At 71.2% G+C, this 55,658-nt stretch carries 52 protein-coding genes and 1 tRNA gene (1 of these 53 running past the window's edge); 26 read left to right on the forward strand and 27 right to left on the reverse strand.

The features are described from left to right. On the forward strand, positions 1-3,258 hold a 3,258-nt coding region (gene rpoB, locus ACIBG4_RS25840; RefSeq protein WP_397204004.1), incomplete at its 5' end, for a DNA-directed RNA polymerase subunit beta. A gap of 86 nt (positions 3,259-3,344) precedes the next feature. Here rpoB and ACIBG4_RS25845 read toward each other — a convergent pair. From ACIBG4_RS25845 to ACIBG4_RS25865, 5 genes are all read right to left on the reverse strand, one after another. Next, positions 3,345-5,558, reverse strand: a complete 2,214-nt coding sequence (locus ACIBG4_RS25845; RefSeq protein WP_397204005.1) for an FtsX-like permease family protein — start codon at positions 5,556-5,558, stop codon at positions 3,345-3,347. Beyond that, positions 5,555-6,238 (reverse strand): ABC transporter ATP-binding protein, encoded by a 684-nt coding sequence (locus ACIBG4_RS25850; RefSeq protein WP_397204006.1) that lies wholly within the window; start codon positions 6,236-6,238, stop codon positions 5,555-5,557. The genes ACIBG4_RS25845 and ACIBG4_RS25850 overlap by 4 nt, the downstream gene beginning before the upstream one ends. Then, complete coding sequence (locus ACIBG4_RS25855) at positions 6,238-6,762, reverse strand: PadR family transcriptional regulator (protein ID WP_310707678.1); 525 nt, start codon at positions 6,760-6,762, stop codon at positions 6,238-6,240. The genes ACIBG4_RS25850 and ACIBG4_RS25855 overlap by 1 nt, the downstream gene beginning before the upstream one ends. Positions 6,763-6,909: 147 nt before the next feature. Continuing rightward, positions 6,910-7,821, reverse strand: coding sequence for a M23 family metallopeptidase (locus ACIBG4_RS25860; RefSeq protein WP_397204007.1), 912 nt, complete (start codon positions 7,819-7,821; stop codon positions 6,910-6,912). Between the two features lie 221 nt (positions 7,822-8,042). Beyond that, the gene (locus ACIBG4_RS25865; RefSeq protein ID WP_397204008.1) at positions 8,043-11,342 is read right to left on the reverse strand and encodes a protein kinase; all 3,300 of its coding nucleotides are present in this window, start codon (positions 11,340-11,342) and stop codon (positions 8,043-8,045) included. A 220-nt stretch (positions 11,343-11,562) separates the two neighbouring features. Here ACIBG4_RS25865 and ACIBG4_RS25870 point away from each other — a divergent pair, with 220 nt between their 5' ends. The 5 genes from ACIBG4_RS25870 to ACIBG4_RS25890 all read left to right on the forward strand — a co-directional run bounded on the left by ACIBG4_RS25870 (position 11,563) and on the right by ACIBG4_RS25890 (position 15,446). Next, positions 11,563-12,219: an HNH endonuclease family protein gene (locus tag ACIBG4_RS25870; protein WP_397204009.1), complete on the forward strand. Its 657-nt coding sequence runs from the start codon at positions 11,563-11,565 to the stop codon at positions 12,217-12,219. Positions 12,220-12,360: 141 nt separating this feature from the next. After that, a tRNA-Met gene (locus ACIBG4_RS25875) sits at positions 12,361-12,434 on the forward strand. Between the two features lie 63 nt (positions 12,435-12,497). Then, a complete protein-coding gene (locus tag ACIBG4_RS25880; RefSeq protein ID WP_397204011.1) occupies positions 12,498-13,361 on the forward strand; it encodes a hypothetical protein in 864 nt (287 codons plus the stop codon). Positions 13,362-13,569: 208 nt separating this feature from the next. Next, the gene (locus ACIBG4_RS25885) at positions 13,570-15,123 is read left to right on the forward strand and encodes a hypothetical protein (RefSeq protein ID WP_397204012.1); all 1,554 of its coding nucleotides are present in this window, start codon (positions 13,570-13,572) and stop codon (positions 15,121-15,123) included. A gap of 83 nt (positions 15,124-15,206) precedes the next feature. Next, positions 15,207-15,446 (forward strand): hypothetical protein, encoded by a 240-nt coding sequence (locus tag ACIBG4_RS25890; protein ID WP_397204013.1) that lies wholly within the window; start codon positions 15,207-15,209, stop codon positions 15,444-15,446. Positions 15,447-15,525: 79 nt separating this feature from the next. Here the strand turns inward: ACIBG4_RS25890 and ACIBG4_RS25895 are convergent, their stop codons facing one another. The 5 genes from ACIBG4_RS25895 to ACIBG4_RS25915 form a co-directional block, all read right to left on the reverse strand. Then, the gene (locus ACIBG4_RS25895; protein ID WP_397204014.1) at positions 15,526-15,837 is read right to left on the reverse strand and encodes a hypothetical protein; all 312 of its coding nucleotides are present in this window, start codon (positions 15,835-15,837) and stop codon (positions 15,526-15,528) included. 171 nt (positions 15,838-16,008) lie between these two features. Then, positions 16,009-16,659: a DUF1772 domain-containing protein gene (locus ACIBG4_RS25900; protein WP_397204015.1), complete on the reverse strand. Its 651-nt coding sequence runs from the start codon at positions 16,657-16,659 to the stop codon at positions 16,009-16,011. A gap of 345 nt (positions 16,660-17,004) precedes the next feature. Further along, positions 17,005-17,610 carry an HAD-IA family hydrolase gene (locus ACIBG4_RS25905; RefSeq protein ID WP_397204016.1) on the reverse strand — a complete coding sequence of 202 codons (606 nt, stop codon included), beginning with the start codon at positions 17,608-17,610 and terminating at the stop codon, positions 17,005-17,007. Then, positions 17,607-19,025, reverse strand: a complete 1,419-nt coding sequence (locus tag ACIBG4_RS25910; RefSeq protein WP_397204017.1) for a pyridoxal phosphate-dependent decarboxylase family protein — start codon at positions 19,023-19,025, stop codon at positions 17,607-17,609. Before ACIBG4_RS25910 ends, ACIBG4_RS25905 begins: the two co-directional genes overlap by 4 nt. Beyond that, a complete protein-coding gene (locus ACIBG4_RS25915) occupies positions 19,018-19,647 on the reverse strand; it encodes a helix-turn-helix domain-containing protein (protein ID WP_397204018.1) in 630 nt (209 codons plus the stop codon). The genes ACIBG4_RS25910 and ACIBG4_RS25915 overlap by 8 nt, the downstream gene beginning before the upstream one ends. Before the next feature lie 283 nt (positions 19,648-19,930). Here ACIBG4_RS25915 and ACIBG4_RS25920 point away from each other — a divergent pair, with 283 nt between their 5' ends. Beyond that, positions 19,931-20,497, forward strand: coding sequence for a TetR/AcrR family transcriptional regulator (locus ACIBG4_RS25920; RefSeq protein WP_397204019.1), 567 nt, complete (start codon positions 19,931-19,933; stop codon positions 20,495-20,497). A gap of 9 nt (positions 20,498-20,506) precedes the next feature. Here ACIBG4_RS25920 and ACIBG4_RS25925 read toward each other — a convergent pair whose 3' ends face one another. Then, on the reverse strand, positions 20,507-23,377 hold the full coding sequence (locus tag ACIBG4_RS25925; RefSeq protein ID WP_397204020.1) for an AAA family ATPase: 2,871 nt from the start codon (positions 23,375-23,377) through the stop codon (positions 20,507-20,509). 310 nt (positions 23,378-23,687) lie between these two features. Between ACIBG4_RS25925 and ACIBG4_RS25930 the strand changes: the two genes are divergently transcribed. After that, the gene (locus tag ACIBG4_RS25930; RefSeq protein ID WP_397204021.1) at positions 23,688-27,302 is read left to right on the forward strand and encodes a S8 family serine peptidase; all 3,615 of its coding nucleotides are present in this window, start codon (positions 23,688-23,690) and stop codon (positions 27,300-27,302) included. Positions 27,303-27,365: 63 nt separating this feature from the next. On the opposite strand, the gene ACIBG4_RS25935 is transcribed toward ACIBG4_RS25930, so the two are convergent. After that, positions 27,366-28,100 carry a TetR/AcrR family transcriptional regulator gene (locus ACIBG4_RS25935; protein WP_397204022.1) on the reverse strand — a complete coding sequence of 245 codons (735 nt, stop codon included), beginning with the start codon at positions 28,098-28,100 and terminating at the stop codon, positions 27,366-27,368. A gap of 121 nt (positions 28,101-28,221) precedes the next feature. Between ACIBG4_RS25935 and ACIBG4_RS25940 the strand changes: the two genes are divergently transcribed. After that, positions 28,222-28,899 carry a DUF4291 domain-containing protein gene (locus tag ACIBG4_RS25940; protein WP_397204023.1) on the forward strand — a complete coding sequence of 226 codons (678 nt, stop codon included), beginning with the start codon at positions 28,222-28,224 and terminating at the stop codon, positions 28,897-28,899. A 34-nt stretch (positions 28,900-28,933) separates the two neighbouring features. Continuing rightward, the gene (locus tag ACIBG4_RS25945) at positions 28,934-29,779 is read left to right on the forward strand and encodes a DUF72 domain-containing protein (RefSeq protein WP_397204024.1); all 846 of its coding nucleotides are present in this window, start codon (positions 28,934-28,936) and stop codon (positions 29,777-29,779) included. 39 nt (positions 29,780-29,818) lie between these two features. Here the strand turns inward: ACIBG4_RS25945 and ACIBG4_RS25950 are convergent, their stop codons facing one another. Together ACIBG4_RS25950 and sigJ are read right to left on the reverse strand one after the other, a co-directional pair. Then, positions 29,819-30,754, reverse strand: a complete 936-nt coding sequence (locus ACIBG4_RS25950) for a hypothetical protein (RefSeq protein WP_397204025.1) — start codon at positions 30,752-30,754, stop codon at positions 29,819-29,821. A gap of 116 nt (positions 30,755-30,870) precedes the next feature. Next, positions 30,871-31,758 (reverse strand): RNA polymerase sigma factor SigJ, encoded by an 888-nt coding sequence (sigJ, locus tag ACIBG4_RS25955; protein ID WP_397204026.1) that lies wholly within the window; start codon positions 31,756-31,758, stop codon positions 30,871-30,873. Between the two features lie 143 nt (positions 31,759-31,901). On the opposite strand from sigJ, the gene ACIBG4_RS25960 reads away from it, so the two are divergent. Together ACIBG4_RS25960 and ACIBG4_RS25965 are read left to right on the forward strand one after the other, a co-directional pair. Further along, positions 31,902-33,056 carry a serine hydrolase domain-containing protein gene (locus ACIBG4_RS25960; protein ID WP_397204027.1) on the forward strand — a complete coding sequence of 385 codons (1,155 nt, stop codon included), beginning with the start codon at positions 31,902-31,904 and terminating at the stop codon, positions 33,054-33,056. An 83-nt stretch (positions 33,057-33,139) separates the two neighbouring features. Then, positions 33,140-33,637 carry a carboxymuconolactone decarboxylase family protein gene (locus tag ACIBG4_RS25965; protein ID WP_397204028.1) on the forward strand — a complete coding sequence of 166 codons (498 nt, stop codon included), beginning with the start codon at positions 33,140-33,142 and terminating at the stop codon, positions 33,635-33,637. Positions 33,638-33,789: 152 nt separating this feature from the next. Here ACIBG4_RS25965 and ACIBG4_RS25970 read toward each other — a convergent pair whose 3' ends face one another. Continuing rightward, entirely contained in the window at positions 33,790-34,668 is an 879-nt protein-coding gene (locus tag ACIBG4_RS25970; RefSeq protein ID WP_397204029.1) for a sigma-70 family RNA polymerase sigma factor, read from the reverse strand. A 137-nt stretch (positions 34,669-34,805) separates the two neighbouring features. Between ACIBG4_RS25970 and ACIBG4_RS25975 the strand changes: the two genes are divergently transcribed. Together ACIBG4_RS25975 and ACIBG4_RS25980 are read left to right on the forward strand one after the other, a co-directional pair. Further along, on the forward strand, positions 34,806-35,264 hold the full coding sequence (locus ACIBG4_RS25975) for a carboxymuconolactone decarboxylase family protein (RefSeq protein ID WP_397204030.1): 459 nt from the start codon (positions 34,806-34,808) through the stop codon (positions 35,262-35,264). A 26-nt stretch (positions 35,265-35,290) separates the two neighbouring features. Further along, entirely contained in the window at positions 35,291-35,755 is a 465-nt protein-coding gene (locus ACIBG4_RS25980) for a DoxX family protein (RefSeq protein ID WP_310707656.1), read from the forward strand. 63 nt (positions 35,756-35,818) lie between these two features. On the opposite strand, the gene ACIBG4_RS25985 is transcribed toward ACIBG4_RS25980, so the two are convergent. The 4 genes from ACIBG4_RS25985 to ACIBG4_RS26000 form a co-directional block, all read right to left on the reverse strand. Further along, entirely contained in the window at positions 35,819-36,208 is a 390-nt protein-coding gene (locus ACIBG4_RS25985; RefSeq protein ID WP_397204031.1) for an antibiotic biosynthesis monooxygenase family protein, read from the reverse strand. 41 nt (positions 36,209-36,249) lie between these two features. Continuing rightward, positions 36,250-36,921, reverse strand: coding sequence for an NAD(P)-dependent oxidoreductase (locus ACIBG4_RS25990; protein ID WP_397204032.1), 672 nt, complete (start codon positions 36,919-36,921; stop codon positions 36,250-36,252). A 348-nt stretch (positions 36,922-37,269) separates the two neighbouring features. Beyond that, the gene (locus ACIBG4_RS25995; RefSeq protein ID WP_397204033.1) at positions 37,270-38,661 is read right to left on the reverse strand and encodes an AlkA N-terminal domain-containing protein; all 1,392 of its coding nucleotides are present in this window, start codon (positions 38,659-38,661) and stop codon (positions 37,270-37,272) included. A 108-nt stretch (positions 38,662-38,769) separates the two neighbouring features. Continuing rightward, positions 38,770-39,246, reverse strand: a complete 477-nt coding sequence (locus tag ACIBG4_RS26000) for a hypothetical protein (protein WP_397204034.1) — start codon at positions 39,244-39,246, stop codon at positions 38,770-38,772. A gap of 218 nt (positions 39,247-39,464) precedes the next feature. Between ACIBG4_RS26000 and ACIBG4_RS26005 the strand changes: the two genes are divergently transcribed. The 6 genes from ACIBG4_RS26005 to ACIBG4_RS26030 all read left to right on the forward strand — a co-directional run bounded on the left by ACIBG4_RS26005 (position 39,465) and on the right by ACIBG4_RS26030 (position 43,626). Further along, the gene (locus ACIBG4_RS26005; protein ID WP_310707651.1) at positions 39,465-39,761 is read left to right on the forward strand and encodes a hypothetical protein; all 297 of its coding nucleotides are present in this window, start codon (positions 39,465-39,467) and stop codon (positions 39,759-39,761) included. Positions 39,762-39,918: 157 nt separating this feature from the next. Then, a complete protein-coding gene (locus ACIBG4_RS26010) occupies positions 39,919-41,076 on the forward strand; it encodes a sensor histidine kinase (protein WP_397204035.1) in 1,158 nt (385 codons plus the stop codon). 2 nt (positions 41,077-41,078) lie between these two features. Next, positions 41,079-41,708, forward strand: coding sequence for a response regulator (locus ACIBG4_RS26015; protein WP_397204247.1), 630 nt, complete (start codon positions 41,079-41,081; stop codon positions 41,706-41,708). Between the two features lie 27 nt (positions 41,709-41,735). Continuing rightward, the gene (locus ACIBG4_RS26020) at positions 41,736-42,542 is read left to right on the forward strand and encodes an MBL fold metallo-hydrolase (protein WP_397204036.1); all 807 of its coding nucleotides are present in this window, start codon (positions 41,736-41,738) and stop codon (positions 42,540-42,542) included. Positions 42,543-42,620: 78 nt separating this feature from the next. Beyond that, positions 42,621-43,247, forward strand: coding sequence for a PadR family transcriptional regulator (locus ACIBG4_RS26025; protein WP_397204037.1), 627 nt, complete (start codon positions 42,621-42,623; stop codon positions 43,245-43,247). Beyond that, positions 43,225-43,626, forward strand: coding sequence for a hypothetical protein (locus ACIBG4_RS26030; RefSeq protein WP_397204038.1), 402 nt, complete (start codon positions 43,225-43,227; stop codon positions 43,624-43,626). Before ACIBG4_RS26025 ends, ACIBG4_RS26030 begins: the two co-directional genes overlap by 23 nt. 32 nt (positions 43,627-43,658) lie before the next feature. On the opposite strand, the gene ACIBG4_RS26035 is transcribed toward ACIBG4_RS26030, so the two are convergent. Then, entirely contained in the window at positions 43,659-45,074 is a 1,416-nt protein-coding gene (locus ACIBG4_RS26035; RefSeq protein WP_397204039.1) for a sensor histidine kinase, read from the reverse strand. Then, on the reverse strand, positions 45,071-45,742 hold the full coding sequence (locus tag ACIBG4_RS26040) for a response regulator transcription factor (RefSeq protein WP_355434811.1): 672 nt from the start codon (positions 45,740-45,742) through the stop codon (positions 45,071-45,073). The genes ACIBG4_RS26035 and ACIBG4_RS26040 overlap by 4 nt, the downstream gene beginning before the upstream one ends. Positions 45,743-45,878: 136 nt before the next feature. Here ACIBG4_RS26040 and ACIBG4_RS26045 point away from each other — a divergent pair, with 136 nt between their 5' ends. Continuing rightward, on the forward strand, positions 45,879-46,448 hold the full coding sequence (locus ACIBG4_RS26045; RefSeq protein ID WP_397204040.1) for a hypothetical protein: 570 nt from the start codon (positions 45,879-45,881) through the stop codon (positions 46,446-46,448). A gap of 8 nt (positions 46,449-46,456) precedes the next feature. On the opposite strand, the gene ACIBG4_RS26050 is transcribed toward ACIBG4_RS26045, so the two are convergent. Both ACIBG4_RS26050 and ACIBG4_RS26055 read right to left on the reverse strand, forming a co-directional pair. Next, positions 46,457-47,545, reverse strand: coding sequence for a hypothetical protein (locus ACIBG4_RS26050; protein ID WP_397204041.1), 1,089 nt, complete (start codon positions 47,543-47,545; stop codon positions 46,457-46,459). 106 nt (positions 47,546-47,651) lie between these two features. Next, positions 47,652-48,167, reverse strand: coding sequence for a hypothetical protein (locus tag ACIBG4_RS26055; RefSeq protein ID WP_397204042.1), 516 nt, complete (start codon positions 48,165-48,167; stop codon positions 47,652-47,654). 184 nt (positions 48,168-48,351) lie between these two features. Here ACIBG4_RS26055 and ACIBG4_RS26060 point away from each other — a divergent pair, with 184 nt between their 5' ends. Together ACIBG4_RS26060 and ACIBG4_RS26065 are read left to right on the forward strand one after the other, a co-directional pair. Continuing rightward, the gene (locus tag ACIBG4_RS26060) at positions 48,352-48,888 is read left to right on the forward strand and encodes a peptidylprolyl isomerase (protein ID WP_310707640.1); all 537 of its coding nucleotides are present in this window, start codon (positions 48,352-48,354) and stop codon (positions 48,886-48,888) included. Positions 48,889-48,975: 87 nt separating this feature from the next. Further along, entirely contained in the window at positions 48,976-49,836 is an 861-nt protein-coding gene (locus ACIBG4_RS26065) for a rhomboid family intramembrane serine protease (protein ID WP_397204043.1), read from the forward strand. Between the two features lie 50 nt (positions 49,837-49,886). Here the strand turns inward: ACIBG4_RS26065 and ACIBG4_RS26070 are convergent, their stop codons facing one another. Continuing rightward, entirely contained in the window at positions 49,887-50,135 is a 249-nt protein-coding gene (locus tag ACIBG4_RS26070; protein WP_310707638.1) for a cell division protein CrgA, read from the reverse strand. A gap of 172 nt (positions 50,136-50,307) precedes the next feature. On the opposite strand from ACIBG4_RS26070, the gene ACIBG4_RS26075 reads away from it, so the two are divergent. Genes ACIBG4_RS26075 through ACIBG4_RS26085 form a run of 3 tightly spaced genes read left to right on the forward strand, consistent with a single transcriptional unit; the run spans position 50,308 to position 51,684 of the window. Next, on the forward strand, positions 50,308-50,952 hold the full coding sequence (locus ACIBG4_RS26075; RefSeq protein ID WP_310707637.1) for a class E sortase: 645 nt from the start codon (positions 50,308-50,310) through the stop codon (positions 50,950-50,952). 4 nt (positions 50,953-50,956) lie between these two features. Beyond that, a complete protein-coding gene (locus tag ACIBG4_RS26080; protein WP_310707636.1) occupies positions 50,957-51,115 on the forward strand; it encodes a hypothetical protein in 159 nt (52 codons plus the stop codon). Then, the gene (locus ACIBG4_RS26085; RefSeq protein ID WP_310707635.1) at positions 51,112-51,684 is read left to right on the forward strand and encodes a gamma-glutamyl-gamma-aminobutyrate hydrolase family protein; all 573 of its coding nucleotides are present in this window, start codon (positions 51,112-51,114) and stop codon (positions 51,682-51,684) included. The genes ACIBG4_RS26080 and ACIBG4_RS26085 overlap by 4 nt, the downstream gene beginning before the upstream one ends. A 267-nt stretch (positions 51,685-51,951) precedes the next feature. Here the strand turns inward: ACIBG4_RS26085 and pknB are convergent, their stop codons facing one another. The 3 genes from pknB to ACIBG4_RS26100 all read right to left on the reverse strand — a co-directional run. After that, a complete protein-coding gene (gene pknB, locus ACIBG4_RS26090) occupies positions 51,952-53,811 on the reverse strand; it encodes a Stk1 family PASTA domain-containing Ser/Thr kinase (RefSeq protein ID WP_397204044.1) in 1,860 nt (619 codons plus the stop codon). A gap of 83 nt (positions 53,812-53,894) precedes the next feature. Next, positions 53,895-55,325: a serine/threonine-protein kinase gene (locus tag ACIBG4_RS26095; protein WP_397204045.1), complete on the reverse strand. Its 1,431-nt coding sequence runs from the start codon at positions 55,323-55,325 to the stop codon at positions 53,895-53,897. Positions 55,326-55,346: 21 nt separating this feature from the next. Continuing rightward, positions 55,347-55,658: the 3' end of a peptidoglycan D,D-transpeptidase FtsI family protein gene (locus tag ACIBG4_RS26100; RefSeq protein WP_397204046.1), read on the reverse strand. Its footprint extends 1,152 nt past the window's final position; only the last 312 of its 1,464 coding nucleotides appear in the window; its start codon lies off the right edge, out of view; the stop codon is at positions 55,347-55,349.

Raw genomic sequence — 55,658 nt, forward strand, 5'->3', positions numbered from 1 at the left:
GAGATCTTCGAAGAGATCAGTCCCATCGAGGACTTCTCGGGGACCATGTCCTTGTCGTTCCGCGACCACCGGTTCGAACCGCCCAAGTACTCAGTGGATGAGTGCAAAGACAAGGACATGACCTTCTCCGCGCCGATGTTCGTGACGGCGGAGTTCATCAACAACACCACCGGTGAGATCAAGAGCCAGACGGTGTTCATGGGCGATTTCCCGCTCATGACCCCGAAGGGGACGTTCGTCGTCAACGGCACCGAGCGTGTCGTGGTCTCCCAGCTCGTGCGCTCTCCGGGCGTGTACTTCGAGCGCAACGTCGACAAGGGCTCGGACAAGGACCTGTACGGGTGCAAGGTGATCCCGTCGCGGGGCGCCTGGCTGGAGTTCGAGATCGACAAGCGCGACAGCGTCGGTGTGCGCGTCGACCGCAAGCGCAAGCAGCCGGTCACCGTGCTGCTCAAGGCGCTCGGCTGGACCAACGACCAGATCCTCGAGCGCTTCGGCCAGTTCGAGTCGATGCGCGCCACCCTGGAGAAGGACCACACGGCCGGCCAGGACGACGCGCTGCTCGACATCTACCGCAAGCTCCGTCCGGGCGAGCCGCCGACCAAGGAGTCGGCGCAGACCCTGCTGGAGAACCTGTACTTCAACCCCAAGCGCTACGACCTCGCCAAGGTGGGCCGATACAAGGTCAACAAGAAGCTCGGGGTGGACTCGGAGATCACCCAGGGCACCCTGACCGAGGACGACGTCGTCGCCACGATCGAGTACATCGTCCGCCTGCACGCGGGCGAGGACTCGATGCCGGGCGTCAACCGCGAGGTCATCGTCGAGGTGGACGACATCGACCACTTCGGCAACCGCCGCCTGCGCAGCGTCGGTGAGCAGATCCAGAACCAGGTCCGCCTGGGCCTGGCCCGCATGGAGCGCGTCGTCCGCGAGCGCATGACCACGCAGGACGTCGAGGCCATCACGCCGCAGACCCTGATCAACATCCGCCCGGTCGTGGCGTCGATCAGGGAGTTCTTCGGCACCTCGCAGCTGTCGCAGTTCATGGACCAGATCAACCCGCTGGCCGGTCTGACGCACAAGCGGCGTATGAACGCGCTGGGCCCCGGTGGTCTGTCGCGCGAGCGCGCCGGCTTCGAGGTCCGTGACGTGCACCCGTCCCACTACGGCCGGATGTGCCCGATCGAGACCCCGGAGGGCCCGAACATCGGCCTGATCGGGTCGCTGGCCTCCTACGCGCGGCTGAACGCCTTCGGCTTCGTGGAGACGCCGTACCGCAAGGTCGTGGACGGGAAGGTGACCGAGCAGATCGACTACCTCACCGCCGACGAGGAGGACCGCTTCGTCAAGGCGCAGGCCAACACGGTGCTCAACGCCGACGGGTCGTTCGCCGAGACGCGCGTCCTGGTCCGCACCAAGGGCGGTGAGACCGAGCTGGCCCGTGCCGAGGAGGTCGACTACATCGACGTGTCGCCGCGCCAGATGGTGTCGGTGGCGACGGCGATGATCCCGTTCCTGGAGCACGACGACGCCAACCGGGCGCTCATGGGCGCGAACATGATGCGCCAGTCGGTGCCGCTGCTCAGGAGCGAGGCGCCGCTGGTCGGCACCGGTATGGAGTACCGGGCGGCCACCGACACGGGCGACATGGTCAGCGCCGAGAAGGCGGGCGTCGTCGAGGAGATCTCCGCCGACTACATCACCGTCATGAACGACGACGGCACACGGACGACGTACCGCGTGGCGAAGTTCAGGCGCTCCAACCAGGGCACGTCGTTCAACCAGCGGCCCATCGTCGCCGAGGGTGACCGGGTCGAGGTCAACCAGGTCATCGCCGACGGTCCCTGCACCGACAACGGCGAGATGGCGCTGGGCAAGAACCTGCTCGTGGCGTTCATGCCGTGGGAAGGGCACAACTACGAAGACGCGATCATCCTGTCCCAGCGGCTGGTGCAGGACGACGTCCTTTCCTCGATCCACATCGAGGAGCACGAGGTCGACGCCCGTGACACCAAGCTGGGCCCGGAGGAGATCACCCGGGACATCCCGAACGTCTCCGAGGAGGTCCTGGCCGACCTCGACGAGCGCGGCATCATCCGCATCGGCGCCGAGGTCGTCCCCGGCGACATCCTGGTCGGCAAGGTCACGCCGAAGGGTGAGACCGAGCTGACGCCGGAGGAGCGGCTGCTGCGCGCGATCTTCGGTGAGAAGGCCCGCGAGGTCCGTGACACCTCCCTGAAGGTGCCGCACGGCGAGGAGGGCAAGGTCATCGGGGTGCGGGTGTTCTCCCGCGAGGAGGGTGACGAGCTGCCGCCGGGGGTCAACGAGCTGGTGCGCGTCTACATGGCGCACAAGCGCAAGATCACCGTAGGCGACAAGCTGGCCGGCCGGCACGGCAACAAGGGCGTCATCTCCAAGATCCTGCCGGTCGAGGACATGCCGTTCCTGGAGGACGGCACTCCGGTCGACATCATCCTCAACCCGCTGGGCGTGCCCGGCCGGATGAACGTCGGCCAGGTGCTGGAGTTCCATCTGGGCTGGATCGCCGCCAGAGGGTATGACATCTCGGGCATCCAGGAGGCCTGGGCCGAGCGGCTGCGCGACCGGGGCCTGGAGAAGATCGAGCCGGGCACCAACATGGCCACCCCGGTCTTCGACGGCGCCCACGAGGAGGAGATCGTCGGCCTGCTCGGCGCCACCGTCCCGAACCGTGACGGTGATCGGCTGGTGCAGGGGAGCGGCAAGGCCCGGCTGTTCGACGGCCGTAGTGGCGAGCCGTTCCCGTATCCCATCGCCGTGGGCTACATCTACATCCTGAAGCTGCTCCACCTGGTCGACGACAAGATCCACGCCCGTTCGACCGGCCCGTACTCCATGATCACCCAGCAGCCGCTCGGCGGTAAGGCCCAGTTCGGTGGCCAGCGCTTCGGTGAGATGGAGGTGTGGGCGCTGGAGGCGTACGGCTCGGCGTACGCGCTGCAGGAGCTGCTGACCATCAAGTCGGACGACGTGCTGGGCCGCGTGAAGGTCTACGAGGCCATCGTCAAGGGCGAGAACATCCCGGAACCGGGCATCCCCGAGTCCTTCAAGGTGCTCATCAAGGAGATGCAGTCGCTCTGTCTCAACGTCGAGGTGCTGTCCAGCGACGGCATGTCGATCGAGATGCGCGACACCGACGAGGACGTCTTCCGCGCCGCGGAGGAGCTCGGTATCGACCTGTCCCGGCGTGAGCCGAGCAGCGTGGAAGAGATCTGACGACGTCACGGCAGGTCGTCCCGCCGGTCCCCGAGACCGGCCGGGACGGCCTGCCCGGCGACGGACGGCCTGCTCTTGACGGGCTCCTATTCGAAGCGCGCGTTGTCGGGCGCGGTCATGCGTCTGAGCAGCGGCAGGGCCGTGAGGATCACCAGGAGGGAGGCGGCCAGGCCGCCGCCGACGGACGCGAAGTAGACCGGTCCGGGCATCGCCAGGGAGGCGCCCCTCATCGCGAGCTGGTCGATGAGCGGTTCGGCCACGCCGAAGCCGGCCCCGGCGGCGAGCACGGCGGCCAGGACGAGCGGCAGCGCCGATTCCAGCAGCACGACCATGGCCAGGGTGCGCGTGGGCGTCCCGGCCAGCCGCAGCAGAGTGAACGGCTGCCTGCGCTCCACCAGGCCGCCGCCGACCGCCACCACGAGGCTGCAGCCGCCGGCGATCAGGGTGAGCGCCACCATGGCCAGCGCGACGCTTTCCGCCCGGGTGTACAGGTCCGCCCTGACCTGGGCTACCTCGGCGAAGGTCATCGGCGCCTGGGCGGTGTAGGCGGCCAGCAGGGTGCGCAGCCGCTCCAGCGTCGCCGTGTCGTCCGTGCGGACCATGACGGCCGTCAGGTCGAGCCCGGTGGCGGAAACGGACTGGCTGGTGGCTCCCGCCAGGGGGAGCAGCTTGTCGATGAAGAGAGGGTTGTCGGCACCGACGAGACGGTCGAAACGGCCCAGCACGGCCTGCGCGCCCGCGGGGCAGCGGCCGAGCACGGGGAAGCGAGCCAGGGACGAGCACTCGACGACGGAGGTCGCGGGCGGCGCGTCGTGAGGGGGCGGGCCGAGGCTCTCCAGGTCCGCCCTGGCGTAGATGGGCAGGACGACCACGCCGGGATGGGCGCGTAGCCGGGCGAGCAGGTCCGCCGCCGCCCGCGGTGGCAGGCCGTCCATGCCGGGCCGGGAGAACGTGGCGCCCAGCACGCCGTTGAGCGTGCCGCCGGCCACGGCCTGCTGGCCCGTGACCACCGCGGGTACGAGCGCCGCGATCGTCGTCCCGATGAACACCGCCAGCACCAGCCCGCTCACCGACCTGAAGGCCCCCTTCGGGTCGGCGGCCAGGCGCTGGGCGGCCAGCAGCGTCGCCGCGCCGCGGGTCAGCCGGGCGGCCAGGCGCGCGGCCAGCATCGTCAGCCATGGCCCGGCCAGCACGAGGCCGATCATGACGAGGGCGATCCCGGCGCCGGTGGGCAGGGCGTGCAGCTTGCCGCCCTGGAACGCCGGGCCCGCGAACAGCCCCAGCCCGGCCAGGAGCGGGATCATCCGCCAGGCCCTCGGCGACGGCGGGGCGGCCTTCCTGACCACGCCGAGCGGTGAGATCCGCACCCGGCGCAGCGACCACAGCGCGGCGCCGGCCGCACCGAGCGGCACGCAGGCGAGCACGGCCGCGTACTGCCAGGGGGCCGGGACGGCCAGCTCGGGGAAGAAGCGCGACCCGGTGACCCGCACCGCGGCCACCGCCGGCCGTACGAGCTGGAAGAGCACGACGCCGGCCAGCGCGCCGAGCAGCGCGCCCAGCGCGGCGTCCACCGCGGCGAGCGTGTTGATCTGCCGGGAGGTGGCGCCGGCCAGCCTGATCGCGGCGAAGCGCGTCTCGCGGCGGGCGGCGGCCAGGCGGGTGGCGGTGCCCACGAGCACCAGCAGCGGGACGATCAGCCCGACGGCGGCGATGCCGAACCCGACCTGATAGGCCTCCGTGTTGCCGTCCACCGCGGGCTCGGTGGCGACCGTGTCCACCTGCCGGGTGCCGACCACGGCGGCGACCTGCTGCGGCGTCCGCCCCACCACGACGACGAGCTCGTCGGGCCCCGACAGCGCGGCCTGGCCGATCAGGCCCGCCCGCGTTCCCGGGAAGCGGTCGGCGAGCTCCTCCCGTGGCGCGGAGTCCAGCAGCCCGGCCAGGGCGGGCGAGGCGTAGTACTGGCCGGGGGCGGGCATGCGGGACAGCCCGGGGATGACCGGTGCCCGGCCGCCGAGCGCCGCCGCGTCCAGCCTCCTGATCCGCCGGCCGGCGTAGTAGTCCTCGCGCAGGTTCCACAGCGCGCCGCCGGCGGTGGCGTCCAGGGCTCGGCCGCTGGGCGCCGTGCCCTGCGTGCACTCCCAGCAGGGGCGGTCGTTGGTGGCCTGAAAGGCGTTGAAGAGCGACAGCGTGGCCAGCAGCACCGCGACGCCGACCGCGACTCCGGCCGCGATCAGCGACAGCCGGGCCGCCGTCTCCCTGCCGCTGCTCAGCGACAACCGCAGTCCCAGCAGGATCATCGGACGATCCCGCTCGCGTACGGGTCGGTCACCTTGCCGTCGCGCACGACGACCTCCCGGTCGGCGCAGGCGGCGACCCGGGCGTCGTGCGTCACCACGATCACGGTGGCGCCTTCCTCGCGGGCCAGGCCCACCAGCAGCTCCATCACGTGCTCGCCGGTGAGTGAGTCGAGCGCGCCGGTCGGCTCGTCGGCGAAGATCACCCGCGGGCGGGTCACCAGCGCTCTGGCGATCGCCACGCGCTGTGCCTGCCCGCCCGACAGCTCCCCGGTACGCCGGCCGCCCAGCTCCAGCCGCTCCAGCCAGGAGGCGGCCAGGGCGTAGGCGGCCCTGCGTCTGGTCCGGCCGAGCAGGAGCGGCAGCGCCACGTTGTCGGCCACGGTCAGCTCGGGCACGAGCTGACCGAACTGGAAGACGAAGCCGAAGGCGGTGCGCCGCAGCTCGCTGCGGCGGCCGTCGTCCAGCGTGTCGAGCCGCCGCCCGTCGAACCACACCTCGCCGCTGTCCGGGGTGAAGATCCCGGCCAGGCAGTGCAGGAGCGTCGACTTGCCGGAGCCGCTGGGACCCATGATGGCCAGGGTCTCGCCCGCGGTCACCGACAGGCTGGCCTCCCGCAGCGCGGGCGTGTTGCCGTAGGAGCGGCTGATCCCCTCGGCGCGCAGGAGCGCGTTGACGATCATCAGCGGCGCACCGTCTCCGCCAGGGCCCCCAACCGGGCCTGCGTGACGTCGATCCACCGCAGGTCGGCTTCCAGGCGGAACAGGGCATGGTCGGCGAGGAGCATGTCGACCAGCGCGGCGTCGCGCTTCAGCTCGGTCAGCTCCCGCATCCGCCGCAGATGCGTCGCGCGCTGGGTGTCCAGGTAGCCCGCCGCGTCGCGGCCCAGCATCAGTGCCAGCACGACCTTCGTGAACAACACCGTCTGCAGGTACGGCTCCGCCGCGACCGGCTCGGCCAGCCACGCCTCGACCTCGTCCTTGCCGATCGGGGTGATGACGTACTGCTTGCGGTCCGGGCCGTCGCCCGGCTCGTTCTGCCCGGCGGTGACCTTGCCGTCCCTGGCCAGGCGGGCGAGCGTGGAGTAGACCTGCCCGAAGGGCAGGGGCTTGCCCCTGCCGAAGTAGGTGTCGTAGTCGCGCTTCAGGTCGTAACCGTGGCTCGGCTCCCGCTCCAGGAGTCCGAGCAGCGCAAGAGGGACGCTCATGGAACGAATATACTCTGAGTGTATATCCGCCAGTGATACGCGCCTGCTCCCGTTCCGGGCGGCGACAGCTCTCGTACGGAATCGGTCGCCGGCGGAGCTCTCGCGAGGCTCCGCCGGCGACCGATCACCTCATGCCGGCCGGGCCGGTCAGCCGCAGTGCTCGAAGCCGCTCGTGTACGTGCTGCTGCCGATCGAGCCGCCCCACTTGACGCACTGCCCCGACGCGGAGCGCTTCACGGGACCCGCGTAGTACTGGTAGCTGCCGGAGTCGGTGGTCCTGCTCGACCCCTGCGGCTCCAGGAACGCCGACATCGACGTCGACGAGCTGAGGTTCGTCGTCTTCAGCGTCGCGACGCAGTTGTAGCCGTTGCCCGAGTTGTAGAGCAGGTACACGCGGCCACCGGTGAGCGCCGCCGAGTCGATGACCGAGTAACCGCTGCCGCAGACCTCCTCGGGGGTGTACGGGTTGCCGCTGCCGCCGCAGGAGTTGGTGCTGGTGATGGCCTTCTTCTGGCCCAGGGACACGGTCACGCCCTCGACGGTCGGGCTGGTGTCCATCGCGCCGCCGGAGGTCCGCTGCTCGTAGTGCAGGTGCGGGGCGTTGGAGCCGCCGGTCGAGCCGACCGTGCCGATCACGGTGCCCTGGCTGACGCTCATCGAGCTGCCGGCCGACTTCACCATGCTCGCGAGGTGGGCGTAGCGGGTCCTGGTGCCGTCACTGTGACGGATCTCCACCCACTGGCCGTAACTCGTGCTTCCGGCGTTGTAGAAGTAGGCGGTGCCGGCGGCGGTGGCACGCACCGTCTCGCCGTTGATGTCGTCGCTGCCGTAGTCCTGCCAGTCGATGGAGCCGGAAGGGTTGTGCGCGGGGGTCCCGGTCCAGTTGTTGGCGTAGAAGGTCTTCCCGCAGTTGAACGGGCTCTTGTGGGAGACGGCCAGGGCGCTGCTGCTCTGCGCTGACGCGGCCTGGGGAAGCAGGACGGCCGTGAGGCCGACGAGCAGGAGGGGGATGGCGGATATGAGGGTCTTGGGCCATGCCGGCCTGGGGGGTGTGGGCATGCTCACCTCTCTGAACAGGTGCTTCGTATGGGGGGATACGGTTGGGCGCCCAGAAGGTCGATCAAGAAGCTACCGTTGAAAGTTCTCTTCATCAATCTTTGTCGAAATGAAATTTTGCGGCTTTTATCGCCGGTTGCCGGGCCGGGCCGGCCGTCGGCGCCGAGCGATCATGAGCCGATGAACAAGTATGCCGTCAGGCACGCCAAAAATCATGGATCTGGTCATGCCTTATTCGGACAGACGTTTCTGTACGGCAGGCCCTCGAAATGCTGCTCCCACTCGGCCCTGGTGAGCGTGCGTCCGGCGCGTGCGCAGGTGGCCGCCGCCATCCGCCCCGGGTCCACGGTGATCTCGAAGATCCGGCCGGCGGCATCGGCCACATACAGGCTCGACCCGGCGAACGCCAGCGACGTGATGTCCGCTCCCCGAAGCAGGAACGCGCCCCCCATCCGCCTGCGCGCCGCCACGTCCCACACCTGCACGGTGCCGCCGTCCCCGGCGGCGGCCAGGAGGCGGCCCGCGGCGTCGAAGACCATCCGGACAAGCCCGGCCTCCCGGTCGCCGCGGAGGAGAGTCCGCTGGAGACGGCCGTCACGCCAGAGCTGGACACGGCCGTAGGGGATGTCGGCGGCGATCGTGCCATCGTGGCTCATCGTCCGGGCGCGCATCGCCACAGGTGTTCTCCTGCCGGTTCCCAGGTCGATGGTCTCGCCGTCGGCGGTGAACAGGCGCCTGCCGTCCGCCGAGAACACCGCGTTGTCCGTCAGGCTGGCGGAGGTCATGATCTTCGCACCCGTGCGGGCGTCGACCACGAGCAGCTCGCCCGAGGCCGGCATGCCGGGGACCTGGTCGCCGTAGGGGGTCTGGCCGATGGCGACGCGTGTGCCGTCCGGGCTGAACGTCACCGCACCGGGGCTCAGGTCGAGGTTGAGCGGCACGTTCCACAGTCGCCTGCCGGTGGCTACGTCCCATCCCTGGAGGGTCCGGCCGCCGGTCACCAGGGTCCTGCCCGCCGGGTCGAAGGCGGCCGACGTGTCGCGCGTCCCGAGCCGAGCCACCAGCCTGTGGGCGCGTACGTCCCAGAGCGTGACCGGCCGGTCCTCGTCCAGGACGGCGGCGACGCGGCCGTCCGGGCTCAGCACCGTGTCCGTGCCGCGCTCTCCGACGGAGGACACCGGCTCCACGGGACGCAGGTCGAGTGCCAGGAGGCCGTCTTCGGCGAGCACCCACAGCGTGTGCCCGTCCTTGTCGGCGCGCACATCCACCACGTCGCTGTCGGCCTTGTACTCCAGCACCTGCCGCTGGTCGGTCACCCGCCAGGCGAGCACCGTCCTGCCGGTGAAACCCGCCACATGGCTGCCGTCGGGGCTGAAACGCAGCGCCGGCCGCGCCGTGACCGGCTGCCACTCTCCCTCCGCCCGCCGCTTCCCGTTCGCCACGTCGTACAGGCGAAGACCGCCCTCCTTGTCGGCGCAGGCCCGCGTCGTGCCGTCCGGGCTGACCGCGCAGTCTTGTGCCGCCTGCTCGGAGCGCCGGTTCCGTACGACGTCCCAGAGGTGGACGGTCTTCCGCGCACTGAAGGAGTACGCCAGGGTCGACTCCTGCTCGGTGAAGGAGAACGTGCCGATCCCGAGGTACAGCTCGGGGTCACGCATCTCCCGGATTCTGCGCCCCGTCCGGGTGTCCCACACGGTCATGCTCTGGTTGGTGACCACCGCCAGCAACCTGCCGGTACGGTTCAGCGACGCGCTGTGGATCGTCACCAGCCGGAACTCCTGGGACGCCCAGCCGCCGATCCGCCTTCCGTCACGCGGGTCGAGCAGGCGCACCCCGGACGGCCCGACCAGGGCCACGGCGCGGCCGCCTCCTCCGATCGCCCACGTCTCCTGAGGATCGGCCCAGGAGTCGTCGAACACGGCGACTTCCCGCTGCCACCTGGCCAGCGCCAGGCTGCCGCGCGTGTCGACGTCGTCGTGCAGCCGCCAGGCCGCCACGCTGAGCAGCATCGCCGCCACGGGGTCGGCGGCCCGCATGCCGTTCGCCTCCAGCGCCACCCGCCGGGCCGTGGCCTCGTCACGTTGCCGCGCCGTCTCCTGGCCCCGCTGTACGGCCAGGCCGCCCGCCACCAGCGCCACCACGAGCAGCCCCGCCAGCGCCGCGATGGTGAGCGTCCTGCGGCGTCCGCGCCTCCTCGTCAGCTCGGTGCCCGCCCGCAGGTAGTCACGCTCGAGCGGGGTCAGCGTCACGTGGCGGCGGCCGGTCGCCGCCCAGGTGAGCGCCTGCTCCAGTTGCGTGCCCTGCGGCAGGTCAGCGTCCTTCCTGCCGTGCGCGTCCCACCGCCTCGCCGCCGTGTTGATCTTCGTCAGTACGGCCAGCCCGGCGCGCTCCGCGTCTACCCAGAGCCGCAGCCTCGGCCAGGCCCGCAGGAGCGCCGGCCGCGACAGCGCCACGGCCCCGTCCCGCTCGGCCACCACGTAGGAGAAGACGCGCAGAATCCGCGCGACGGCCGCCGCCTCCTGCTCCGTACGCCCGTCGAACAGCTCGCCGAGCGCCGCACACCGGCCGGTCTCCTGCCCGTCCTCCGTCACCGAGACGAGCCGGAGGAACACCGCGGCGGCGAGCTCGCGCTCCTCCGGTCCGAGCGTGCCGTAGGCGTCCTCGGCCAGCGTGCCCAGCGCGGGGTCTGCCTCGTGCGTCACGTGCAGGCCGCCGGCGGCGCGGCCGCCCTGCCGCAGGAGCCCGCGCGTGTCGGAGCCGTCGCCGCTGACCAGGGCGAGCAGCAGGTCGCGTGCGGCGGGCCTGGCCGCGGGGTCCTTGTCCAGCGCCGCCTCGACCAGCGGGCGCAGCCGCGGCGGCATCGCCCTGAGGTCGGGATGTGAGGAGAGCACGCGGTGCAGGACGCTGCCCAGGTTGTCGGCCCTGAACGGATCCTGCCCCGTGGCCGCGAACACCATGATCGCGCCCCATGCGAACACGTCGCCGGCCATGCCCGCCCGTTGCCCGGTGAAGACCTCGGGCGGCATGTACGTGGGCGTCCCCGCCACCCCGCCGGTCGTCGACATGTCGATCAGGCTGGCGACGCCGAAGTCGATGACCCGCGGCCCGTCGGGGCCGAGCAGCACGTTGTCCGGTTTCAGGTCACGGTGCACCACGCCCGCCTCGTGGATGGCGGTCAGCGCGGTGACGATCGCGGTGGCCAGCCGGTCCAGGTCGTCGCCCGCGAAGATCTTCCCCGCCGAGCGCAGGCTGGGCCCGGGGACGTACTCGGAGACGATGTACGGCTTGTCGCCGGTCAGCTCGACGTCCAGCACGCGGGCCGTGCAGAATGACGCGACGCGCCGGGCCGCGGTCGCCTCGCGTTCCAGCCGGTCCCGGTCGGCCGCGTGCAGCACCTTGAGCGCGACCCGCCTGCCGTCGTCATGGTAGGCGTCGTAGACCACGCCCTGGCCACCGGCGCCCAGCCGTCCGGCCAGCCAGTAGTCGCCGATCCGCTGCGGGTCCGAGCCGGTCAAGGGCTTCACGGACGGGTTAGACGCATCGCTTTCCGCCGAAGTTGCGCGTTCCGCCCGCTGCCGCTTCTACCGTGCGATCAGTCACCGACGAAGTACAGGTCGGCCGCGGGATCCGCCGCGGCCAGTTGAGCCGATCCCGCCAGATGGTCGTGGCGGGAGACGCTCACCTCACTCTTTCGTGCGTCGAGTATCGCTGCCGCAGGCGGCGGATCCCTGGTATGGGTGGAACATGATCTACTCGCGTCGGGCAGTCCAACTCGCCGTGCTCACCCTCGTGGCCCTGCCGATCGCCGCCGTCATCGCCACCCCGCCGGCGGCGGCCGCCCCGCGTAAGCGATCGCAGGCCGAGGCCGGTGCGCTGGCCCGCGGCATGCTGGCCGACCTGAGGGTGGCCCGGCCGTTATCCATCCGCGGCTACAGCCACCGGCGGTTCCAGCCGCGCTGGGCCCACCACAAGGGCAGGTGCGACGTGCGCGAGGTGGTCCTGGCACGCGACGGGCGCCGGGTGCGCAAGAACGCGGCCTGCCACCCGGTCAAGGGCATCTGGTACAGCCCGTACGACGGGAAGCGGCTGAAGAGCGAGCGGCAGGTCGACGTCGACCACGTCGTGCCGCTCGCGTACGCCTGGCGCTCCGGGGCCCGCAGGTGGAGCGAGGCGCGGCGGCGGGCCTTCGCGAACGACCTCACCCGGCCGGAGCTCGTCACGGTCAGCCACTCCGCCAACATCGCCAAGGGCGGGCAGGGGCCGCAGAGCTGGCGGCCGCCGCGCCGTGCCTACTGGTGCCGCTACGCGACCTCGTGGATCACCGTGAAGCACCACTACCGGCTGTTCGTGACCCGGAGCGAGAAGGTGGCCCTGCTCAACATGCTCCGCACCTGCCGCTGACACCGGGAACCGGGCCCGGTCAGGCGGGCTCTGATCGGGTCCGGGCTCGGGTCCGGGCTCGGGCTCGGTGAGGTGGTAGCCCGCCTCCTGAAAACGGGTGGCTTCCGGTGGTCCGTTCCTGGGACAGTTGATCTCGCCGAAGCCTGCATAGCTCAGTCGGCGAGAGCGCCGCACTCATAATGCGGAGGTCCCAGGTTCGAGTCCTGGTGCAGGTACTCAGGTCGCCCCGTCGCGAACCGCGCTCAGCGTCGTCGTCCATGAGCTGGCAAGATCACCAGATGCTGCGCTTGATCACGACACTTCTGGCCGTGGTGCTGCTCCTCAGCGGAGGGCAGTTCCTGATCGGACGTCCCGCGTTCGAAGATCACGCCGCGCAAGCCGTCTGGACCTGGCGCATCAGCGGTGCGGCGGAGATCTGGCGCAATGGTTTCGTCCCGGTCGACGACCTGAGCGCGATACCTCCGGACGTGCTCAAGAAGATCCAGCACGATGAGGAGTACGGCTGGGTCGTGGACGGCCCGCTTCCCGCCGGGCCGGCCGAGGCACAGGTCCGCTGGGACGACGGATCCTCGATGCGGGTCCCCGTGATCGAGCCGCGGAAGGCGCTGATGGCCCTGTCTCCCTGGTCCGAGGAAGACACTTTCCCCGACGACGAGGCATACCACCTGACCGGAGCCGCCTACACCACGATGCGGCTCAACACCGTCCGGGGGATTGCCACCGTGCCTGCATGGCGACTGTACTTCTCGGACCTGCCTGGCCCGATCGACCAGGTCGCGGTCGATCGGAACGCGATCGACACCCTCAAAGAGGCCATCGGCAGACACATGTCCGGCGACCAGCATGTCAACGACTTCGAGGTGCTGGACGAGCGCACGCTGCTGGTGGACTACGACTACGGCTCCTGCACCGGCAGGCCGCTCGACGTCAGCCTGCGTATCAGCGAGAAGCCGGACGTGGTGGTCCTGGGGCTCGACGTCCCCGATCAGGGCGACGGCTTTTGCGCGGGCACCGGCAGGTCCGGCCAGGACGTCATCCGGCTCGATGAGCCGCTGGGCGAACGCGTGGTGCTGGATGCGACAAGCAGGCTCCCCGTTCTGTGCAGCCGCGCGCCGGACGCCTGCGGTGACAGGAACGCCTGACACCGCCCTTGTCCACCCGACAGCCGGCAGGGCATCTCTCACTCGACTTTGATGCCGTCCGTTTAAGGTGCACTGCCCGCCTTTATATGAGAGTGCGGGAATTTGCGCATATGCACTGGGGTCGCCGGCACCGGCAACTCCATGCTTCAACGGCTGTCTTTGGTGTTACGTTGACCACATCAAATGGTGGTCATGGGGAGCGGTGCCGATGACGTCACGGGCTTGGCTGGTCCGACTCGGCGAGGACGGACAACGGGAGAACGTCGCCCTGGACAAGGGACTGGCGATTCTGGGCTGGTCGAGACTCGGCGATCTCAGCGCCTGCGAGAGCCGGACGGACATCGCAGCGACGGTAGGGGAGAACTACCCCCACGAGGGGAAAGCAACTCTGTCGAACTGGACGGGGCAGTTGTGGCGGTTCCTTCGGGAAATTCGCGAAGGTGATCTCATCGTGTGCCCATTGAAGACACGGCCGGCCGTTGCGGTGGGACGATTCGCCGGGCCATATCGCTACGAGAGCGACGCCGAGTACGGTTTCCGCCAGGTACGACCGGTGGAATGGCTGCGTACGGACATTTCCCGGAGCGCGATCGAACAAGATCTACGCAATAGCATGAGCTCCCTGCTGACGGTCTGCGCTCTCAGCCGCTTCGGCGCCCCGCGACGCATCGCCCATCTTGCCGAGAAGGGCATCGACCCCGGTCCCACCCCGGACGAGATGGCCATGCTCGAAGGCTTCGCCACCCCTCACGAGCTTCTCGACGGAGTCATCGCCAACAGCACGGGCGAACCGATCCGGCTGACCATTCGCGAGTTCCTCAAGCGCTGGGGAGTCACCCGCCGCACCTCGGCATCGGTGGCCCGCATCGAGGCGGATCTCGTCGCCAAGGGGGTGACGACGCGGCCGTCCTTCACCGAGGGCTGGTTCGACAACGTCATCGAGCTTCTCCCCGTGGGCGAAGAGCCCGACAGCATCAAGGAGGTTCCCGGCCAGTCGTTGCAACCCGACGTCGAGGACGCCTCGGACCTTCCCGCGATCACCCTGCAGGTCGGCGTCCTGGAGTCCGCGAACAAGGGCGTGGCCTCCGTCCGCCTGGAGGACGAGCTCAAGATCGCCCATACCAAGATGCTGAGCGGCAAGTACTCACAGCTTGCCGTGATCGACGAGAACGGCACCCTGCGCGGAGCTCTGAGCTGGGAGTCCATCGGCAAAGCGTCCATGCGGGGCCAGAAACTCCGCACCGTCTCCGACGCGGTGGACCGGACCGCCGGCCTGGTGGACCATCACGAACACCTGCTGAGCCAGGTGAGCGAGATCTACAACAAGGGCTTCGTCTTCGTCTGCGACTCCGACAAGAAGGTGACCGGCATCATCACCGCGGCTGACCTGACGCAGCAGTTCGGTCATCTGGCCCGGCCCTTCGTCCTGGTGGAGGAGGCAGAGCGACGACTGAGGAGGCGAGCGGACGAGGTCTTCACCGTCGACGAACTCCGGCAGGCCGCGCCCGGGAACCTGGCCGCCCGGGTCAGCTCGGCGAACGACCTGATGCTGGGAGCCTACAAGCATCTGCTCGCCTCGTCCGCGCACTGGAGTCGGCTGGAATGGCCGCTCGATCACGCGCTCTTCCTCGAGCTGCTGGAACTCATTCGTGCGGTCCGCAACGAGCTGATGCACTTCGCTCCCGACCCATTGGACGAGGAGACTCTCACGCGAGTGGAGGGCTTCATCGAGATGCTGCGCATCGTAGATCCACGGCCTTAGACATTCGCTGAACGAACGATCTTGACGCGGGACGAGCCGCAGCAATCGTCGCAGCGTCGAGGAAGAGCCCCAACAACCCCGTCATGACCACGCTTGAACGCACCCTCGCCAAAGCCCTCACGGAGATCGTCATCAGGCTTGATCTCAGCGAAGACGACGCCATCGCCGAGGCCTCGATGCAGTTGCTGGAGCCGGTGATCGCCCTCCTGCAGGACCGGCGAGCTCTCGCCGAGCTGATCAACCAGTTCGCGCAGGAGGAAGCCGACCCAGAGCGGCATCTGACGGCCTGGGAAACGCCCGAAACTCTGTGTCTCCTGGTCTGATCGATGATCTGCGGCGCCCGTTGTGTCCGCAGCGGTCCCCGGTCTTGAGGCAACGGAATAGCCGGCTTCGAGCCCCGGGTCATGTCATGTCGCGCCGATCGCGCAGGATTTCGACGCCGTCGCCGTCAAGTTCATCGCAGTACACGGAGCGTCCGGTCGTGGCCATCACCAGTGCCAGGGTGGTGCCGGACACCAGCGGGCCGGAGCCCGTGGTGAAAGGGCTGTCGGTGGCGACGAGTCGGAGGCCGGCGATCCGTCTCTTGGCGGCGACGACCAGGTCCGAGCTCTGGTAGCAGTCGGCTACCCGGGTGAGGGTCTCGATCGGGTAGTCATGGTGGATGCCCAGCGGTCGCCGGATGTCCTCGGCATGCACGATCGGCTCACCCAGCATCGCGATGACCGGGAGAGGCGGTTTGGTGGTGCTCGTGATGATGCGGCGGAATCCTCGGCTTTGTGGGGGCTGTCGGCTGTGGGCGCGGGCGGTGCATGCACCTGCCTGTGGCGAATCGACCGGAAGTACGGCGTAAGAGGACGGACCGGCGAAGGCGGTGTTGCCGGTGGGCTACCGGCGTGGGCCACCGGTCCAACGGGCCTGTGGTCCCTGCGGCATCGGTCCTGCCTGCGCCGTCCGCCCAGTGGCAGCGTGCGCGCTGCTGCCGTGGTGCTGCGCGACGAGCGGTCGTTGGGCCGGGGGCGCGGTGGCCGCGGTCTGCTGGGTCCGGTGCGCGCCGAAGACGATCAGTGCCCACAGCAGGCAGCCGAAGGCGGCGGTGTGGAGCAGGGCGCGGACGATGTTCCAGGCGACCCAGCTGCTCTCGAAGTCTTCGCGTGCGGCGGCCAGGTTCTTGACGTGGTCGGGGCTGCCGGCCTTGGCGAGCTGGTCGTTGAGGGGGACGTTGAGACCGCTGGTGACCATGAAGGCGAGCAGGTAGAGCGCCAGCGCGGCGATGAGCCACGGCAGCGCGGGCCGTCCGTGGCCGCGCCAGGCCAGGACGATGGCAAGGCCGAGCAGGGGGACCGTGGCCATGAAGGGCAGCATGAAGACGGGGTTGAGGATGGCCTTGTTGATGTTCTGCATCGCCTCGACGAAAGTGCGGTCGGAGGAGCGCGCCAGGCCCGGCATGACGGAGTAGGCGAAGGCCGCGAACAGGCCGGCCATCAGGCCGGTGGCGAGGGCGGTGAGTATCAGGGTGGTCTGCAGCAGGATTTTCATACGTGCTGCCTTTCGTTCCAGATGCCGGTGGCGGCGGTGCGGCGGGCGTGGTCGGCGAAGTCGCGCGGAGCGCGGCCCAAAGCGCGCCGGACGCCGTCCGCGAGGTGGGCGTTGCAGCCGTCGAGGACGGAGGTGAGCAGGTGTCCGAGTAAGTGCTGTTCACCGACGATGCGCCAGGAGTGCGCGACGTTCCTGGCGATGGCGGCCTCCAGGCGTACGGACGACGGCGGCTCCTGGCGAGACCCCCCGCGGTTCTATCGACCGGCTGGAGCCCAAGCCGGGCTGCTCGGTAGCGGCCGGACAGGTTCCGGGGTGCGGTCGACCAACGGCGTGCGTGCCGTGGCATCACCGGATTCGGGACTGCAGGATTTGTTCGAGGGTCTCTCTGCCCTGGAAGTGGAGGGCGGTCCAGCCCGCGGCGCGGGCTGCGTCGGTGTTGGCGGCGCTGTCATCGACGAAGAGGATGTCGTCCGGGTACGCGCCCAGTTGTTTCGCAGCGGCGTCGAAGGCGGGCAGGGCGGGCTTCCGGTGTCCGAGGCGGTGGCTGAACAGTAGGTGGTCGAAGCAGTCGAACATCGTGGGGTACAGCCGCAGCAGCGTCTCCTGCTCCAGCGGGCCGTTATTGGTGAACAGCGCCAACTGCCGTGCGCCGCGGTGGCGTTCCAGCATCTCCCGGACGGCATAATCGGGCCGGAAGGCGCTGCACCAGGCAGTGTCGAGGTCGTCGTCGCTGCCGGTGAAGCCGGTGGCGGCACGGATACGGACCCGGATATCCGCCGTGTGCGGGTACGTGCCCGAGTCACACTCGGCGCTGAACCCGGACCGCCACAGCAACTCGTCCAGGCTGTCCGCGGGAAGCGCGAAGATATCGGCCATGTGTTGCAGGCGATGGGCGTGGTCGAAGTGGAACAGGACGCCGCCGAGATCGAGAACCAGAATCCGGGGGCTCATGCGGTGACCTCGCGCGCGGCGGCCCGGATTTCACCGAGCAGGAGGGTGAGGTCGTCCTCGGTGGTGTCCGGGTGCAGGATGCAGGCGCGCAGGGCCGCGGCACCGGAGAGCTGCGTGCCGGTCAGGAAAGTGCGCCCACGGCGCTGAACGGCGGCCGGGATCGCCTTGTTCAGTGCTTCCACCCGGTCTGTGTCGAGGTTCGGCGGCCGGTGGCGGAATGCGACGATGGACGTGACGGCCGGGGCGAGGAGTTCGAAGTCGTACGAGGCTTCGACCAGTTCGGCGAGGGTGCGCGCGAGCGCCGTGGTGTGCTGCACGAGGCGAACGATGCCGTCCCGTCCGAGGTGGGCGATCGTGGCCCACACGCGCAGCGCGCGGAACGGGCGGGTCTGTTCGGTGCCGTACTCGGAAAACCAGCCGAGCTCCCCGGCATCCTCGTCACGCAGGTAGGGCGGGACCAGGCTGAAGGCGTCGCGTGCACCGGCCGGCTCGCGGAAGAGGACGCAGCCGGCGTCGACGGGGACGCCGAGCCACTTGTGCGGGTCCAGGGCCAGAGAGTTCGCCCGTTCCAGCCCGGCGTACCGGAGGGCGGCGTCCTGGGCGAGGATGCCGAGGGCGCCGTAGGCGCCGTCGATGTGGTACCACAGCCCGTGCTCGGCGGCGATCACGGCGATGTCGTCCAGCGGGTCGACGGCCCCGGTATTGACCGTTCCCGCGCTCGCGGCGACAAAGAACGGCCGCACCCCGGCCCGCCGGTCGGCCGCGATCAGACGGCGCAGCTCGCCGGTGTCCATACGGAATGCCGCATCGACCGGGACGGTGCGCAGGTGTCGGGTGCCCAGGCCGAGGAGTTCGGCCGCCTTGCGCAGGCAACTGTGGGCCTCGGCGGACACGTAGAGCGCCAGCGGACGCTGCCCGTACAGTCCGGCCTCGCGCACATCGTGGCCCTGGTCGCGGAGCGCCTGGTGGCGGGCGGTGGCCAGTGCCACGACGGTGGCCATGGAAGCTCCGCTGGTCAACAGCCCGCCCCCCGTGCGGTGGGGGAATCCCACCAGTTCCGCCAGCCACCGCACAGCGGTGCGTTCCAGCAGAACGCCGGCGTGGTCTCCGCCCGCGCAACTGGGATTCATGGCCGCGGCCAGGGGAGCCGTCAAGACACCGGCAGGCGAGGGCGGGGAGTTGACCCAGCCGAAGAACCGGGGGTGCCCGTTGCCCATCGGATACGGCAGGATGCGGTCGCGCACCTCGTCCAGCAGGTCCGTCAGCGGGCGGCCGCCGGCGGGCAGCGGCTGCTGGGTGAGCCATGTGCGGTCCGCCTCGGGTACCGGCCGCCACACCGGTCCTTCTGCCACGCACGCCAGGTGATCGGTTGCGAGATCCGCCGCCGACCGGGCTGCTTTCCGCAGGTCATGCACTGTGCTTTCCTCCCGATGTGTGGTGGCGCGTGGGGTCGGCTGCCGGGGCCAGTGCCATGGCCAGGTAGTACACGCACACGCCCGTGGAGTCGTTGGCGAAGGCGTGCCGGCGGGTGCCGGGGAAATAGGCCGCGTCCCCAGCCTCGAGACGGTGGGTCACACCGTCGACGACCAGGCGCAGACACCCCTGTTCCACCGCCACGTACTCGTGCGAGCCCGGCGCGTGCGGAGAGAACTCTCCGGCGTCCACGCCCGGTTCCAGGGTGGTGCGCATGAACTCGAATTCGATGTCCGGCAGGACCGGGGAGAGGATCCGCCGTTCCCACCCGGCGGGGTCACGTACCACCTGCTGCCGGTCACTGGCGAGTACCACGACGTCGGGGCGCACCGGTTCGTCCAAGAGCCGCGCGATCGAGGTGCCCAGGGCGGTTGCCAGGCGGTCGAGAACCAGCACGCTCGGTGTCTTCGCGCCGCGTTCCACCTCGGACACCATGCTGCGGCTCACACCGCTGAGCTCGGCGAGCCGTTCCAGGCTGACACCCCGGGCGCGGCGCTCGCCCCGGATCCTGGCCCCCAGTTCGGACATGGACAGTCCACTGGTCAAAGTAGTGCCGTCACTCATGTCCTCCACTATAGAGAAGGAAGTCCACTATAGGAAAGGCGCCCCGTCGCCTGGCGGGTGGTTGGCCTTTGAGCGCGGGTGGTGGTTGTAGGTGTGCAGCCAGGTGGGGAAGGTGTCGCGTCGTTCCTGCTCTGAGTGGTAGGGGCCAGGTCGAAGCGGCGCACGCCGGCGTGCTCGAAGGAGGCCGTCACGCCCCCATGCGCTCGGCCACGTCGATGGCCTGCGCGCTCTGCGCTACGATAAATGAAATATACATTCCAGATAAACAGAAGGCTCATTTCAGATGTCAACAGGTCGCAGGGCCGACGCCGTACGCAACAGGGGGCTCGCGCTCGAGGCCACCAAGGCGCTGCTGGCCAGGCCCGGCGTCACCCTCACCGTCGAGTCCATCGCCAAGGAGGCCGGCGTGGGGACGGCCACCGTGGTGCGCAGCTTCGGCGGCAAGGAGGCGCTCATCGACGCGGCCGTGTCCGCACTGCTCGGCCCGGTGGTGCGGCGCGCCAGGGACCTGCTGGAGCAGAACGGTCCGGAGCAGGCACTGCGGACGTTCCTCGCCGAGCTGATCGCCTTCCAGTCCGCCCACCACGCGATCAATGACCAGCTGACCGGCATGGACCTGCCCGCCACCACGGCTCGGCGGGCGGAGCTCGTGCGGGTCATGGAAGAGATGATCGCCGGGGTCCGGGCGAACGGCGGCATCCGGACCGACATCGATCCGGCCGTCACGATGGTCATGCTCGGCGAGGTCGTCTACGCGTTCGCGCGCTCGCAACCCGCTTCGCCCGAGCTGGTCGACGGCTTCATCACGGTCGTCATGGACGGCCTGCGCCCCCAGCCGCCCGCCCGCTGAAGCCGGGCGTCAGAGCAGGGTCCTGAGCTCCTTGCGTGAGGGGAGGCCGAGCTTGCGCAGGGCGCTGGAGACGTGGCTCTCGACCGTGCGCCTGGACAGGAACAGCTCGGCGGCGATCTCCTGGTTCGTCTTCCCCGCCGCCGCCAGCAGCGCCACCTCACGCTCCCTCGACGAAAGGATCTGGCCGTGGGACGGGCGGCCGCCGCGCCAGGGGTACGGGATGGGCACGCCGTTCCGGCGCATGACGCGGCAGATCCGGGCGATGTCGCGGTCGGCGCCCATCGCGCCGTACAGGCGCAACGCGCCCTCCAGCAGCCCCCCGCCGTCAGCCGCGCCCTGCTCGCAGCGCCATCGGCCGAGGCGCTCGCCGGTCAGGGCCTCCTCGTAGCGCAGGCCGGCGTCCTTCAGCACGGTACGGGCCCCGTCCAGCAGCCGGTCGGCCGCAGAGGGCCCCGAAGCACGCGCGAGGACGGCGCGGGCGGTCAGCAGGGCCGCCTGGGCGAGGGGCGCGTCGGCGCCGGCGATCCCCGCGGCCAGCTCGTCCACCAGCTCCACCGCCTCACCCGCCCTGCCCAGCGCGTCGAGGGAGTCCACCAGGCACAGCACGCTCTGCGCGCCCCACACCCAGTTGCCCTTCGCCCGTACCCGTACCAGCGCGGCCGTCGCCTGCTCGGCCGCGCCGGCCGCGTCGTCCAGCGTGAGGAGGAGCCGGGACAGCGCCGTCCGCGCGGGGATGAGCGGCCACACCGCCCCGACGCGTTCGGCGATCGCGATGACCTCGGTCAGGGCCGCCACCGCCTCCTCGGCCGGGCCCGTGGCCGCGAGCAGCGTGCCGTGCAGGAGCCGTACGTCCAGGGTCGCGGCGGCGAAGGTGGCCGGAGCGCTGTCCCCGAGGTGGCGGACGCGGCCGGCGAGCCCGTCCCAGCGTCCCGCCGCGTGGTCGGCGGCGGCCGTCACCAGCTCGACGATCTCCGCCAGCCGCAGGTACTCCGCCTGGTCCACCACCTGGCGTCCCTCGGCCAGCAGCGCCTCGGCCCAGTCCAGGTGACCGATGTGCAGGGCGCCCTGCGCCCAGTTGAGGCAGGCGCGGGCGTGCTCGCGCGGCGCGGCCCGGAGGCCGTCGTCGTGCCGCAGCTCGTCGATCAGCCGCCGGCTCGCCGGGTCGCCCTGCTCCAGCAGCAGCGAGGCGCGGGTGATGCGGACCGCGACGCCGACGTCGGGGTCGCCGCTGCGGCGCGCGGCCTCCTCCGCCTCGTCGCACCGGGCGGTGTGCTCGCTGATGTGCCGGTCCACGACGGTCTCGGGCGCGGCCAGTACGGCGAGGGCGCGGCCGAGCAGGGCGGGCCGGTCGGCGAGGTCGTCCAGCGCCTCCTCGATCCGCAGGTGGCCGGCGCGGGCCTCGCCCTGCTGGCGCAGCAGACGGCCCAGGGCGAAGCGCAGCTCGCCCCGGAGGTGGGCGGGCAGGGGCTCGGTGGCCAGCAGACGTTCGAGAATGGGCACGGCCTCGGCGTGGGCCAGCCCGTCCACGGCCGCCCGGCCGAGCTTGACGGCCAGCCGTACCCGCACGTCGCCGGGCAACTCGCCGGTCTCCAGCGCCTGGAGCAGGAACCGCGCGGCCGTGGCGTCGTCGCCGTGGGACATCGCCGTGCCGGCGGCGGCCTCCGCGTTCTCCACGAACTCCGTCGTACGGCCGGCGTGCAGGTAGTGGTGGGCCAGCCCGGCCACCGGCTTCGGGCCCGGGCGGGACTCCAGGGCGCGGGCCGTCCTGAGGTGCAGCCAGCGGCGGCCCGACACGGGCCGGGCCTCGTAGACGATCTGCCGCGCCAGCGCGTGCCGGAAGCGGCACCCGCCGTCCTGCTCGTGCAGGAGCCCGACGGCCTGCGCCTTGGCGAGCGCCCGGGCGACCTCGGCCGGGCCGTGCTCGGTGACGTCCGCGAGGACGTGCTCGTCGGGCGTCATGCCGACGACGGCCGCGGCGCCGATGATCTCCTGTGCCGTGTCGTCGAGCGAGGCCAGGCGCTGGAGCACCACGTCACGCAGCACGGTCGGCACCGCGAGACCGGCGAGGACGTCGGCCCGGCCGGGGATCTCGCCGGCGGGCAGCCGTTCGAGGAGCGTGCGGAGCACCTCCTCCACCACGAACGGGATGCCGCCCGTCTTCTCGTACAGCGGGGCGGTGAACGTGCGCGGGAGGTCCGCCTTGAGGATGCCGGCCGCCAGCTCCTCCACCTCGGAGCCGCTCAGCGGGGCGAGGCCGATCGTCAGCGCCGGGCCGGACGGCGCCCGGGCGAACGCCTCCCGCAGCGGCAGGGGCCCGGCCGCGGGGCGGATCGTGACGATGACCGACAGGTCGCGCGGCTGGTGGGAGGCCAGGAAGGAGAGGAAATCGTGGGTGCCGCCGTCGGCCCAGTGCACGTCCTCCAGGACGAGGACCAGCGGGCTCAGGTGGTCGAGCAGCGCGACGGCCGCCCGGAACACCCGGTGCCGCTCGGCCCGCTGGTCGTGCAGCGCGGGCGGGGGCGGCGGGAGCTGCCCGGCGATCTCCGGCAGCAGTGGCGCGAGGGCCCCGGTCACCGGGTTCAGCGGCCGGGACCGTGCCAGCTCGGCGCCGGTCAGCCGGATGGCGTCGAGCACGGGAGACAGCGGCAGGGGCTCCTGGAGCTGCTCGCACTGGCCCACGAGCCTGCGGACGCCGGCCAGCTCCGGGGTGGCGAGGAGCTCTCCCACCAGGCGGCTCTTGCCGATGCCCGCCTCGCCTTCGACGAGGACGAGCGAGGGCGGGGAGGCGACGGCCGTACGCAGGAGCGCCAGCTCGGACTGCCGTCCGACGAGGACGTCCGACAGCGAGCCCGAGGGGCGGCGGGGCGGCGCCAAGGGCATCCGGCCAACCCCCTCTCGCTCACCACCAGCAGGTTAGCGGATCTCTCCGTCCGGGTTAGGTGGCAAAAATCCGTATACGGTACGGATCACCCGTATGGCCGGATCTCGTTAGCCTCAGCGATCGTCCGCTTTGATCGGCGGCGATGCACGGAGGGCAACGATGGAACTGTCCAAATCCGCTGGCCATGGTCGTAGACGGCTGTCGGCGACGCTGGCGTTGACCGGGCTGATGCTGGCCGGAGCCGCCTGGCCCGGTGGCCCGGCCTCCGCCGAAGCCGGCCCGGAAGAGCAGAAAATTTACATAGTTCACATGGCCGAGGACCCCGTCGTGACGTACGAGGGGGACAGGGCCGGGCTGGCCACGACCAAGCCTCAGCGCGGCGAGAAGATCGACCCGCGCTCCGCCGAGGTCACCACGTACGTCGACCACCTGCGCGGCCGGCACGACGCCACGCTGCGCAAGGCGGGCGGCGGCAAGAAGCTGTACGAGTACGTGTACGCGTTCGAGGGCTTCGCCGCGAAGCTGACCAAGGACCAGGCGGCGCAGCTGAGGGCGTTACCGGAGGTCGTGGCCGTGACCGAGGACAGGAAGGTGTCGGTGGCGACGTCCTCGACGCCGTCGTTCCTGGGCCTCGACGCGCGGGGCGGCCTCTGGGACCGGCTCGGCGGCCCGGACGGCAAGAAGGGCGCGGGCGAGGGCCTGGTCATCGGCGTCATCGACAGCGGCATCTGGCCGGACGCCAAGAGCTTCGCCGGCACCGACGGCAAGGGCAAGCCGTACCCTCCGGTCAAGGGCTTCCACGGCGAGTGCGAGCAGGCCGGCGACGACTCCTGGGACCCCAAGGCGTGCAACGGCAAGCTCGTCGCGGCGCGGCACTTCACCGCCGCGTGGGGCGGCGACGCGGCGGTGAAGGAGTACTTCCCCTGGGAGTACCTGTCCCCGCGTGACTACAACGGCCACGGCACGCATGTGGCCTCGACGGCCGGTGGCAACCACGACGTGCCCGCGACCGGCGCCGCCGCGACGTTCGGCAAGGTGAGCGGCATCGCGCCGCGCGCCCGGATCGCCGCCTACAAGGCGCTCTGGTCGACGCAGGACGCGTCCACGGCCAACGGGTACACCTCCGACCTGGTCGCCGCCATCGACCAGGCGGTGGCCGACGGCGTGGACGTCATCAACTATTCCGTCTCCGGGACCAGCACGGACTTCCTCGACCCGGTGGAGATGGCGTTCCTGTCGGCCGCGGAGGCGGGCGTCTTCGTCGCCGCGGCGGGCGGGAACGACGGCCCGGCCGCGTCGACCGTCGCGCACCCGTCCCCCTGGATCACCACGGTCGCGGCGGGCACGCACAACCGCGGCGCCCAGGGCTCGGTGACGCTCGGGAACGGCGCCACGTACAGCGGCGTCTCGCTGGCGGCGAAGGCCGGCCCCGCGCCCCTCGTCGACGCGACCGCCGCGGCGCTGCCCGGGGCCGACCCGACACGCGCCGCGCAGTGCTACACCACCAAGGACAACGACGGGAAGCCGGTCCTCGACCCGGCCAAGGTCAAGGGCAAGATCGTCATCTGTGACCGCGGGGTGACGCCCCGGTTCAACAAGAGCGCCGCCGTCGCCGAGGCGGGCGGCGTCGGCATGGTCCTGACCAACGTGGACGAGAACTCCCTCAACGCCGACCTGCACACGATCCCCACGGTGCACCTCGACGTCAAGGACAGGCAGGCGGTCAAGGACTACGCCGCCACCCCCGGCGCGACGGCGACGATCGACCAGGCGAAGATCAGCACCGACGTCCCGGCGCCGTACATCGCCTCGTTCTCCTCGCGCGGCCCGCTCAGCGCGGGCGGCGGCGACCTGCTGAAGCCGGACCTGATCGCCCCCGGGCAGGACGTGCTGGCGGCGGTGGCGCCGCCGGGCAACAACGGGCAGGAGTTCAACGTCCTCAGCGGCACCTCCATGGCCTCGCCCCACGTCGCCGGACTGGCCGCGCTGCTGAAGGACCTGCACCCGGACTGGTCGCCCATGACGATCAAGTCGGCGCTGATGACGACGGGCTCCGACGTCCGCGACGGACCCGGCACGGAGCCGGCGGTCATCTTCGGCGAGGGAGCCGGGCACGTCACCCCGAACAGCGCCGCCGACCCGGGCCTGGCCTACGACAGCGGCGTCGACGACTGGTCCGCGTTCCTCTGCGCGACCACCAAGGGCGTCGAGGACAAGGTCTGCCAGGCGCTGGCCAAGGCCGGCCACTCGCTCGACCCGAGCGACATGAACGTCCCCTCCATCGCGGTCGGGCGGCTGGCCGGCACCCAGACGGTCACCCGCAGGGTCACCAACGTCGGCCGCTCCACCGCCACCTACACGGCGTCCACCTCGGGGCTGGCCGGGATCACGGCCAAGGTCTCCCCGAGCCGGCTCACGCTGCGCGCGGGTGAGACCAGGTCGTTCACGGTCACGTTCACGCAGGCCACCGCCCCGATGAACGTCTACCGGGGTGGCCGGCTCACCTGGAAGGACGGCCGTCACACGGTGAACGTCCCCGTCCTCGTCCGCCCGGTGCCCGAGAAGTGGGCGGCCACCTTCGGCGCCGCGGGCGGCGTCGACTCGGCCGAGCAGACCGTCCTCGACCCCGGCGGCAAGCGGCTCTACGTGTCGGGCGTCAGCTACGACCCGGCCCCGGGCGTGCTCAAGCCGCGCATCGCCACCGTCGCCTACGACCCGGCCACCGGCGCCGAGGTCTGGAACGCGGGCTACACCGGCCCCGCCGGCTGGGACGAGGTCGAGTCGCTCGCGGTGAGCCCCGACGGCTCCAAGGTGTTCCTCGCCGGGCTCAGCACCGGGAAGGACACCAGCAGCGACGCGGTCGCCATCGCGTACGACGCCGCCACGGGCAAGGAGCTGTGGGTCGCCCGGCACAACGGGGCGGGCAACGGCTCCGACTTCGCCAACGCGCTCACGGTCAGCCCCGACGGGAAGACCGTGTACCTCACCGGCATGAGCACGATGGGCGAGGCGGGCAAGGAGGACTACGTCACCGTCGCGTACGACGCGGACAACGGAACACCCAGGTGGACGTCGTACTTCGACGGGCCCGGAGGGGGCACGGACGACGCGCGGGTGGTCGAGGTCAGCCCGGACGGGTCCACGATCTTCGTCACCGGCCAGAGCTCGGGGCCGTCGGGCACGGGCCTGGCCGACTGGGGCACCGTGGCGTACGAGGCGGGCACGGGCCGGCAGCTCTGGACCGCCGCCCACAACGGCTCGGCCAACGCCATCGACATCCCCGTCGCCGCGACGGTCGCCGCGGACGGCAAGACCGTCTTCATCACCGGCTCCGCCGAGAACCGTGACACGCAGACGGACATGACCACCATCGCCTACGACACCACGACCGGAAAGGAGCTGTGGGCCGACCGCTTCGACGGCCCCGCCCACCTCAGCGACAACCCCCACGACATCACCCTCGCCCCCGGCGGCGGCAAGCTGTACGTCACGGGCAACACCACGGGCGAGGGCACCGAGGCCGACTACACCACCGTCGCCTACGACCCGGCCACGGGACAGCGGTCGTGGGTGCAGCGCCACAACGGCCAGGCCAACCGCGACGACTACGCCTGGGACGTCGCGGTGACGCCGGACGGCGGCAAGGTCGTCGTCACCGGTGAGAGCTCCGACGACGAGTCGGCGGGCGACGACTACGTGACGATCGCCTACGACGCCGGGACCGGTGCGCCGCTCTGGACCGGCCGCTACGACGGCCAGGTCGCGGCCCGCGACAGCGCGCACGCGCTGGCGGTGGACACGGCGGCCGGCACGGGGGTCCGCCTCTTCGTCACCGGGGTGAGCGCCACGGGCGGCACCCCGCCCGACGCCCTGGAGATGGACTTCGCCACGGTCGCCTACTTCGAACCGTGGAAGCGCCCATGACGGCCTGACACCAGGTGCCCCCGGCTCTTTCGTGCCGGGGGCATCCGCGTTCCACGGGGGATCTCAGTGGCGGAGGCGGGCGGCGATGCCGTCCAGGACGCATGCGAGGCCGGCCTCGAAGGTCGCGTCCGCGTCGATGTGGGTGGCGTCGTGGACCCAGCGGGCCAGCGTGGGGTAGCGGCCGGTGGCCAGCATCCGGGTGAGGTACGGGCCGGAGGCGATCTGCCACTGCCGCTCGTCCAGGCCGGTGTCCCGCTCGGCGCGCAGCCCGGCGACCTGGGTCCTGATCGCCCCGACCAGGTAGACGTTCACCGTCTGGACGGCGTGCTGCACCGTGTCGATGTGGTCGAAGCCGGGCGCGCCGTCGAGGGCGGCCAGGGACGCCTCCAGGCGGGCCAGCGCGTTGGGACCGAGGTGCGGCCGTCCGCCGAGCAGGTCGGCGAACCACTCGTGCCGCAGGGCGGCCTCTCTGGTGCCGTGGGCGAGGGAGCGCAGGGCGCTTCGCCAGTCGTCGCCGGTGCGGGCCGGCCGGGGCATCTCGCCGTACACGGCGTCCACCATGAGGTCCAGCAGCTCTTCCTTGGTGGACAGGTAGCCGTACAGCCGCATCGGGCCCGCGTCGAGCGCGGCGGCGACCTTGCGCAGCGACACCGCGTCCAGCCCGTCGGCGTCGGCCAGCTCGATCGCGGCCCGCACGATCCCGTCCCTGCTCAGGGGGGTCGGGGCGGGCCTGGCCGGTGGCTCGGGCCGCTCCCACACCAGCGTCGGCTCGCCCTCTCCGGCCTCTCGTCGCGCCACCTTCGCGCCTCCTCTCCTTGCGCAGGCCTGTCCGTACGGGACACTGTATCGGCAACATACGTTGTATCGCCGAGCGGAAACCGGTTGCCGGGCAGGTGGGCGGTTCTGCACCATCGCCTGGATGAACGTTCCGTACCGGCAGATCCGTGCCACCTTCACCGACGAGTCCATCACCGTCTACCAGGCATACGACCCCGCCATCGCCGGCCCGGCCGTCGCCGCGCAGCGCTTCGTGCCCCCGTTCAAGCGTGAGCGGATGACCTGGATCAAGCCGTCCTTCCTGTGGATGATGTACCGCTGCGGCTGGGCCGCCAAGCCCGGCCAGACGAGGGTCCTGGCCATCGACATCACGCGGGACGGGTTCGCGTGGGCGCTGGAGCACGCCTGCCTCAGCCACCCCGAAGGCCGTCCCGAAGGCCGTCCCGAAGGCCGTCCCGAAGGCCACTCGGACGGCCTCCCCGACGGCCACTCCGACGGCGCCGCCGACGCGGCCGGGTGGAAGGCACGCCTGCGCGCCAGCCCGGTCCGGATCCAGTGGGACCCCGAGCGCGACCCGCACCACAACGCCCTGCCGTACCGGTCGATCCAGGTGGGCCTGTCCGGTGAGGCGGTGACCCGCTACCTCGGCGAGTGGATCGTCGCGATCACGGACGTGACCGGCCGTGTCCACGACCTCCGGCGGGCCCTTCGCGACGGCCGGGACATCACCGGCCTGCTGCCCGCGGAGCGCCCGTACCCCCTGCCCGCGGACCTCGCCCGCTCCATCGGCGCCACTCTCCCGGCGGAGCGGGGCGTGTAGCGTCGTGGGCATGCGGCTTCATGTGGGATGCGCCATGTGGACTCACACACCGTGGCGGGGACGCTTCCTGCCGCACCCGCTGCCCCCCACCGAGCGCCTGCGGGCCTACGCCACCTGGTGCGACGCGGTGGAGGGCAACACCACCTTCTACGCCACCCCGGCGAGGAGCACGGTGGAGTCGTGGGCGGCGCAGACCGATCCCGGCTTCCGCTTCGTGGTCAAGCTGCCCAAGCCGATCACCCACCAGCGCCGCCTCACCGGCGCGGGCGAGGAGCTGCGGGCGTTCCTGGACGCGATCGAGCCGCTCGGGCCCCGGGCGCACGCCCTGTGGGTCCAGTTGCCGGGCTCGTTCGGCCCGAACGACCTCGGCACGCTCGCCGCGTTCCTCCAGCGGCTCCCCGAGGGGCACCGGTACGCCGTCGAGGTGCGGCACCGCGCGTTCTTCGAGGACGTACGGGCCGCCCGCGCGCTGGAGTCGGTGCTCGGCCGCGTCGGCACCGAGTGGATCCCGTTCGACACCGTCGCGTTCTTCGACAGCCCGCCCACCAGCGACGCCGAGCGTGACGCCTGGACGAAGAAGCCGCGCGTGCCCCGTCGCGCGACGGCTCTCACCGACCGTCCGATCGTCCGCTACCTCGGCCGGGACGACATCACGCGCACGGTCGAGGGCTGGCGGCCGTGGGTGGGCACGGTCGTGGAGTGGCTGCGCGAAGGCCGCTCCCCGACGGTCTTCGTCCACACCCCGGACAACGCCGAGGCGCTGCCCCTCGCCCGCCGCTTCCACGACGAGGTCCGCGCCCTGGTGCCCGAGCTGGAGCCGCTGCCCGAGCCCATGTCGCCGTCCGACGCCACCGGGACCGAGCCGCTGACTCTCTTCTGAGACCCCGCGGTGTCGGCGCGCCTGGTCAGAGAGACTGTTTCAGGACGCCGTCCTGTCGGCGATCAGGGCGGCGCGCAGCCGTTCGTACGTGGGGGCCAGGCGGCGAAGGCCGGCCGCGAGCACCGTGTCGTCGCCCGATACGAGCGGACCCTGCAGGCCACCGACGATGCGGGCCTGCTCCGCGGCGACGGCCGCCGCGTCGGGGCTGAGGGACGACAGGCAGGCCGCCAGGTCGTTGAGGCGGCGGGCGCCCACCCGCACCCCGAACGCCTGCCACAGCATCCTGATCTCGGGATCCAGCCCTTCCTCCACCAGCTCGGCCGTGCGCTCGGCGGCCTCGGCCTGCCCCAGCGTGCCGGGAGGGACCTCCACGTCCGTCCTTCCTGCCAGCCAGGCCAGTCCGGCGGGCAGGGAGCACCGCAACGCCTCCTCCGGGCTGACCTGCTTGCGCCGGGTGAACCTGTGCCGCATCCGGAACGGCCGCTCCAGGTAGGGGATCAGCTCTCCGTGCCACGCCTCGGCGAAGGCGTCGACCGGCAGTGTGGCGTACGGGTAGCCCTGCGGGTCGTGCACGAGCACGGTGTCGCCGTCCACCTCCAGCACCACCACGTAGTGGTCGGCGCCGACCGCTCTGCCGGACCCGGGTTGGTATGCCAGTAGACCGAGCTCAAGCGGTCCGGCCAGCACCGGGCCGTCCTGGCAGGCCCGGTGCAGCCGGTCGAGCGCCGCTGCCGCCGTCCCGCCGTCCGCGCACTCGCACTCCCAGCCGAGCAGGCCGATCGCGGCGTCGATCCCGATCTCGGGGTCCCAGCCGAACGCGTCGAACAGCGGTAGTCGGCCACCGATGAGCTGCATCCCGTACGGCGAGCCTGTCAGGACCTCGATCACAGCCGGAGGCGGCGCATCGCCGCCCAGGACCATCGCAAGGGAGTTGGCGTAGCAGTACGGCCCGGAGCCGACGTAGGTGACAGACATGCTCCGCACCGTTCCGCCTGACACGGTGTCAGGGTCAAGCCCGTCTGCGTCCGCCTCGTAACGGGCCCTCGGCTCGGCGGCACCGGCGACACTGCTGCGTCGGCGTGCGCCAGGCATCACGGCTCCATGTGGGTGAGGTCGAGCCGGGCCAGGCGGTCGGGGTCGGACAGGATGTCGATCGTGGCGATCTTGCTGTCGGAGATGGTGAAGCTCATGACGGAGATCAGCTGGTCGTCGATGGTGTTCACCAGGCCGGCAAGGCCGTTGATGATCGCCGGGTGGGTGGCGGTGCTGGTGGCCATACGCTGGAAGGTGGCGAGCTTCCCGGCCACGGCCGCGGCGCCCCTGATGACCTGCATGCCGCCGGTGAGCGTCCCGCCGTCGGCGCGTAGCACCACGTCGGGGTCGAGAATGGACATCAGCGCGGCGAAGTCGCCGTCGCGGGCGGCGGCCAGGAAGGCGTCCACCACCCGGCGTTGACTGCTCACATCGGGGTCGGGGTTCGGGGCTGCGCCGCCGACGCGCCGGCGCGCGCGGCTGGCGAGCTTCTTGGCTGCCACGGGGGTGCGGTCCACGATGGGCGCGATCTGCTCGAACGGCAGGCCGAACATGTCATGGAGCACGAACGCCAGCCGTTCGGCCGGGGTCAGGCACTCCAGCACGACCAGCAGCGCCAGGCCCACCGAGTCGGCCAGCAGCACCTGCTGCTCCGGGTCGGCGGCATCCGCGCGGCTGATCACCGGATCGGGCAGCCGGTCCTCCAGCGACTCCTCGCGTCGAGACCTGCGGGCGCGGAGCATGTCCAGGCACACCCGGCCGACCACGGTGGTCAGCCAGCCACCGAGATTGTCGATGTCCCCCGAATCTGAGCGCGCCAGCCGCAGCCATGCCTCCTGGACCGCGTCCTCGGCCTCGCTCAGCGAGCCGAGCATGCGGTAGGCGACCGCCTTCAGATGGGGGCGGTGCCCCTGGAACCGGTCGGCCAGAAAGTCGTGGGGCGTCACGATCGCATTCCTCTCCATCGGCGAACGTCATCCCGATGACGCATCAAACCGAGGAAAAGTGACCGCGAACGCACCCCGTCACCTTTCCCCCGGACCATCCGTCGTGCCCCTGCCAGACACTCATTCACGAAGGGTTGCCGACGATGAGCACGATGGATGTCCACGGAACGGTCGCGGACGGCTTCGAGCGGGTGCGCGCGGAGTTCGCCGCGGTGGTGGCCGAGCAGGACGGCCAGGTGGGCTCGCAGCTGACCGCCTACGCGCACGGCCGGCGGGTGGTCGACCTGTGGGCCGGGGACGAGGTGAACGGTGACACGCTGACCGGCGTCTACTCCTCCACCAAGGGTGCCGCGACGCTGGTGGCGGCGCTTCTGGTGCAGGAGGGGGTCCTCGATCTCGACGAGCCGGTGGCCCGGCACTGGCCGGAGTTCGCCGCCGCGGGCAAGGACGGGATCACGCTCCGGGACGTGCTGACTCACCGCTCCGGCGTCATCGGCGTCGACGGCGGGCTGTCGGCGGCCGAGCTGGCCGACGACGCGGTGATCGCGCGCCGCCTGGCCGGGCAGCGCCCGTACTGGCGGCCGGGTTCGGCTTACGGCTACGGTGGGTTCGTCACGTTCGCCCTGGTGAACGAGGTGATCCGGCGGGTGATCGGGCAGTCGCTGCAGCGGGTCTACGACGAGCGTATCCGGACCCCGTACGGGCTGGACCTCTACCTGGGGCTGCCCGCGGCGGAGGAGGAGCGGTTCAGGCCGATCGAGTGGTGGACGGCCACCCCGGAGCAGGAGGCCGCGTTCTGGTCGAACGTGCCCGGACCGAACAGCATCCTCGGCATCGGTTACGGGCTCAACAGCACGCCGCCGCTGGACCAGGTGGCCTTCGCCAACACCCGCGCCGTCCGCGCCAACGGCCAGGCATCGGCCGGCGGGGTGGGCAGCGCCCGCGGCCTGGCCGGCCTGTACGCGGCGGCCGTCTGGGGCATCGAAGGGCAACCTCCGCTGCTCAAGCCGGACACCGTCGGGGAGTTCGCCCAGCTGCACTCCATCGGCGCTGACCTGGTCCGCGGCGATCAGGGCAACTACGCGCTGGGCTTCCAGGCCAAGGGCATGCGCTACCCGTTCCTCGGCGCGAACGCGTTCGGCCACGACGGCTCGGCGGGCTCGGAAGCCTTCGCCGACCCGTTCAGCGGCATCGCCTTCGGCTACACCCGGCGCCGCTTCGGCTTCGGCTGGTCCTACCCCGAACACGACCGGCTGGCCGCCGCGGTGCACGACGCCGCGGCGAGTAGCCCCTGGTGAAAGCCCATCGCCGCACCGGTCACCTTCGGTCCGTGCGATCCGTCATAGCGGCGAAACACCGTTCAGAAAGGAACCTCACCACCATGACCACCACCGAGCAGCAGAACCGCCAGTCGCGCCTGCCCAACCCCGCCGTGCTCGTCCCCGAGCTGAAGGACATCGGCGGACCCATGTTCAAGGCGACGGGGAACGGCTCCATTCCGCAGGCCACCATCAGTCTGGTCCAGCTGCGCGCCGGTCAGATCGTCGGCAACACGTACCTGACGGTCCTGCACACCGGCAACCTCCGCAAGGCCGGGGAAACAGAGGAGCGCATCACCGCCGTGGCGTCCTGGCAGGACGCCCCCTACTTCACCGACGCCGAACGGATCGCGCTCGCCCTGGTAGAGGCCGTCCTCACCCCGAACCCGGCCGGTGAGCGCGTCCCCGACGAGCTGTACGAGCGGGCGTGCGAGCACTACGACGACAAGGCGCTCGCCACGCTCACCATGGCGATCGGCCAGGTCTGCTTCTTCATTCCGCTGGCCCTCATCGGCAAGCCGCTGCCCGGTGTGTCACCGGCGGAGCAGTGGAAGCAGTAAACCCACCAGCGGCACTCGCCCAGGGTGAGGACGCGGCGCCTGCGCCTCACCCTGAGCACCCCCGCCGGCCGGCCTTCGTGCGCGGCAGTCAGCCGCCATCCGGGCGGGGAACGGCTGGTACCAGGACGTCCAGGACATGAAGACCTCCGCGCCTACCCACCGAGCATCACCAGTTCGAGGTCCCTCAGGTATGCGGGGTCGGCGAGCAGGTCGACGTGCGTGATCTTGTCGTTCGTGATGGTGAAGGCGAAAACGATCCGTGGCCGTCCACCCGGCGCCCATACCAGACCCGGTGCCCCGTCGATGAGCGCGAGCTCGGCGGCCCGGGCCCGGCCGGCGAAGGTCTCGGCCACGCCGTCCGCCCCTCGTACCAGTCTCGCCGCGCCGGAGAGCACGGCGGTGCGATCCGCGCTGATCTCCACGTCCGGGTCGAGCAGCGCGAGCAGGGCCGTGAAGTCACCGCCACGTGACGCGGCCTGGAAGGCTGCGACGATCTCCCGCTGCCTGGCGGGATCGGTCCCGGTGTCCGGGGTCGTCGTCTGCTGTACGCGTCGGCGGGCGCGGCTGGCCAGTTGCCGGGCCGCGGCAGGCGAACGGTTCACGATCAACGCGATCTCGCCGAACGGCACAGCGAACATGTCGTGCAGGACGAACGCGATCCGTTCCGCGGGCGCGAGCATGTCGAGCACCACCAGCAGCGCCAAGCCGACCGATTCGGCGATGACCACCTCGTGCTCGGGGTCGTCCGCCTCGCGAAGGTCGGCCATCGGGTCCGGCCCGGAGGCGCGTAGCGGCTCCTCGCGGCGTGTCCTGCGATCGCGCAGCATGGTCAGCGCCACCCGTGCGACGATCGTGGTAAGCCAGCCCGGCACGTTCCGCACGTCCTCCGCGCCGGCGCGGCTGAGCCGTAGCCATGCCTCCTGGAGTGCGTCGTCGGCCTCGCTCGACGAGCCGAGTAGCCGGTAGGCCACTGCCCACAGATGGTCGCGATGCTGCTGGAACCAGCCGGCCAGCAGGTCCTTCTCCTCCATTGACGCCGTCCCTCCCGTGTCGCCTGTAACGGGATGACGGAGGAGACCTCGAAGAGGTGACAGGCGGCTTGCTGTCACATCCTCTTCCCGCGGCGCGTCATCAGGGTGGAAGTCCAGCCCATGGAGCGGAGAGACACATGCAAGCACGGATGAAGAATCCTGCCGCCGTCCTGCCGGCGGCGATGGCACCCGTCCAGGAGCTCTTCAAGGCCGCCCGGACGGGCGGGGTGCCGGAGACCACGCTGGGGCTGGTGCACCTGCGCGCCAGCCAGATCAACGGTTGCGGCCCCTGCGTGGAGTCGGGTGTCCGTACCGCCAGGAAGAGCGGCGAGAGCGACGAGCGGATGGGGCTGCTCGTGGCCTGGCGGGAGACGCCGTACTTCACCGACGCCGAGCGGGCCGCGCTGGCCCTCACCGAGGCCGCCACTCGGCTCGCCGACCGTACCGACCCGGTCCCCGACCAGATCTGGGAGGAGGCGACCCGGCATTACGACGAAGCGGGGCTGGCCGCGATCGTTCTGATGGCGGCGGTGACGAACCTGTCGAACCGGCTCAACGTCACCACCCGGCAGCCCGCGGGCCAGAAGTGGGGCTGAGCCGTGGCGAACACGACGGAGTGCTCATGACCGCACGTACGTGGCCGCGACGGCTGTCCACGATCCTTTACTGGTATCTGGCCGTGTCGTTCTTCATCGGCTTTGTCACCAAGTTCTGGCCCGGGCCGACATTCTTCGGTCCGGCCTACGCGGAGAAGTTCGTCGACTGGGGCTGGCCGCCGTGGATGCGGTTCGTCGTCGGCGCCCTGGAGCTCGTCCTCGGACTGATGATGATCGTCCCGCGGCGGCGGGTCAGGTTCATCGGTGCCGCGGGTCTGGTGTTCGTGCTGATCGGCGCGGTGACGACCCACCTCATCGATGTCGCCCCCTTGTACGAGGAGGTATCGGCGCCGTTGCACCTGATCATCATGATCGGCGTTGCGCTGGCGAACTGGCCATCGGACTGGCGGGACCTTCTCCATCCCCTCGACGACCGGAGTGCCCGCGCGGTGCCGAGCTCGTCGGTCGGCCGGGCGTCGACCGTCCGGTAGGAGAAACCGGCATGGCCATGATCCAGCTGGTGATCATGGCCATGCCGTCCCGCGGTGCCGGTTTCAACTGGTCGCCGGTTCGCCGCTTCCATCGTGAGAGGGCAGGAGGTCGACGACGACCTCGTAGATGCTGGGCCGCGTGGTGATGTGCAGGCCGGGATCATTGAGCAGCCGCTGGGCGCTCTCGTGCCATTCGGGCCTGCTCAGCGCCTCTTCCAGCTGCCTCCCGCTCTCCCACTGGGCCACGTTGACGAACCGCAGCTCAGCGTCGTCGATCATCGATCGGTGCAGCCGGGCACGGATGAATCCCGGTTGCCTGGCCATGATCTCGGCGTTCTCCTCCCACAGCGGCAGGAACGCCTCCGACTCCTCTATCGGTACGGTGAAAGCGTTGATCATGGTGATCGGCTCGTCGACAGGCGTTTCGGTACGGGTGATCGGAACTTCCATCATGATTTCTCCCTTGCGGTCGGTTGTGATCGGCGATGAGAGCGTCAGTTGGCCATGCCGATGACCTGCTTGACCGTTTCCGGCCGGTCGAGCACCGCGAGCATGGCGTGGGCCACGTCTGCGCGCGAGACGTACCGGCCGCCCGGCACGTTCTGTCCCACCGCCGTCCGGTAAGCGCCGGTCACCGGCTTGTCGGTCAGCTGCACCGGCCTGAGCACCGTCCAGTCGAAGCCGCTGTCACGCACGGCGTCCTCCATGACGGCCAGGTCCAGGTACTGCGGACGTAGCGCGGCCTTGACGATCGGATACACCAGGTAACGCAGGAACGGCCCATCGCCAGGGTCGTGCCGGGGCGGGTGGGGGCGGCCGGGAGAGGGCGTGGTGCCCACCGGGGCGGCGCTCACCACGATCAGTCGACGGGTCCCGGCGGCCCGCATCGCCGCGAGGATCGCCTTGGTGCCTCTGGAGGCCACCCCGGCCGCGGCATTGTTCGGCGGGCCGAGTGCCGACAGAACGGCGTCGGCTCCTTCGACGGCGGGCAGCAGCGTCGCGACATCGGCCGTGGCCATGTCAGCGGCACGCACGACGCGGACAGACTGCCCGTCCAGCTTGGCCGGATCCCGTACGACGGCCGTGACGTCGTGCCCCTTGGCCAGCGACTGGTCGAGCAGATGCCGACCGACGCCACCACTGGCGCCGAAGACGGTGAGTTTCATGGACGAATGCCTCCGGGTTCGTTGAAAGAGGTTGCGGGGCAGGTGATCCCCGCTCGTGCGCGGTCGCTGGCATATGGACACCCACTTGCTCGCGTTTCGTCTTCACCTGTTTGACGGGGCGGGTGCGGCGAAGGTGACGACTCTCGCAAGAGCTGCTCCGTGAGGTCGGCGGCCGAGTACGTTCCGTCGACCCCATGACGCGGCGCGCGGCGAAAATGTGACACGACCCGCACCGACGTCACCATGGCCCTCACCCTCATCCACCGCTCCCCGGAGGCGCTCCACCTCACGTGGTGACCGCCCCGTCAGGTCCGGCTCCGACCGCGGTGACGCTCGCCGTACGCCATGTCAGGTCCGGCTCGGAACGCGGTGACGCTCGCCGTACGCCATGAGGTGGGCGGCCGCGAGCGCCCGCCACGGGCGCCACCGCCCGGCCGTCCACGGGGCCGCGCCAGTCCGCGGCACGCCGAGCCGCTCCAGCGCGGCCAGCAGCGCCGGGTCCGCGAGCGGGAACGCCTCGCGCTGCCCCAGCCGCAGCCCGATGGCCTGGCGCAGGTCCTCGTCCAGGTACGGCAGCGCCCCCAGCGCGTCCGGGCTCGTGCCGTACCCGAGCGCACCGTCCCCGCCGGCGACGGCCGCGGCGAGCGCCGCGACCCGCGCCACCTCCGCCTCTCCCAGCCGGGAGGCCGTCTCCGGCAGGGTCAGCGCCGCGAGGGCGGGCCGGGTCAGCGCCCCGGGCTCCGGGAAGACGTGGGTCAGGCCGCCGGGCAGCCCGGGGACCGGCGTCCCGAGGTCCTCCACCAGCGCCTCCAGCCACCGGCCCCGGCCCAGGACCTCCTGTACGCCGATCTCCAGCGCGCTCCACGCCCCCGGCACGGCCAGCCCGGGCCGCTCCCGGACCACCGGCCCGAGCACCGGATCGGCGGACAGCGCGGCGACCCCGGCCGCGTGGTCGGTCTCCGTGCCGAGCAGCCGCCCCACCTGGTCCACCACGTGGATCAGCCCCTCCCAGTACGGCAGGTGGGCCCGCAGCAGCAGGTGCCCCGCGGTGTCGCCGGGCGAGACCTCCAGCACCCCCGGCGCGCCGTCCACGGAGATCGTGCGCCGGTACGTACGCCCCTCGACCGCCTCGACCCCCGGCACCGCCCGCGCCGCGAGGAAGTCCCGTACCGCGTCCCAGTCGTAGCCGGGCAGGACCGGCAGCCGCAGCGCGAGGCCACCGTCGGCGACGAGCCGGTCCGCGCGGTGCCGCCGGTCGCGCAGGTCGGTCGGCGAGGCGCGGAACACCTCACGCATGATCCGGTTGAACTGCCGCAGGCTCCCGAACCCGGAGGCGAACGCGATGTCCAGCACCGTCAGGTCGGTGTCGTCGAGCAGCCGCCGCGCGAAGTGCGCCCGGCGGGAGCGGGCGAGCTGGTCGGGGCTCGCGCCGAGATGCCTGAGGAACAGGCGCCGCAGGTGGCGCGGCGACAGCCCGACCCGCTCGGCGAGCGCCGCCTCGGTCCCCTCGTCGAGGACCCCGTCGATGATGAGCTGCCACGCCCGGCACACCAGCTCGGGCGTGTCGGCGGCGATGGGACCGGCCACGCGGTACGGCCGGCAGCGCAGGCAGGCGCGGAACCCGGCCGCTTCGGCGGCGGCGGCCAGCTCGTACGTGCGGGTGTTCTTCGCCAGCGGCTTCGCGCCGCACCCGGGCCGGCAGTAGATGCCGGTGGTGACGACGGCGGAGTACGTGGTCATGGGTCAGATGTACGACACCGCCCCCCCTGCCATGCCAGACATATCCGGACAACTGGGGATGGGAAGGTGTGCCCAGATCTGACCGGCCGCTCCCGGCGGACGGCCGGGTCAGAAGAAGCGGCCGAGCCGGAACGGGCGTACCACCAGCGGCACGGTGAAGCGGCTGATCAGCCGCACCTTCCGGATGCGCGTGTGCTCGTCGATCGTGACCTTGACGCACCTGAGGTGCGCGAGGTGGTCGCCCGGGAAGGCGTAGTAGGAGATGCCGACGGCGCGCCGGCCGAGCCCTCGGTCGGACAGGCCCAGCCCCACCTCGCGGTAGATGCGCCGTGAACCCTTCAGCGTGAACGCGGTGGACCCGATGAGCGCGTGGTTGGCCTTGACGGGGCAGTGGACGAAGACCCGCACCTCGTCGTTCTGGCGCGGCCACGGCGGCAGGATCCGCAGGGACGTGCGTTTCTTCCAGTCGTCCGGCACGGGGCCGCGGACGGCGGCCGTGGAGACGGACGGGCGAGGGAGAGCGGTTGCGGTGGCCGGGCTCATCACGAGAACGGCGGCGGCTCCCATTCCCGCGACGGAACGCATGGATTCCTCCCGCCGGGCGTTCGCGACCAGGTGATCACCTCATTATGTCGAGCGTTCGCGGTGGAAAAGCGCGCCACGCCGTACAACACTCCTGAACGGCGCCCCCGCCGAATTCCGCACCGAAATGCCGTGCCCCGCGCATCGAAATCGAGTGCGTGATCAATATGTGATCGAGAAAGCGCTTGATGGCGTTTGTAGTGTTTTAAGATCGCTGTCTTGTGAACCCGCCTGAGGACCAGCCCGAGCTGGACGTCGACGCGGCGTTCGCCCGCCTGACGGCCGGCGTGCGCCTGAAACCGCCGGGACTGGGATGGCGGCTCCGGCTGGCCTTCGCACCGGGCTCCCGGCTGCGGCGGCGGGTGCTGATCGTGACGGTCTGCCTGGTCGTGCTGGCCGCGGGCGCCCTGACCCTCCGGGCCGTGGACCGCCCGGACCCGGTGCCGCCGCCATCGGACGACTCCACGCCCTTCCTGACTGCCCTGCCCGCCATCGAGCGGGACGCCGTCAGTCGATGATGGGGTTCGCGTGCTCAGCTCCCGGTCCACCGGCCGCGGCCCGGAGGCTGAATCCGCCCCTCTGAGCTCGCCTGCGAGAAGTCCCGGTGCGAATGCGGGCAAAAAGGTCTACCTGGCACTACCGACCCCTGGGGCCGCGCGCGGATAGTGTCGCGGCGTGCTCGTCAGGACCGCGCCGGAAGCGCTCACCCAGCGGCCGATCCCCTTCCTGAGGTCGGCCTGGCCGTGGCGTTCGCTGGCCTACCTGCTGGCCGCGGTCGTGCCCGGCCTGCCCGTCATGGGCGTCGTGGCCGGGGTGGCGGTGACGGCCTCCCCGGCCGTCGCGGTCGCCGGCGTGGCGGTGGTCGCGCTGCTCACCCCCGTGGTGGCCCGCTACGAACGGTGGCGGCTGCGGCTGGTGGACGACGTGCCGCTGCCCGTCACGCCCGGCGGGCTGCGCCGGGAGGCGGCGCTGGGCGGGGTGACGGTGCTGCTGCTGTGGTGGCTGGACGTGGTCATGGCGCTGTTCGCCGCGGTCGGGCTCGTGCTGCTGATCCTGACGCCGGTGGTGCAGCCCACCGTGAGCGTCCCCGTCGGGCTCGCGGCCTCGGGCCTCGGGGTGCTCCTGGTGCCCGTCGCCGCGTACACGCTCACCGCCTGGGCCGGGGCGAGGGGCGCCATGACCCGTGCGATCCTGGCCCCGCAGGCCGCCGAGCTGAGCGAGGTGCTGCGGTCGCGGGCCCGGCTCGTGGACGCGTTCGAGACCGAGCGACGCAGGATCGAGCGTGACCTGCACGACGGCGCCCAGCAGCGGCTGGTGGCGCTGACGATGAGCCTCGGCATCGCCCGGCTGGACCTGCCCGACGACACTCCGGCCGGACGGCTGGTGGCGCGGGCGCACGACGAGGCGAAGCAGGCGCTGGCCGAGCTGCGGGCGCTCATCCGGGGCGTGCACTCCCAGGTGCTCACCGACCGGGGACTGCCCGCCGCCGTCCGCGACGTCGCCGGCCGCTCGCCCGTCCCGGTCGAGGTGGAGCTCGCGCTGGAGGAACGGCTGCCCCCGGCCGTGGAGGTCACCGCGTACTACGTCGTCACGGAGGCCCTCACGAACGTCGCCCGGCACAGCGGCGCGAGCGCGGCCCGCGTCACCGGCCGCGCCGAGGGCGGCACGCTGCTCGTGGAGATCCGCGACGACGGCCGCGGCGGGGCCGATCCGGGGCGCGGCAGCGGCCTGACCGGCCTGGCCGACCGGCTCGCCGTCGTGGGTGGCAGGCTGTCGGTGTCCAGCCCGGCCGGCGGGCCCACCCTGGTGCGAGTGGAGATCCCGTGCGCGTAGTGATGGCCGAGGACGCCGTCCTGCTCCGGGAGGGCCTGGTCGGCCTCCTCGAACGGTTCGGCCACACCGTGCTCGCCGCCGTCGGAGACGCGCCCGCGCTGATCGAGGCCGCCACCGAGCACCGGCCGGACGTCGTGGTCACCGACGTGCGCATGCCGCCCGGCTTCTCCGACGAGGGGCTGCGCGCCGCCCTGGAGCTGCGCCGGGCGCGCCCGGAGCTGGCCGTGCTCGTGCTCAGCCAGTACGTCGAGCAGACCTACGCCGCCGAGCTGCTCGACTCGGAGGGCGGCGCCGGCATCGGCTACCTGCTGAAGGACCGCGTCGGTGACGTGCGGGAGTTCGTGGACGCGCTCGACCGCGTGGCCGCCGGGGGCACGGTCGTCGATCCCGAGGTGGTGCGCCAGCTCCTGCGGCGGCGCCGCGACCCGCTGGCGCGGCTCACACCCCGCGAGCGGGAGGTGCTCGGGCTGGTCGCCGCGGGCCGCGCCAACGCCTCGATCGCGCGTGAGCTGTTCGTCACGGAGGCGGCCGTGGCCAAGCACATCGCGGGCATCTTCACCAAGCTGGACCTGCCGCCGGCCGCCGACGGCCACCGCAGGGTGCTGGCGGTCCTCGCCTACCTCCGGGGCTGAGATCGTCCGGTCAGTAAGGTTTCGTTCATGAGGGAGCAATGGCGGGAGGTCGGCGACCGGGTGTACGTCCGGCGCCACAGGTCGTACGACATGAATGTCGGCTTGGTGGTCGGCGACGGGCACTGCCTCGTACTCGACACGCGGATGTCCCACCGTGAGGCGGAGGACCTGATCGAGGCGATCAGGCGGATCACCGGCAGCCCGTGGACGGTCGTCAACAGCCACTCCCACTTCGACCACTACTTCGGCAACGCGCCGTTCCTGCCCGCCGAGATCTGGGGCCACGTGAGGTGCGCGGAGGAGATCGAGCGGTACGGGCTGGAGCAGCGCGCCAGCGTCGTCGACCGGGTGCCGGAGGCCAGGCGCGAGGAGGTGGAGGAGGTGGTGATCGTGCCGCCTGACCACACCTTCACCACCGCCGCGACGCTCGACATCGGCGGCCGGAGCGTCCACCTGCGCCACTTCGGGCTCGGCCACAGCAGCAACGACATCGTCACGTACGTGCCCGACGCCGGGGTGGTGTTCGCGGGCGACCTGGTGGAGCAGGGGGCGCCGCCGGCGTTCGGCGACTCGTACCCCCTGGACTGGCCGGAGACGGCGGCCGCCATGCTGGCCGAGCTGCCCGGCGAGGTGATCGTGCCCGGTCACGGCGCGGTGGTGGACCGCGCGTTCGCCGAGGCGCAGGTGGCGGAGCTGGCGACGGTCGCCGCGCTGGCCAGGCGGGCGCACGTGGAGGGGCTGCGCGACATGGTCAAGCAGTTCCCGTACCCCGAGGACGTCACCCGGCAGATCATCGAGCGCGCCTTCATGCAGCTCGACAGCCTCCTCGCCTGACGAGCCCGCCTCCGGCGGACCCTCGACAGCTCCGGCGGCCCCGCTTATAGTGCAAGTTGCACTATAGAAGAAGGCATCATGGCGCAGCGCCATGACCTGGCCGGGCTGACCGTGCTCGCCCTGCTCTCGGTCCGTCCCAGCCACCCCTACGAGCTGCACCGCCTCATCGTGGACACGCACAAGGACTACGTAGCCGGGCTGCCGAGGAGCATCTACCACGCGGTCGAACGGCTGGCACGCGAGGAGTTGATCGTGCCCGCGGCCACCGCGCGCGAGGGCCGCCGCCCCGAGCGGACCGTCTACGAGATCACCGACGAGGGACGGCAGGAGCTGGCCACGAGGCTGCGGCGCCTGCTGGAACGGCCCGATCCCGACCGGCGTGTCCTCGTGGCCGGGATCTCGCTGATCGGCGCGCTGCCGGTGCCCGAGGCGCGGCGCGCGCTGCGCAACCGCGCCGCCGCGCTGGAGGCGGCGGTCGGCGGCCTCGACGCGCACCTGGCGGGCATGGCCGACAACGGCCTGCCGGAGGTGCTCGCGCTGGAGCTCGACTACCAGCGGGCCGTCCAGGCGGCCGAGCTGGCCTGGGTGCGGGGCGTGCTGGAGCGGCTGGACAGCGGCGCGCTCGACTGGCCGGACACGGTCAAGCGATCACTGATGGAGCGGGTAACCGAAGGAGGCGACCATGGACAAGAGGCTGATCACTGAGGTGTCAGGCGTGGTGGAGGCGCCGGTGGAGCGCGTGCGCGAGGTGCTGGCCCGGACCCTGCTGCCGGAGGGCGCGCCGGACAGCGGCCGGTTCACCGTCGAGGACATCCCCGGGCACACCAGCACCGCCGAGGTCACGGACCGGATGATCGCCCTCCAGGGCGGATGGTGGTACCGGGGCGAGTGGACGTTCGTCCCCCACCTCGGCGGAACGCGGCTCACCTACCGGGTCTACGACGTGGCCACGAGCCTGCGCTGGGGCGTGCCGCTGGCCAACCGCTTCTTCATCGGCTACGACCGGAACACCCGCGACTCCTTCGCCGCCGGCCTGACCCGCATCGGCGCCGACCTCGGCTGCCCGGTCCACCTGTCTCCCTAGCGCCGGCCCGCCTCACCGAGGGCCGGCCCCGGTCACGTGCTCGCGGGGAGCGTGGCGCGGAAGCCGCCGTCGATCGCCACCAGAGTGCCGCCGTGCAGCCCCGCGATGTCGCGGGCGATGGGCAGACCCAGGCCCGCGCCGCCGTCGTCCCTGGCCCGCGCCTCGTCCAGCCGGGTGAACCGGTCGAACACCGCCTCCCGGTGCTCCGGCGCGATCCCCGGCCCGTCGTCGAGCACCTCCAGCACCGCGAGGCCGTCACCCGGACGCACCCGGACCGTCACCGCCGTCTCGGCGTGCCGGCGCGCGTTGTCGAGCAGGTTCGTCACCAGCCGGGCGAGGTGGCCGCGCGAGCCCCGCACCACCACGTCCGGCTCGATGTCCACCACGACCCGCGGCTCCTTCTCCTGCCCGTGGCGCACCGACTCCTCGAACGCCACCTGCCCGAGGTCGAGCGACGTCGTCCGCACCGGCTCACCGGCGTCCAGTCTGGCCAGCATGAGCAGGTCGCCGGCCAGCGCCTGGAGGCGCTCGACGTCCGCCAGCGCCTCGCGGGTCAGCTCGCTGGGCGGGGCCAGCTCCAGCCGCGCCCGCAGCGTGGCGATGGGGCTGCGCAGCTCGTGCGCGGCGTCGGCGACGAACCGCTGGTGCGTCCCGACGGCCGTCTCCAGTCGGTCGAGCGTGCCGTTGACGGTCGTGGCCAGCGCCGCGATCTCGTCGCCCGAGCGGGGCACGGGCACGCGCTGGTGCAGGTCCCGGGCGGTGATGTCGGCCATCTTGGTGCGGATCGCGGCGACCGGCCTCAGCGCCCGGGTCACCGAGAACCACGTCATCGCCGCCACCACCCCCAGCAGCGCCGGAACACCGGGCAGCAGCGCGCCGTCGAGCGCCCGCAACGCCTCCTCGGCACCGGCGCGGGAGGCCCTGGCCAGCACCGTGGAGGTCCCGTCTGCCGTGGCCACCTTCAGGGCCGCCACGGCGTACTGACGCGGCTGGGCCCACTCCGTGACGGCCAGGGACTCACCTGAGCCGCCGATGAGCAGGACGTCGGGGTCACCCATCGGCTGATCCGCCTCGGCCCCCTCATAGGTCTCCTCGGTGGGCCGCACACCGGGCTTCCCTTCGGTCCTCACGCCGGTCTTCTCTTCGGTCTTCACGCCGGGCTTCGCGTCGAGCGGGGCCGCGACCCCTACCTCCGCCGGCTCGGTCTGAACGGCCTTCACCCCCTGGATGAGCCGCGGCGCCGCCGCCACCGCCCGCCGCGCCGCCTCGGCGTCCGTGCTGGCCTCCAGACTGCCGCGCAACGTCACGACGAGTACGGCCGCGGCGACCCCCAGGGCGAGCGCCACGACCAGGGTCGCCGCCGCCGTGGCCCGCAGCCGTACCGACGACAGCCCGGCCGGCAGTGCGGTCAACAGCCGCCGCAGGGTCCGCGTCAGGCCCGCGCTCATGTCGCCTCCAACCGGTAACCGGCGCCCCGCACCGTGATCAGCGACGACCGGCCGAACGGCTGGTCGATCTTGCGCCGCAGCGCGCTGATGTAGACCTCGACGATGTTCGGGTCGCCGTCGTAGGAGAAGTCCCACGCCTGCGCGAGCAGCTCGCTCTTGGAGACCACCTCGCCCGCCCGCCGCGCCAGCCCGTGCAGCACGGCGAACTCCTTCGGCGTCAGCGCTATCTCCACCTCGCCCCTGCGGCAGCGCAGCCCCGCCGGGTCGAGCACCAGGTCGCCCACCGTGATCGACACCGGCCGCTCCCTGCCGCCCCGCCGCACCAGGGCCCGCAGCCGCGCCAGCAGCACCACGTACGAGAACGGCTTGGCCAGGTAGTCGTCGGCGCCCGTGTCGAGGGCCTCGGCCTCGTCGTAGACGCCGTCCTTGGCCGTGAGCATCATGATCGGCGTCCAGTTCCCGGCCTCGCGCAGCCGGGCGCAGACGGTGTAGCCGTTCATCCGGGGCAGCATCACGTCCAGGACGATCACGTCATAGGGGTTCTCGGTCGCCATCCACAGCCCGTCGCGGCCGTCGTGGGCCACGTCGACCGCGAAGCCCTCGCCCGACAACCCGTCCCGTACGAGACCGGCCAGCCGCCGCTCGTCCTCCACCAGTAAGAGCCGCACGCCGACCAGAGTGCCGCACGCTGCCTAAAGCCAACCTGAAGATCATTTCGGCCGCGTTCAGGCTCGCTTCAGGTACGGCGGGCCAGTCTCGGACCGTCAGATCGTGCCGAGCACCTTCCATGAAGGGAAGATGTCCATGTTGAAGAGGCGTGTCGGGATCCTGGGCGCGGTGGGCGTCCTCGCCCTGTCGATCCTCAGCGGGTCGGCGCTGGCCGACGAGACCCCGTCGCCCGCGCCCGAGGGTGCGATCGTCTGCAGGACGAGCGACGGCGAGACCCTGAGCTTCGCCAAGGGCGTCAAGGCCCTCAAAGTCGTGAAGCTCGAGGACGGCAAGGTCGTCGTCGCCGAGGGCGATCCGGGCGAGCCGGCCGAGCTCGCCCGGGTGAAGGACTTCCGCCTGGGACGCGCGGTGCCCGCGGAGAAGGCGGAAAAGGCGGAGAAGGTGGCCGAGACCCTACCCGAGGGCGCGCCGGAGCTCCGCATCAGGAAGGCCGAGCCCGGAGAGGAGGCGAAGATCCTGCGGCTCAAGGAGGGCGGCCTCAAGGAGGGCGAGCTGAAGGAGGGCAAGGTCAAGGGGGGCGAGACCGAGGTGGGCGAGGCCGTGCCCGCCCTCCCGGCCGAGGGCCCCGACGGTGTGCCGCCCAAGGGCGTCAAGGACGTCAAGGGCGTCCGCTTCACGGTGGTCTGCAAGGCCGAGAAGGAGTAGCCGGCCGGTCAGAGGGTGAACGACGGGTGCGGGCCGAGCGCCCAGTACTCGAACAGCCCGTGTCCCACCAGACCGTCGTACTCGAACCGGCCCACGGCGTCGACCAGGCCCCACATCCGGGCCGCGTCGGCCGGCAGCGTGTAGGTCACCCCCTGCACGACCGGCCCGGCGCCCTGGTACATGCCGTGCCGCCAGTCCGGTTCGAGGCCGTACCCGGTGCCGACCATGAGGTGGACCGGCAGGATCGGCGTGCAGCGCACGTCGAACGGCTTGCCTCCGGGCGGCGCGAAGGTGATCGTGGCCTCGACCACGTCGCGGGTGCCGGGCGCGTAGACGGGACGGTACTCGGGCCGGCCGAGGTACTCCTCCTCGCGGCCGTCCGACCACACCCGGGTGGCCTCTTCCAGCACCCGGCGCCCGCGCTCGTCCTCCTGCACGATGCAGAGGATGGCGTGGTCGTCGAACATCATCGGCGCGTACAGCCAGTAGAACGTCCCGGCGTTCCTGGCCTGGACGCCGGGCGGCTCCGGCTCGCCGACGGGCCGGACGCCCCAGGACCGGTCCCGGGTGCCCTGCCATCGGTCGGGGGTGACCGGGATCTCCTCGGAGCCCACGCGGATGTGGCCGGTCCACCTCCCGGTCTGCGCGAGCCGTACCGAGTCGAAGATGACCCGTTCCTGCCGGCGCAGGAAGTGCCGGGGCTCCAGTGTCGCCGGGATCGTGCCCTCCCAGGCGAGGTCGAAGGACAGGCCATGCTCGTTCGGCTCCAGCACGACGCGGAGCCGTTTGAGCCCTTCGACGACCTCGACCCGGAACGGGCCGATCCCGGTGTCCATCCGGTCGGCGCCCAGCTCGCGGGAGGCGCGCACGACGCGGTGCAGGTCGCGGTTGGCGTCACGGTGCCGCACGCAGGCGAACGCGTCGGTGACGCCCAGGTTGGGGTACTGGCCGAGGCCGATGATCAGCATCAGCTCGTCCGTGCCGGCGTGGCAGTTGAAGTAGTAGCGGTCGTAGAAGTTGCGGTCGGACGTGGTCACGTGCCGCATGACCTCGGCGGCCTGGTGGACGGGGTGGTCGTCGAGCGGTGACAGGCTCATGCCGCTCGTTCTAACAAGCGCTTGGTACGCCGTCAACGCCGCCCCGCCGGTGCCGTGAAACGCGAAAGTGCGCCCCCTTGAGGTGGGGGCGCACTTTCGCGCTGATTCACTGCATCTTGTGCGCTGCCTCGTCCGTCGTCTCGGTGACGGTGGACGCGGCGTTCTCCGTGGATTGGGCGGTCTTGTCCGCCTTCTCGCTCACCCAACGCGACGCGTCGGACGCGGAGTCCTTCATCTGATCCGTCCACTGCTGCGCGTTACGGCGATAGGCCATGTAGCCCATCGCGCCCACGGCGACACCAGTGATCAGAATCATGATCGGCCAACGCCGCGATCTGGCGGGCGTCGGGTCGATCCTGTCGGCCGCCGCGGTCAGCATCGAGCTGACCTTGGGAGCGAACTGGTCCTCCACCCGATGCGCGGCGTCCTCCAGCCTCGGTGCCGCCCAGTAACGGGCGTCCTCGATGCGCTGGGCGGTGGCGAACCTGGCCTGGTCGGCCATGATCCTGGCCTGATCGGCCATCACCTTGGCCTGGTCGGCCATGGGTGCAACACGCTGACCGGTCTCGACGGCCCGGGCCTTCATGCGGCCCATCCACGTGGCGGGAACCTCTATGACCACGCGGCGTCTTCTTAGTGTCAGGGACACGACAACCTCCCCTGTCGTTGGGGCCCCGAGCCTGACCTTCCCGGTAGAAGGCGGCTCAATCATGACGAGCCGTGGGAGGATGGCCCGGAGGCCTAACGGCCATAGTCAACGAAACACCACAGAACTAACCGTGTGCATAGAGGGGGGCAGCTGTCTCGTGGCTGAGAAGCTGATCGCAAACCTGCAGACCAATCACGGCACCGTCAAGGTCGAACTCTTCCCCAACCAGGCGCCCAAGACCGTGCGGAACTTCGTGGAGCTCGCCGAGGGCAACCGCGAGTGGACCCACCCGGGCACCGGCGAGAAGAGCACCGGCAAGTACTACGACGGCACGATCTTCCACCGGGTGATCTCCGGCTTCATGATCCAGGGTGGTGACCCGCTCGGCCAGGGCATCGGCGGCCCCGGTTACGAGTTCGACGACGAGATCCACCCGGACCTCTACTTCAACCGTCCCTACCTGCTGGCCATGGCCAACGCGGGCGTCCGCTTCGGCAAGGGCACCAACGGCTCGCAGTTCTTCATCACGGTCGTCCCGACGCCGCACCTCAACGGCCGGCACACCATCTTCGGCGAGGTCGTCGAGGGCCAGGACGTCATCGACTCGATCGCCAAGACCCGCACGGGCCGCAACGACCGCCCGGTCGAGGACGTCGTGCTGGAGTCGGTGACGATCGAGCGCGTCCAGGGCTGAGCCCAGGCTCGGCCCGGGACCCGGGTCGGAGGCTGAGGGGCGGCGTCGGCGCACGCGGCAGGGCCGGTGAGGCCGTAGGCTGCGGGCATGACCAGCCAGCCGCCCCTGCCCCCGGAGCAGCCCGCGGAGGCCGTGCCGACGTGCTACCGGCATCCCCAGCGGGAGACCTGGGTCCGCTGCCAGCGCTGCGAACGGCCGATCTGCCCCGACTGCATGCGCGACGCCGCCGTGGGCTTCCAGTGCCCCGAGTGCGTGGCCGAGGGCGGCAAGGGCATGCGCCAGGCGAGGTCCACGTTCGGCGGCGCGGTCGTCCGCACGCCGTACGTGACCTGGGCGCTCCTGGCGATCAACGTTCTGGCCTTCGGCATCCAGCAGCTTCCGAACGACCCGCTCTCTCTGCGCTTCGCCATGTGGCCGAACGGGGTGGCCCAGGGGGGCGAGTACTACCGGCTGCTCACCGGCGCGTTCCTCCACCGGGACATCCTGCACATCCTGTTCAACGGCTGGGCGCTCTACGTCATCGGCCCCTACCTGGAGCGTGCCTTCGGCCATGTCCGCTACCTGGCCGTCTACCTGCTCAGCGCGCTGGGCGGCTCGGTGCTCAGCTACTGGCTCGACCCGCTCAACACGGCGACGATCGGCGCGTCAGGCGCTGTCTTCGGCCTGTTCGGCGCGGTGTTCGTGGTCGGCCGCAGGCTGAACCTGGACGTGCGCGGCATCGCCCTGATCATCGGCCTCAACCTGGTGTTCACGTTCGTGGTGTCCGGCATCAGCTGGACCGGCCACATCGGCGGACTGATCACCGGCTCGGCCCTCGCCGCCGCGATGGCCTACGCCCCCCGGAGCAACCGGGCCCTGTGGCAGGCGCTGGCGCTCGCGGGGGCGCTGGTCGTACTCGTGGCACTCGTCGTCGTACGGACCACGGCCATTCTCGGCACCGCCGGGTGAACGGCCGGTGACCCGGCGTCCCCAGGGTGTGGAAAAGACTGTGGAAAGATCTAACGCCAGCGGGTGGAGAGCACCACACCGAAGATGATGAAAACGAACCCGATCAGCAGGTTCCAGGCCTCGAGGTCCTTGATCAGGGGCGCCTGCTGCGGGGCCACGTAGTACGTGGCGATCCACAGGATGCCGATGATCCACGACGCCACCATCGTCGGCGCCAGCCAGCGCGGGCTGACCTTGACCTGCTGGGACTTCTGCGGCGGCGTGTAGACCGCCTTCTTGCGAGCCTTCGACTTGGGCACTGGATGACTCCTGCTGAGGGCCTGGGCTTCCGGATCGTCCACAGGCTCTTCGTTTAGCGTAGTTGAGACAGCGTAGCCGAGAGCGGCGAGCTTGGGACCGGCCCAGGATAGTCGCCACGCGCATGACATGGCGATCCCTCACGAACCGTAGCGGCGCGCCTACGCTGTGGGGGTGAGGGCCACGCTACGGGCCGTGGGGGAGCTGTGCATCACCGCGGGCCTCGTACTCCTGCTGTTCTGCGCCTACCTGCTCTGGGGCACGGGCGCCTACACCGACCGTGAGCAGCCGCTGCTGGAGCAGGAGCTGGCCCGCGAGCAGTCGGGCGGCGAGCAGCAGGGCGACGACGGCCGCCCGAAGCGGCTCAAGAAGATCAAGCTCGGCCACGCGGTGGCCCTGCTGCGCATGCCCAGGCTGGGCAACGACTACAAGTACGCCGTGATCGAGGGCGTGTCGGTCGAGGACCTGCGCAAGGGCCCCGGCCACTACCCCGGCACCGCCCTGCCGGGCCAGAAGGGCAACTTCGTCGTCTCCGGCCACCGCACCACCTACGGCGCGCCGTTCAACCAGATCGACGAGCTGAAACGCGGCGACGAGATCGTCGTGGACGCCCGCGAGGCCCGCTACACCTACCGGGTGACCTACCACGAGGTCGTGCTGCCCACCGACCTGGACGTCATCGCCCCGGTGCCCGGCAAGCCCCAGCGCAAGCCGTCCAAGGCGTTCATCACGCTCACCACCTGCCACCCCGAGTACTCCGCCGCGCAGCGCTACATCGTGCACGGGGTGCTCGACCGCGTCGAGCTCAGGAAGGACTGATCACGTGTACGGCTGGATCTGGCGCAGGCTCCCCGGCCCCACGGCCGTCAAGGCACTGCTGGCCGCCGTGCTGGCCGGCATCGCGGTGGCCGTACTGTGGTATCGGGTGTTTCCGCTGCTCGAACCCCTGATGACGCTGGACGAGGTGACGGTTACGCAATGACCCGTGTGCTGGTGGTGGACAACCACGACAGCTTCGTCCACACCATCGTCCAGTACCTGCGCGAGCTGGGCGCCACGTGCGACGTGCGCCCGCGCGACGAGGTGGCCGTGACCGACGCCGCCGGCTTCGACGGCGTCCTCATCAGCCCGGGTCCGGGCACCCCCGAGGCGGCGGGCGTCAGCGTGCCCCTGGTGCGCCGGGCCGCCGAGGAGGGCCGGCCGCTGCTCGGCGTCTGCCTCGGCCACCAGGCCATCGCCCACGCCTACGGCGCCACCGTCTCCCGCGCGCCGGAGATCGTCCACGGTCGCACCAGCGCGATCGCCCACGACGGCCGGGGCGTGTTCGCGTCGCTGCCCTCGCCGGTGCGGATGACCCGCTACCACTCGCTGGCCGTACGCCCCGAGACGGTCCCCGGCGAGCTCCAGGTGAGCGCCCGCACCGACGACGGCGTCATCATGGGCCTGCGCCACCGCGAGGCCCCGATCGAGGGCGTCCAGTTCCATCCCGAGTCGGTGCTGTCCGAGCACGGCCACCGGCTGCTCGCCAACTGGCTGAGCGCGATCGGGTAGCGCGATCGTGTAACGCGCGGCCCGGCCGCCACGACTCACAGATGAGCGTCCCCGCCGTTGCCCCCGAGCGGCGGGGACGCTCTTTCGCTTGGCCCGGCCGCAGGGGAGCCGCAGGCCGTTCTCGCCGCGTTCCCCGGGGCCGGCGTTCATCCACAGGCGCTCCTGGCGGCTCTCAGGCGCCCACAGGCCCGCCCGAAGCCACCGAAAAGCGGAGGAGCCGCCTCCCAGCCGGGAGGCGGCTCCTCAGACGCTCAGAGCGCCCTCACGTCATCCGAAGCCGTCGTCGCCGGTCGGATCCTCGATCGTCGTCTGATCGTCCGTCGGCTCGTCGGTGGGCAGCGTCGGATCGGGCTCCTGCGTGAACGTCGGCTGGTCCGTGGGCTGCGACTGGTCGGGCCCCTTGGAGACCTCGAGCGTGATGGTCGTGCCGGGAGACAGCTTGGCGTCCGGGCCGGGGCTCTGCCGGAAGACCGTGCCCTCGGTGGCCTGCTCGTTGAACTGCTCACTGATCTTGACCTTGAAGCCGGCCGCCTCCAGCGCCGCCCTGGCCTCGTCGGCCGTCATGCCGGTGACGTTCGGGACCGTGGTCAGCTCCTTGGGCACGTACAGCGTGACGCTGCCGCCGTCCTCGACCTCCTCGCCCGCGGCGGGATCGGTGGAGATGACCGTGCCCTGCTTCCTGGTGGAGGACTTGGTCTTGATCGTGGCGGTCAGGCCCTCCTTCCGGAGGAGCTCGGTGGCCTCCTCCCTGGTGAGCCCGATGAGCCCGTCAGGCACCTTGACCTTCTTCTTGCCCTTGGACACGACGACCTTGACCGTCGCGCCCTTCTCGACCTCGGCGCCCGCCGCCGGATCGGTCTTGATGACGGTCTTCGGGTCGTACTCGTCGCTGAACTCGCGGACGACCTGGGGCTTCAGCCCGAGACCGGTCAGCTCGGCGACCGCGGCCTGCTCGGTCTGCGTCTCCAGCGAGGGGACCTTGAGCGCCTGCGCCGCCGGCGTGTCGGTGTTGCTGAGGAAGGCGTAGCCCACGCCGATGAACGCGCCGATGACGAGCAGCGGGACGAGGATCCACGCCGCCGTCTTCAGCGCGGTGTTGCCCCCGCCGCCACTGGCCCGCCGCCGGCCGCCGCCGCCCCTGCCGCCGCCACGGTCGTCGTCGTACTCGTACGGCGGGACGGCTGTGCTGCGCTGCGTCGCCGGGCCCGCGGCCTGCTGCGTCGAGGTCATCATGCGGGTGGTCGGGGCGTACGTGTTGTTCATGGCGATCGTCTGGGCGTCGACCGGCATGCCGGACATCGCCCGCTGGATGTCGGCGCGCATCTCGGTCGCGCTCTGGTAGCGATGCGCCGGGTCCTTGGCCATGGCCTTGAGCACGATCGCGTCGGCCCACTGCGGGATCTCCGGGTCGATCTGCGACGGCGGGATCGGCTCCTCGCGCACGTGCTGGTAGGCGATCGCGACGGGCGAGTCGCCGGTGAACGGCGGCTGGCCGGTCAGCAGCTCGTACAGCACGCAGCCGGTGGAGTAGATGTCGCTGCGCGCGTCGACGCGCTCGCCGCGCGCCTGCTCGGGCGACAGGTACTGGGCGGTCCCTATCACCTGCGCGGTCTGCGTCATCGTCGCGGCGGAGTCGGCCATCGCGCGGGCGATGCCGAAGTCCATCACCTTGACGTCGCCCGCCCGGGTGATCATGACGTTGGCCGGCTTGATGTCGCGGTGCACGATGCCGCCGCGGTGGCTGTAGTCGAGCGCCCGCAGGATGCCGTCGACCAGCTCGACCGCCCGCTCCGGCAGCAGCCGCCGGTCGGCCCGGAGCAGGTCGCGCAGGGTGCGCCCGTCGACGTACTCCATCACGATGTAGGGCACGGGGGCGCCCTCGCTGACGTCCTCGCCGGTGTCGTAGACCGCGACGACGGCCGGGTGGTTCAGCGAAGCCGCGGACTGCGCCTCACGGCGGAAACGGGCCTGGAAGGTGTGATCGCGCGCCAGATCCGACCGGAGAGTCTTGATCGCGACTATGCGGTCCAGCCGGATGTCCCGGGCACGATACACCTCAGCCATGCCGCCGCGCCCGACGACACCGTCGAGCTCGTAGCGACCTCCGAGTAGCCGAGGCTGAGTCATTTCCTGCACTGTCCCTTACCGTTCATCTTGGGTACCGCGGTCTGCGCGGAGCCGCCGGTGTCCATCATCGACCCCATGACGCGTCACGTCCCATCCTTCGGCGGGTTTGTCGCCGCCGGGTCAGGTGAAGCGCTCTGTGTCTGACTTGTCGGCGTCGTCGTGGGCTTCGGAGTCGGTGTGGGGGTCGGGGTACGGGTGGTCGGGGTGGGTCGGGGTGTCGGCTTCTGGGTAGGAGTCGCCGACTTGTCAACGGTAGCCGACCGTGAGGGTACCGGCCGTTTGGACTTCGCCGTAATCGCGGGCGGGCGCCGCGTGCGTTTGGCCTTGGCCGTGCGGGTGTGCGTCGGCGTCGGCGTGGCCGAGCCGGCGCCGGACGGCTCCGTGACGTCCGGCGGCCGCGTGGGCGCGTCGCGCTCGGCGAGCGTCATGGCGCCGAACCCGACCGCGGCCAGGCAGCCGGCCGCGGCGACGACGGCCAGCGCCCGCGCGCCGGTGCCCTTGCGCTGGGAGGGCCGCCGAGCCGGACGCCGCGCCACAGTGGCCGGCACGCCCCCGCCCATCAGGTCGTAGGTCGGGTCATCGCCCTGACCCGGCCCGCCCTGACCCGGCCGGGTCGGTCCCGGCCCGGTCTGCCCGGGACCGCTCCGCTCGTGGACGCGGAAGCCGTCGGGGTCGGTGAGCATGCTGAGCTCCACGCTCGGCTCGTGCCCCACCAGCGAGTCACGCAGCACGTACGCCCGGTCGGCCAGCTCCCGCGCGGAGCCGGGCCGGCGCGCCGGGTCCTTCGACAGCAGCGCCATGACCAGGTCGCGTACCGGGGCCGGCACGTCGACGCCGAGCGGCGGCGGCTGCTCGTTGAGATGCTGGAGCGCGATCGCCACCTGGCTCTCGCCCCGGAACGGGGTGCGGCCCGCCAGGCACTCGTAGACGACGATGCCGAGGGAGTACAGGTCGGTGGCGGGCGTGAGCGGCAGGCCCTGCGCCTGCTCCGGGCTGACGTACTGCGCGGTGCCGAGCACGGTGCCGGTCTGCGTCACCGGCGCGGCCTCCAGCGCGCGGGCGATGCCGAAGTCGGTCACCTTGATGTGGCCGTCGGGCGTCACCAGCAGGTTGCCCGGCTTGACGTCGCGGTGCACGACCCCGGCGGCGTGGGCGGTGTGCAGCGCCTTGGCGGTCTGCTGGAGCACGTCCAGCGCCACCTCGGGGCCCAGCGCGCCGTTGCGGGCCAGGATGGCCGACAGCGGCTCGCCGTGGACCAGCTCCATCACGAGGTAGGCCAGGTCGTTCTGCTCGCCGTAGTCGAAGACCTGCGCGATGCCGGGGTCGGCCAGCGCCGCGGTGATGCGCGCCTCGTTGCGGAACCGCGCGCGGAACGTGGGGTCGCCGTGGATGTGGCTGCGCAGCACCTTGACCGCCACCTCGCGGCCCAGCAGCTCGTCGCGGGCACGCCAGACCTCCCCCATACCGCCCATGGCGATGCGGGAGAGGAGGTGATAGCGGTTACCGAGCCGCATGACCCGGCACGTTGCCGTCGATCAATTCTTCAGCACCGCCTCCATCACCTGCTTGGCGATCGGCGCGGCGGTGTGGCCGCCCGTCGCCTCGGCACCCACGTTGGCGGCGCCCGACTCGACGATGACCGCGATCGCGATCTGCGGGTCATTGGCCGGGGCGAACGAGATGAACCACGCGTGCGGGGGCTGGCCGTCGCTGGTCTCGGCCGTGCCGGTCTTGCCGGCCACCTGGACGCCCGGGATCTGCGCGAGGTTGGCGGTGCCGTTGTTGACGACGCTGACCATCATCTCGCGCAGCTTGCCCGCCGTCTCGGAGCTGACCGCCTCGCTCAG

This window comes from Nonomuraea sp. NPDC050383 (assembly GCF_044459125.1).
Classification (GTDB): Bacteria; Actinomycetota; Actinomycetes; order Streptosporangiales; family Streptosporangiaceae; genus Nonomuraea.

What these genes read in the sequence shown, in the direction of transcription:
- ACIBG4_RS25855 (WP_310707678.1), bottom strand. Translation starts at nt 6,762, where the DNA reads ATGAGCGTCCCTCTTGCGCTGCTCGGACTCCTGGAGCGGGAGCCGAGC.
- ACIBG4_RS26015 (WP_397204247.1), top strand. Translation starts at nt 41,079, where the DNA reads ATGGCCGAGGACGCCGTCCTGCTCCGGGAGGGCCTGGTCGGCCTCCTC.
- ACIBG4_RS25990 (WP_397204032.1), bottom strand. Translation starts at nt 36,921, where the DNA reads ATGAAACTCACCGTCTTCGGCGCCAGTGGTGGCGTCGGTCGGCATCTG.
- pknB (WP_397204044.1), bottom strand. Translation starts at nt 53,811, where the DNA reads ATGACTCAGCCTCGGCTACTCGGAGGTCGCTACGAGCTCGACGGTGTC.
- ACIBG4_RS26050 (WP_397204041.1), bottom strand. Translation starts at nt 47,545, where the DNA reads ATGAGCCTGTCACCGCTCGACGACCACCCCGTCCACCAGGCCGCCGAG.
- ACIBG4_RS26035 (WP_397204039.1), bottom strand. Translation starts at nt 45,074, where the DNA reads ATGAGCGCGGGCCTGACGCGGACCCTGCGGCGGCTGTTGACCGCACTG.
- ACIBG4_RS25975 (WP_397204030.1), top strand. Translation starts at nt 34,806, where the DNA reads ATGCAAGCACGGATGAAGAATCCTGCCGCCGTCCTGCCGGCGGCGATG.
- ACIBG4_RS25880 (WP_397204011.1), top strand. Translation starts at nt 12,498, where the DNA reads ATGCTGCGCTTGATCACGACACTTCTGGCCGTGGTGCTGCTCCTCAGC.
- ACIBG4_RS25915 (WP_397204018.1), bottom strand. Translation starts at nt 19,647, where the DNA reads ATGAGTGACGGCACTACTTTGACCAGTGGACTGTCCATGTCCGAACTG.
- ACIBG4_RS26000 (WP_397204034.1), bottom strand. Translation starts at nt 39,246, where the DNA reads ATGCGTTCCGTCGCGGGAATGGGAGCCGCCGCCGTTCTCGTGATGAGC.
- ACIBG4_RS25845 (WP_397204005.1), bottom strand. Translation starts at nt 5,558, where the DNA reads ATGATCCTGCTGGGACTGCGGTTGTCGCTGAGCAGCGGCAGGGAGACG.
- ACIBG4_RS25860 (WP_397204007.1), bottom strand. Translation starts at nt 7,821, where the DNA reads ATGCCCACACCCCCCAGGCCGGCATGGCCCAAGACCCTCATATCCGCC.
- ACIBG4_RS25895 (WP_397204014.1), bottom strand. Translation starts at nt 15,837, where the DNA reads ATGCTGGGTGAGCCGATCGTGCATGCCGAGGACATCCGGCGACCGCTG.
- ACIBG4_RS26025 (WP_397204037.1), top strand. Translation starts at nt 42,621, where the DNA reads ATGGCGCAGCGCCATGACCTGGCCGGGCTGACCGTGCTCGCCCTGCTC.
- ACIBG4_RS25870 (WP_397204009.1), top strand. Translation starts at nt 11,563, where the DNA reads ATGATCTACTCGCGTCGGGCAGTCCAACTCGCCGTGCTCACCCTCGTG.
- ACIBG4_RS25950 (WP_397204025.1), bottom strand. Translation starts at nt 30,754, where the DNA reads ATGTCTGTCACCTACGTCGGCTCCGGGCCGTACTGCTACGCCAACTCC.
- ACIBG4_RS25920 (WP_397204019.1), top strand. Translation starts at nt 19,931, where the DNA reads ATGTCAACAGGTCGCAGGGCCGACGCCGTACGCAACAGGGGGCTCGCG.
- ACIBG4_RS26085 (WP_310707635.1), top strand. Translation starts at nt 51,112, where the DNA reads ATGACCCGTGTGCTGGTGGTGGACAACCACGACAGCTTCGTCCACACC.
- ACIBG4_RS25940 (WP_397204023.1), top strand. Translation starts at nt 28,222, where the DNA reads ATGAACGTTCCGTACCGGCAGATCCGTGCCACCTTCACCGACGAGTCC.
- ACIBG4_RS25885 (WP_397204012.1), top strand. Translation starts at nt 13,570, where the DNA reads ATGACGTCACGGGCTTGGCTGGTCCGACTCGGCGAGGACGGACAACGG.
- ACIBG4_RS26045 (WP_397204040.1), top strand. Translation starts at nt 45,879, where the DNA reads ATGTTGAAGAGGCGTGTCGGGATCCTGGGCGCGGTGGGCGTCCTCGCC.
- ACIBG4_RS25970 (WP_397204029.1), bottom strand. Translation starts at nt 34,668, where the DNA reads ATGGAGGAGAAGGACCTGCTGGCCGGCTGGTTCCAGCAGCATCGCGAC.
- ACIBG4_RS25945 (WP_397204024.1), top strand. Translation starts at nt 28,934, where the DNA reads ATGTGGACTCACACACCGTGGCGGGGACGCTTCCTGCCGCACCCGCTG.
- ACIBG4_RS25985 (WP_397204031.1), bottom strand. Translation starts at nt 36,208, where the DNA reads ATGATGGAAGTTCCGATCACCCGTACCGAAACGCCTGTCGACGAGCCG.
- ACIBG4_RS26095 (WP_397204045.1), bottom strand. Translation starts at nt 55,325, where the DNA reads ATGCGGCTCGGTAACCGCTATCACCTCCTCTCCCGCATCGCCATGGGC.
- ACIBG4_RS25995 (WP_397204033.1), bottom strand. Translation starts at nt 38,661, where the DNA reads ATGACCACGTACTCCGCCGTCGTCACCACCGGCATCTACTGCCGGCCC.
- ACIBG4_RS25980 (WP_310707656.1), top strand. Translation starts at nt 35,291, where the DNA reads ATGACCGCACGTACGTGGCCGCGACGGCTGTCCACGATCCTTTACTGG.
- ACIBG4_RS25905 (WP_397204016.1), bottom strand. Translation starts at nt 17,610, where the DNA reads ATGAGCCCCCGGATTCTGGTTCTCGATCTCGGCGGCGTCCTGTTCCAC.
- ACIBG4_RS25925 (WP_397204020.1), bottom strand. Translation starts at nt 23,377, where the DNA reads ATGCCCTTGGCGCCGCCCCGCCGCCCCTCGGGCTCGCTGTCGGACGTC.
- ACIBG4_RS25960 (WP_397204027.1), top strand. Translation starts at nt 31,902, where the DNA reads ATGAGCACGATGGATGTCCACGGAACGGTCGCGGACGGCTTCGAGCGG.
- ACIBG4_RS26030 (WP_397204038.1), top strand. Translation starts at nt 43,225, where the DNA reads ATGGACAAGAGGCTGATCACTGAGGTGTCAGGCGTGGTGGAGGCGCCG.
- ACIBG4_RS25965 (WP_397204028.1), top strand. Translation starts at nt 33,140, where the DNA reads ATGACCACCACCGAGCAGCAGAACCGCCAGTCGCGCCTGCCCAACCCC.
- ACIBG4_RS25900 (WP_397204015.1), bottom strand. Translation starts at nt 16,659, where the DNA reads ATGAAAATCCTGCTGCAGACCACCCTGATACTCACCGCCCTCGCCACC.
- ACIBG4_RS25850 (WP_397204006.1), bottom strand. Translation starts at nt 6,238, where the DNA reads ATGATCGTCAACGCGCTCCTGCGCGCCGAGGGGATCAGCCGCTCCTAC.
- ACIBG4_RS26065 (WP_397204043.1), top strand. Translation starts at nt 48,976, where the DNA reads ATGACCAGCCAGCCGCCCCTGCCCCCGGAGCAGCCCGCGGAGGCCGTG.
- ACIBG4_RS26020 (WP_397204036.1), top strand. Translation starts at nt 41,736, where the DNA reads ATGAGGGAGCAATGGCGGGAGGTCGGCGACCGGGTGTACGTCCGGCGC.
- ACIBG4_RS25890 (WP_397204013.1), top strand. Translation starts at nt 15,207, where the DNA reads ATGACCACGCTTGAACGCACCCTCGCCAAAGCCCTCACGGAGATCGTC.
- ACIBG4_RS25930 (WP_397204021.1), top strand. Translation starts at nt 23,688, where the DNA reads ATGGCCGAGGACCCCGTCGTGACGTACGAGGGGGACAGGGCCGGGCTG.